This is a genomic window from Sphingobacterium sp. UBA7038 (genome assembly GCF_002494055.1).
Classification (GTDB): Bacteria; Bacteroidota; Bacteroidia; order Sphingobacteriales; family Sphingobacteriaceae; genus Sphingobacterium; species Sphingobacterium multivorum.
In genome coordinates this window covers 115,343-173,013 of record NZ_DLAV01000024.1, presented here as the reverse complement: position 1 = coordinate 173,013, position 57,671 = coordinate 115,343, and the positions used below count along the sequence as shown (strand labels likewise).

Genomic DNA, 57,671 nt, shown 5'->3' with positions numbered 1-57,671 from the left:
AAGTACGGAGAATTCATCGCCGAAAACTCGTTTTCCAAGTGTTCGGAATTCCAATTCTGCAAATAGTGGTTCAAGGATTTCTTTGTTTGGATCTTCCAGTTCTAGCGATTTTTCATCAAGTTCAATGGGTACATCCAATAAAATAGTGGCTAATTTTTTGGAGATAAGCCCTTGTTCTGCAAAATTCTCCACATTCTCGCGCATTTTTCCTTTAAGCTGATCCGCGTTAGCGATAATGCCTTCGACAGATCCGTATTCCTGAACAAGTTTTTTCGCTGTTTTTTCTCCAATTCCAGGTATACCAGGGATATTGTCCACGGCATCGCCCCAAAGACCAAGGATATCGATGACCTGGCAAACGTCAGAAATTTCCCATTTTTCAAGAATCTCTTTGACACCTTGTACTTCTGCTCCATTACCCATGCGTGCAGGTTTATAGATAAAGATATTTTCAGACACGAGTTGCCCGAAATCTTTATCCGGTGTCATGCAATAGACCTGAAAATCTTGCTTTTCAGCCTTTTTTGCCAGCGTACCGATAATATCGTCGGCCTCGTATCCATCCATGGTGATGATCGGAATATTGAAGCCCTCAATTAAGCGATTGATATAGGGGATAGAGGCCGCAAGGTCCTCTGGCATAGATTCGCGATGTGCTTTATAAGCTTCAAATTCAATATGTCGTGCGGTAGGTGCCGCCGTGTCGAACACTACTGCTATGTGGGAAGGTTGCTGATTTTTCAATACATCCAATAGGGTATTGGTAAATCCCATGATTGCTCCCGTATTTAACCCTATTGAGGTAATTCGGGGAGTTTTGCTCAATGCAAAATAAGCTCTATATATAAGAGCCATTCCATCTAGAAGAAATAGTTTTTTCACAAAATTGAATTTTAGTCTCCTTACAAAGGTAAGAAATTCATCAAAGGGTAAGTTTAATAAATTTTTCCGATTTTTGTACTATGACACATTTAATGCAACAGGATTTATGAGAGGACTGGTAACTAAATCGACAGGGAGTTGGTATCAAGTTTTGGGCGAAGATGATAAAAGATACGATTGTCGTATTAAAGGAAAGTTTCGTACTAAAGGAATAAAAACGACTAATCCTGTTGCTGTGGGGGATTGGGTACATTTTGATGTGGAACCTGATCAGGAAAGTGCGGTCATTCACGAACTGGAACCTCGTCGAAATTATATCATTCGAAAATCCGTCAATTTGTCTAAGCAAACTCAAATTATCGGAGCAAACCTGGATCAAGCTTTTTTAGTGGTGACACTTGCCTCGCCGCCAACATCTTTAGGTTTTATCGATCGCTTTCTAGTAACAACGGAGGCTTACGGAATTCCTGCCGTAATTATTTTCAATAAATTGGATCTTTTTAGTGATGAGGGGTTGGAGATATTGGCAGACTATAAAGCTATTTATGAACATATTGGCTACCCCTGTTTCGAGGTTTCTGCGTTAACCGGTACCAATATCGACGTTGTCAAGCAACTGCTTAAAGATAAAATAACCTTGGTATCAGGTCATTCTGGGGTTGGCAAATCAACGTTGATCAATGCAATCGTTCCTGAATACGGGTTGAAAACTGGTGAAATCTCCGATTGGTCTGACAAAGGAAAGCATACAACTACTTTTGCTGAAATGTTTGATCTTCCTTTTGGAGGGAAGTTAATTGATACGCCTGGTATTCGTGAGTTGGGAATTGTCGATATAGAAAAACAGGAGCTATCCCATTTTTTTCCAGAGATGCGCGCGTTGATGAATCAATGTCGATTTCATAATTGCAGGCATATCAATGAACCCGGTTGTGTCATTATGGAAGCTGTGGAAGAAGGCGATATTGAGAGTTCCCGCTATGATAGCTACCTCAGTATATATCATAATGAAGATAGTAGATCTTAATCTTTATAAAAATATAGCGCCTNNAGGCGCTATATTTTTATAAAGCAAGGTAGGCGGCAGCCCTTATTGTATCGCTTGTGTCAAGTTTAAAAAGTCGCGAAGATAGGTACACTCTTTTGACGCGATGGTAAAGAATGGGGTATCTTTATATTGTGTGCTCAATTCTTTGAAGTACCTATTTTGCATTGAAAAGCGATAAAAAGGATTTTTCAAAGGTGAATCATAATACTGCCAACGCGATTCATTGGTATAAACAAAATCCTTTTGTTCGCTTTTGGCCAGCATAAAAGTGCATTTAGCCTTGAATTCTTTATTGGAACTGAGCGCGCGCGCTTTGCTATACCATTCCTTTGCCGATTTAGTCTGTAGGTAGTTTCGTTGCCAATGGAGTGTTGAGGGAGCATGGTTATCTGTCGATGACCAATCGTAGGATACGATGGACCATGCATTGCCGTAGGTACTTGTCTGATAGATACCTGTAGCCATTTGAAAGTAATATTCCGCTTTTTTCTGATTGTCTTTTTCCGTTTTTATCGCATTTTCCAACCGCGCCATCCGTTCAGCATATTTTAGTTTGGTTGTATTTTCCTTTCCGTATTTTTTTGGATAGTCATTTATCGTCACAATAAAGGGGTTGGGTTTGATGTCATCTTCATCCGTGCTATACCAGTTTTTAATTTCCTTTATTTTATGGTCTTTAGGAAGTGCTGCTAATGTTTTTGCTGCTTTTTGGAAATCCAGTTCGCGCAAATAAGTTGTACCCAGTAATTCGGTGAGATAATCCCTATTAAAATGTTTGATATCTTTCAATAAGAATTTAGACAGGGTGTTCTGTTGGGAATTGTCCGACAATAAATTCCTTATTTTTAACAGCGTTTTAGGTGTAAGGCTATTTTCCCAAAAGTGCATTGTTGTCCACTGCATATTATCTTCCAATGAGTCTTTCACAAAGCCATAGTTGTAAAAAGCATCTGCCTTTACAGCAGCTAAACTAGCCATAGCGGTGTCTTGTGTGTTCAAATAGTGTTTTACAACAAGATTTTGTAAAATGTTCCGGCAGATTAAACTATAGTTGCTGTATTCAAAAGCACTATAACCCCAGTTTTGTTTGCGGATATCTTCTTTACCATCTAGTTTTGCTTTTTCTTCTAACCACGATAAGGTTTTGGTCAATTGAACTTCATCCAGCTGCTTACTGCTTTGCCAGTCCGTCAATTGTGTGAGCAATCGGGTAATTTGAAGCTGATCAATCAATTTTGGACTGAGGTCAGTCTCTTTTATTCCAGCAAGGTATTCTTTTGCTAAAGCATTTTCCTTATTCATCCAACTTAGGTAGGCAGCAGTAATAAGGCCCAATTGGGGTTGAACATATTTTTTGTCGCGATAAAGTTTTAGCGCAAAATTGCGGAGCGAATCCAGATGTAGTTTAACCTTTCCTTTATCGTCATTTTTACTGTAGTAATTATAATTATCGCTACTGAGGTAAAAAGACTCGTTCATTTCTGTTTCTATCTTATTGACTTCGCGTCCTAATAGTACCGCATTGACGGTGTTAGCAGGATCGAGCTGATAGCAGTCGCTCAGATATTTCAGGGCATAGTCACTTGTTCCAAAGCCAATGATCGCATTGATGTTGAATTTATCGGCATCATTTTTTGCATATTGAAATATCTCGGCATCGCTGGCTGTAATATAATGGAAATTAGCATATGCGAGGATACGCCTTTCCGGACTGGCGGTGAATAATTTGGAAAAGAGATAAGCTGCCCTTGCAGGATCACCATTTTTGCGGACAGCCCCCGCATAGTTGGACAGTGCCCAATTGAGGATAGCTTCGTCTCCCTTAGCAGATTGCAGGTACTTTTCATAAATCGTCATGCTCTTGGCGTATTCCTGCCCAAATAGATATAAACGGGCAGCTTGATAAGCATAGCGGATATAGAGAAAGCTATTTTTGGGGTACTTGGGGATCTGCTGTTCGGCGAGTTCAGCTAATTGTGTGATTTCTTTGAAATTTCGGGTATCCGGATCCCAATAGTTATGTTGAATATTCGTGATGGGTTCCTGCTTTTTGGTGAACATAAAATAAGCGCGTTCAGCTTCATGTTTTCCGTCAATCAATGTGCTTAAGAACGTATTTCCTTTAATGGAATCTGGCAGGTTGATCCAAGTCGACTTTTGTTGATTGCTCGCTAAATTAGCGGTTGCAGCGTTGCTGTTGTACATCAATTGCTCGACATCCTTAACCTTGACCTGGGAACCGAGGTGCTTCACCCAAGTTTCGGAATTGATTAAACTTTCTTTGACTGGTGCTTCCTCCGTATAAAGAAATTGGTAGGGGATGAATTGAAAGGCAGAAAATCCATTGTCCTCCAGATTGGGGAGATAATATGTCGTTTGATTGTCATAAGGATCCACTTCAGGACCACAGGCGATATTGGTTGCAATCTCTCCAAAGAAGAAAGCTAATGTAGTGCTAGAAAGCAGCAATAATTTTTTGTAATTCGGCATTGCCATGGTTTGCTAGTGTAGCTTGATCTAAATGATAAAAAATAATCCGGTGTTCTTTTCCTTTCAGCTCTCCCTTCAAAAATTTTGCCGTTTGTAGGAGTTCATCCTGATTGATGGATTCAAAACGTATAACATCTCCCTTTTTAAGGTTTGCTTTTGGGAGATCCTTTGTTAAAATATAGAGGTTCGTATTGGGGTTATGGGTAAATAACGCCGAGTCTTTAATATCCTCTTCGTTGATATGTTTTGAAATACCGATGTAATTATTATTTCTGAAAACGACAAACCACTGAAATAGCGGTAATGCAATATCCATTTCCATGGGATAGTTGCGTAATGTTCCGCTTAGATAGGTCTTGAGGTCCTGTTGATTTAAAATGGAGTTCTGATTGCCAAATTGTCTGAGATTTCCCATGTTGTAACACATCAACATCGCTTTTTTCACAGGCGGAATTCCGCTGGTGACCGTATTTTTGACTTGGTGGAGCCGCAGCGTAGAGCTCACGATAACATCTTTTAATGCCGGTAATTGCTGCAAATAGCTGAGCAGATAGAAAAATTTATCACGGGATGTCTTTGTCCAATCGCAGTCCAGTTGGAGTTCGGTAAATTTTTCTTTCCCAGCTTGTTGTATTTTAGCCGTCACAAACGGAACAATCTTATTTGCCACTCCCCTGATCTGCAGGCTATCCATCTCTGCAAAAACACGTTGGTTGACGAATACTACAGGAATCAATTGCTGTTCTTTGGGGACAGGTTGCGTAAACGTAATGGGGCTAATAGGGACGGCTTGTACACCGGATGGATCGAGATCAATATCCATGATGCGGACATAGATAGATTTCGCGTCAATTTCTTTTAAGGAGCGGCTTTCTGCGGTATCTAACTGAAATACGGTCTTCCAAAAATAGAAGCCCGTTTCATGCTTTGTTTTGGTGCAGGAACCTAAAAAAAGTAGAGATAGTGGTACAAGAAATAAAAATAGTTGTGTTTTACGCAGCATATTCACTTTATTTAGTCGTAATTCAAACAAAATGGGCTTAATTTTGTTTGTTATTCAATAAAATAAAGACGAAATTACAAAGAGATTGTGACTTTATGAAGCCTATTTTCAAATGGATTCTTGGTATTGTAGCGTTTATCCTACTGGCGTTGGCTGGTGGTATTTGGTATTTTAGCAGTAAGTGGAAGCCCCTTTTAGATACTAAAATCAAGCAGCTGGTGTTTCAAGCAACGGACAATTTGTATACTATTACATACGACGATATCCACGTCAATCTATTATTAGGCAATATAACAATAGACAATCTGCAGCTCGTCTCAGACAGTTCCGTATATAAAAAGTTGGAGTTGGTCAAAAAAGCGCCAGATAACCGCTTTGAAATTTCCATCAATAGGCTGAAAATAAAAAGCTTTGGTATCCGAAGGGTATTAATGGATAAGGAACTTTTTTTGAATGATATCACCGTCGAAACACCAACGATTCATGTCATCAATGAGGTACACCGTTATAACGATACGGTGAGTAGGGGGCCTAAAAAACCATTGTATGAGAAGATAAAGGATAATCTGAAAAAAATTCAGGTTCGGGCTGTCAATTTGAATGATATCGATTTTAAATATACGCAGGTCCAAAAAGGGGTGTATCAAGATTTCGAAGTCAAGAAGGTCAAGGTTCGTATAGATGACGTTTTAATCGATTCGACTTCTGAGCGAGACAAGCAGCGCTTTTATCATACGAAAATGATTGATATTGAGGTTCCTGGTTTTACCTATAAAACTCCGGACGGGTTTTATAAAGTAAACTTTGATCAGTTGAAAATCAATAGTAAAAATCGCAATGTCCTCTTGACTAAAGTTGCTTATCAGCCGACGCTGAATAAGGCTGCTTATTACCGGAAGAAAGGTGAAGGTGGAAGCTATATGGTGCTGAAAATGGATACCCTGCTTTTGACGGGATTCAATTTTGCCGAGCTTTCTCGTGATAAGAAAATATATGCACAAAATGCACGCTTAAAAAATGGTTCTCTTTCGATTTATAGTGATAAACATTATAAAAGCCCACCAACCAGTCAGATTGGAAATGCTCCGCACATGAAATTAATGCAGATGTCGACACGCTTGGGAATTGATTCATTAATTTTAGATAATATAGGAATTACGTATGCTGAAATGAGTGATGAGTATAGTCAAATCGGTACCATTACTTTTGATCACACGTATGGTACGATATTGAATGTGACAAATGATTCGACAAAATTGCTTAAGCAGAAGCTCATGCGTGCAAATTTGAGCAGCAATTTTATGAATGCGGGCAAGCTTTCTACCAATTTTGTTTTTGATATGACCTCTAAAGTTGGGGCCTATACCTACAAGGGCACACTTGGGAAAATGGATCTAACTGTCGTTAATAAGATGATCCGGCCATTGTTAAATGTTGAGGTTAAATCGGGCAATCTCAGTCAGATTACATTTGACATATGGGCCAACGATTACCGTAGTAAAGGAACCTTTAAAATGGATTATGATGATCTCAAAGTTAATATCCTGTCGGAGCCAGGTGATGATGGTCGTCGAGAAAAAAAGGGGCTGCTGTCTTTTATGATTAATCAGGTGTTGTTTAATCCGAGCAATCCGGATTTATACGGGAAATATACGGTAGGGCATATCAATAAGCGCAGGGACCCCAATCATCCATTTTTTAAAGCGATGTGGCAGACTTTGTTGGTTGGAATTAAGCAATGTGTCGGCCTTGGTCCAGAACGGGAAGCTAAATTAATGAACACAGCTGGAAAAGTTGAAAAAGTCGTTGGGGGAATCAGCAAGGCCAAGAAAATGATTTCAAGTATATTTAAGAAGCACAAAACGCCTGAGGAGTTGCTGAAGGAAGAAAAAGAAGATGAGGCCAAAGAGGCGGCAAAGATTGAAGAGAAAAGGAAGCGTGACCGTGAAAAGGCTGAAAAGGAACTCGAGAAAGAAGGGGCGGGAAATTAAAGATCCGTTTCACGTGAAAAGGTTGCCTTGGTTAAGTCGGCGCGCCAAAAAACACAACGGAGATAGATTTGCATTTATTGACAGATTTATCTTAGTTTGAGACATTATGATAGATTCGATTTTAAGTTTTATCCGATTTGTTTTCAAATATAAAAATGGGCTTGTAGACAAAATCATGTTCTATGTGAGCATGATTTGCGCTGCAATCGTTATATTTAATGTAGGCTATGTTACTGATCCTGCACTAGGGAAATTGCTGGGTAAAACAATTCATTATCTATTCTTTGTGCTCTTTTTCATGATTGCTCTCCGCGAGTCATCCTCCATTTACGCACTCAAAAAAATTGCTGTGGAGCATTACTCGGGCTTGGTTATTCTCATTTACTTTGTATTTATTCTTATTGCCCGTTTTGCAGGGTTTGGAGCACTCGCTGTTTTTTCAAGAGAACAGTGGGTTTATCTCGGAATCTATCTAATTTTTATCGCGGAGCTGTCGAAGAGCACACTTTTCTTTGATAATTTTTATTTTAATCCGACCATATTATTTGTCATCAGTTTCCTCGCTCTTATCCTGCTTGGCACGGTACTCTTGATGTTGCCACGGACCACGGTAGAAGCTCCATTAAGTTTTGTGGACGCCTTATTTATGGCAACAAGCGCTGTTTGTATCACTGGCTTGTCGGTTGCCGATATTTCAACCAATTTTAGCATGTTTGGACAAACTGTGGTCATCGTCTTGATACAGGTTGGAGGATTAGGTATTATGACATTTACAGGTTTTTTTGGTTATTTTTTTTCGGGCGGATTTTCATTTAAGAATCAATTGATGTTTGGTGAAATTTTAGGTGAAAATAAAGTAGCCTCCGTCATTAAAACCCTATTGACCATGATCTTTATTACGCTGCTGTTTGAATTTCTTGGAGCGATACTGATCTTTAGTACCTTGGAAAGTGCTAATTTCCCAAATTTGGGGAGCATGGTTTTCTTTTCGATCTTTCATTCCATTTCGTCATTCTGTAATGCTGGATTTTCGATCTTATCTGGAGGAATTACCCATGAAGCCTATAAATTCAATTATCCGTTCCAATTGGCATTGTCCTCGCTTTTCATTCTGGGCGGTCTGGGGTTTGGAATAGTATTGAATTTCTACACCTATATGAAAGAATCCATATTGCTTTATTATCACCGATGGATCACAAAGAAAAACTATAAGCATAAAGCATGGAGCTTTAGCTTTAATTCTAAATTGGTGCTGGTCTGTAATGCGATTATTATTGTAGGTGCCACTTTGTTTTTCTATTTCTTGGAGCGAGGGAATACACTTTCTCTTGAAAAGGGAATCGATGGGGAATGGGCGACTTCCTTCTTTATGGCCAATGCCGCACGTTCGGCAGGTTACAATAGTGTTGATTTGAGTTTTGTTGGGCCACCAACTGTTTTTTTGATCATGCTGCTGATGTGGGTCGGGGCCTCTCCCGGATCTACTGGTGGGGGAGTAAAGGTAACTACCGTTGCTGTTTCACTGTTGAATATTGTTTCGCTGGCTAAAGGAAAAGAATATATAGAGATTTTTAAAAGGCGAATAGCCGGCGAATCTGTTAACAAGGCTTTTGCGATTATTTTATTGTCGTTTTTTGTGGTTGGATTCAGTTTTTTTGTGCTCATTTTTACTGATCCCGATAAGAGTATGAAAGCACTCCTCTTTGAAGCACTATCAGCCTATACAACATGTGGATTAAGTTTGGGGATTACACCCTCGCTCAGTATGGGGGGAAAATTAATTATTGCGTTGACAATGCTTGTTGGACGTGTTGGGATGTTGACGCTATTGGTAGCTTTTATTAAAAATACAACCCGGAGAAATATTGTATTTCCGGAAGAAAAGATCTTGTTTTAAGCAGACAAGTGACCGTTTTGGCTAAATTTGATGGCTTTATCAGCGGAATATGAGCATATAAATTGAAAGATAGCTTGGAAATAAAGGTAAATTTATTTTAGTTTGAGATATGAAGTATATTGTTTTAGGATTGGGGCATTTTGGACGTTCTTTAGGGGTACATCTTACTGAACTCGGGCATGAGGTGATTGGTGCCGACCGAAATCTCAGTATCGTTGAACAATTAAAGGACAAGATAACGCACACGGTATGCCTAGACACCACCGACCGAGAAGCGGTATCGTCATTACCGCTTAAAGATGCTCATGCTGTCATTGTTGCAATTGGAGAGGATGAGGGAGCTTCGCTCATGACTGTAGCGCTCTTAAAACAGTTGAAAGTTAAACGCATCATTGGTCGTATTGTTTCAGATTTACAAAAAACTGTGTTGGAGGCCATGGAAATCAATGAATATATCATGCCGGAAGAAGAGGCTGCTGAGCGTTTGGCAATGCGTTTAGACAATATTGATATCGTCGATTCGTTTAAAGTCTCGGATAAATACTCTATTGTGGAGACTAAAGTTCCGGCGCGTTACGTGGGGATGACCTTGCGTGAAGCGAACCTGACGAATTTATACAAGGTGATCGTCTTAACCACCGTGAAAATTACAGAAATGAAAAAGGATGGTGTGACTAAAGAACAAAAAGAAGCTTCAGGAATTGCCGCATCGGAAACGATCATGGAAGAGGGTGATATTTTGGTTGTTTTTGGTGAGCTATCCAATATTAATAAGTTAATTCAAAAAGGAGAATAAAATATGTTATTGACAACAACAGGTACTATTGAGGGGCACCAAATTGAACGCTATTTGGGAATAGTCTCTTCCGAAGTGGTTCTGGGGGCAAATGCAATCAAGGATATGATGGCGGGCTTTCGCGATTTTTTTGGCGGAAGATCCAACTCTTATGAACGCGCATTCCAGGAAACCCGTGAAGCAGCGCTGCGTGAACTTGAAGACCGTGCACGCGCCTTGGGCGCTGATGCGGTCGTTGGGGTTCGACTGGACTTCCAGACGGTAGGAACAGGAGGAATGATGATGGTGGGCGCAACGGGAACGGCGGTAAAAATGAGATCTTAATTACAAGGGGGCAAAAAATTTTGCTCCCTTTTTTATGTGTCCCTCGCTAAGGCAACATTTCAGCTATTGAGTACCCAAAGGCTTGCCCCGATTTTTCTAGACACCTTCTATTTATGTATTTAAAAGGAAGAGCGATCGATTGCCGAGTCAATACAGTTAATACCCTGCTGTTAACAGGACACTGAGCGATAATTATAATTGTATATAAAAACAAATTTATCTAAGTTTGGCTTTTAAGACTTTTAAACAACCTAAGAAGGTAAATGAAATCATCGAGATTTATCAAACCGCGAATAATGTGTTCATAGATACAACGAAAAGCAAGTTATGAATGAACGATTATTTGGTAAGTTGAATAAATTAGATATATTCATCACCTTAAAATGACAAATTTATACGGATGAAAAATTGGTTTAAGGCGAATTCAGCACATTTGATCGTTATTGCGATATTTATTGCGCTCGTATTTTTTTATTTTACCCCTGTTTGGCAAGGAAAAACACTGGCGCAGTCGGATGTGGTACAGGCGCAGGCGGCGCAGAAGGAATTATTTGATTTTAAGGCAAAGGATGGTAAAGCGCCTTTATGGACTAATTCTATGTTTGGCGGAATGCCGACTTATCAAATTTGGCAAGAAAATGAGAATAACATTGGTACCTATTTCTTAAAAGCGGTTAAGTTCGCCTTTCCGAGCCCAATGGATACGGTGCTATTTTATTTGTTGGGGGCTTATTTCCTTTTTAGTGTCTTACGGATCAAACCCTGGCTTGCCGCAGTCGGCGCAATAGCCATTGCATTTACATCCTATAATTTTATTTATATTGAAGCTGGGCATATAACAAGGGCCAATGCAATCGCATTTATTCCGCCTGTTATTGCTGCGGTTATTATGTGTTATCGGGGAAGTAAATTGTGGGGGCCTGTATTATTGGCGTTGTTCCTTTCGCTGGAAATTCGCGTCAATCACTTACAGACAACCTATTATCTGTTAATAGTCCTCATGGTATACGTGATTTTCACGTTCATCGATGCGCTTAAACAAAAGCAATTAAAAGGTTTTTTTATCGCTTCAGGAAGGCAGATTGTCGCAGTGGTCATCGCTTTGATGGTAAATGCATCTATTTTATTGCCGACTTGGGAATATAGTAAATTAAGCACGCGTGGACATGCCAATATCACGAAGGTTGATAACAACAATGCTAAAGAGAAAGGGCTTGATAAAGAATATGCCTATGAGTGGAGCCAAGGGATTGGTGAGACCATAACCTTTTTAATTCCGAATGCCTATGGTGGTTCAACTGGAGGACAATTGGACGAGAAATCACATGTCGCTAAGTTCCTAATGGAACGAGGAGGGGCGTCGGAGATTCAAGCTGGCCAGATGGCGCAAGGCATGCCAACCTATTGGGGCGACAAACGTTTTACTTCGGGGCCATGGTATTTTGGGGCAGGAGTTTTCTTCCTATTTGTGTTGGGGCTTGTTATTGTCAAGGATCGCTTCAAGTGGTGGATTTTGGCAACAACCATTTTAGCGTTGCTTTTGTCATTCGGAAAAAACTTTACTCTTGTATCGGATCTGTTCTTTGACTATTTCCCCATGTACAATAAGTTTAGGGCTGTTGAATCTATTCTTGTTGTGGTTTCCATTACCGTGCCAATGATGGCGATTATGGCAGTAAACGAACTGTTAACACGTGCTAAGGAGATACCAAACTTAGATAAAAAAATCTTGTATACCTTTATTGGTGTCGGTGGAGTCTGTCTGTTGATTGCCGTAACGCCGGATCTCTTTTTGAATTTTGGAAATGCGGGGCATAGCAATTTGGTAGAAATGTTAGAGCATCAGATCGGAGATAAGGCCTTTGCGACAGAGTTGGCAAACCAGTTGGTTCTGGATCGCAAAGATATCGCGAGTAAAGATGCCTACCGTTCCTTTTTCATTGTTCTGCTGACCTCTGGATTTGTTTGGGTCTTTTTAAAGAAAAAACTGAGCGAGGGTGTATTATTAGGGGCTTTGCTCGTCTTATTCTTGTTTGATTTATGGAGTGTAGATAAGCGCTTCTTGAATGACAAATCTTTTATGGAGAAGGGTGCTACAGCACAGCAAGTATTCCAACAACGTGAAGTGGATCAATTGATCTTAATGGATAAAGATCCAAGCTACCGCGTACTTGACTTGACTTCAGATCCGTTTTCGGATGCCCGTCCGTCCTACTTCCATAAATCCTTAGGCGGATACCATGCAGCAAAATTAATGCGTTTCCAGGAAATTTTGGAAAATCAATTTAATGGCGCCCTGAACGAAGATGTATTGGATATGTTCAACGTACGTTATTTGATTACGACAGATCCTCAGAATCAGTCACAACGTATTGTAAGAAGAAGTACAGCTGCAGGAAATGCTTGGTTTGTAGATCGGGTAAGTTTTGTAAAAGGAAATGCCGAAGAAATGCAGGCAATCAGTTCGTTTGACCCACATAAGGAGGCCTTTGTGAATCAACAATATCAAAATGAGATTAAGGCTAAAACTTCGAATGCTTCAACGACAGGAGAGATTAAGTTGACCTCCTACCATCCCGATAAAATGCAATATGAATATACATCTGCCAATGATGCCTTTGCGGTATTTTCTGAAGTATTTTACGATAAAGGGTGGAAAGCTTATGTGGATGGAAAGGAAACGCCTATTATTCGTGCGGATTATATCTTAAGAGCACTGCAGTTACCTGCGGGAACGCATAAGGTAGAATTTGTTTTTGATCCAGAGTCGCACAAATTGGGTAATGTATTGACTTTAATCTCGTCTATTGTTCTTGTATTGGGAATAGGCGCGGCGATATATTTCTCCTTTAAAGGGAATAAAAAAGAAACAGCGGCTTAGCTGCTGTTTCTTTTTATTGTGTGAGCTTTAGAATAATTTGAGTTGTGGATCAGTTATTCTAAAGCTTTTTCTATGATGTGGCGTAGACCCATGCGCCAATACAGCTGTTCTGTGTTTAACTGTTGGGTACCCTTTGTTGTTGAGCCAGTCGTAGTGGGGATAATCCACAGCAATGTTGTCCATATATTCATCCCGATAAGTTTTGGCCAGAATTGAAGCAGCTGCGATCGACAGATACTTGCCATCCCCCTTGACGATACATGTATGCGGAATTTGTTGATAGGGAATAAACTTATTTCCGTCAACGATGATATACTCCGCTTTGGTTTTTAAGAGATCAAGCGCCTTGTGCATGGCTAAGTAGCTTGCATTATGGATGTTTATGCGATCTATTTCTTCGGCTGAAACACTGGCAACTGCAAATGCGAGAGCTTCGCGTTCGATAATTGGCCGCAACATCATCCTTTTTTTCTCACTAAGTTGTTTGGAGTCGTTAAGGAGATCGTGGTAATAGTCTGTTGGGAAAATCACTGCTGCAGCGAAAACGGGCCCTGCCAGACAGCCCCTTCCAGCTTCGTCACAACCGGCTTCAATCCACTGCTCCTGATAATATGATAATAGCATATGCGATTCTTAAAATAGCCGAAATTACAAATAAATTTGGAGTTATTTATTGTAACTTCTGTGTGAATATTGGCCATTTACATTAATTAACACTACTAATGTCTTCTTTTGTAAAGATTTAGAGCACTAGACTATTAATATGATGGAATAATTTTCATTAGCAAAATAAGAAGTTGTTCCGGTCTGGGCCATATTGTTTCAATATTAAACTTGGGCAATAGTTTTGGTGTCAAAGATTTAACAATTATAGAAATATAAAAATACATATTATGAGAGGCTTTATGCTTTTGTTGTTTAGTATGCTGATGGGATGGACTGTTTATGGCCAGACGAATAGCGTACAGGGAATCTTGAAAGATGACAAGAATCGAATTGTTGCCGGGGCGACGGTTAAGCTGACGTCAAAGTTGGATTCTATGACTACAGGATCCAATATGGCGGGGATTTTTATCTTTGATAAGATCAAATCCGATACCTTTAAAATTACCGTTTCAAACTTAGGCTTCGAGCGCTTTGAAAAGGAATTTAGTATTCCTAAAGGCGAGTCAAAATATATAATTCCAAGTTTAACTTTACAACAGAATTCACAGATGCTGCAGGAAGTTGTGGTTGATGGTGTCCCTACTGTCGTTGTTAAAAGTGATACCCTGGAATACACCATGAAAAATCTAAAGCTCCGCGATGGCGCCGTTGCGGAAGACGCGTTGAAAAAGTTACAGGGAGTCGAAGTGGATAAAGATGGTAACGTTACAGCACAAGGTGAATCCGTAAAGCGGGTTCGTATTAATGGTAAGGACTTTTTTGGTGGAGATGTAAAGACAGCTACCCAAAATTTACCTGCAAATATTATCCAAAAGATGCAGGTCATCGATGATTATGGTGATATGGCCAATGTCACTGGCAATAAAAACGGTGATTCGGAAAAGGTGTTGAATATTCAGATAGATCCCAAATACAATACTGGGCATATGACTACCCTACGGGCTGGCGTGGGAACAGAAGATCGCTATCAGGCTACCGGTATGTGGATGGGGATGCGTGAAGGTGAACAAATTTCGGTGCTGGGGAATTTGAACAATACCAATGCCCCCTTATTCGATTTTAGTACTGTAGGTGGTGGCGCCCGCCGTGGCCAGGGTGGTGGCGGCCGCCGAGGTGGTGGTATGTTTGGTGGCTCGGACGGTTTGACAAAAATTGGTTCCATAGGACTGAATTACCGCAAAGACTTTAATGATAAACTGACTGTTTACGGTAGCTATAGTTTTAGCCATAGCAACAATACAACACTATCCCAACGTTTTCAGGAAAATACACTGCCTAATATCATGCAGACGGACAGTGTGACATCCAATTCGAACACGGTTGGTGATAGCCATCGTTTCGAAGCAAATGTCGAATGGAAGCCTACAACGAAAGATTATATCAAAATATCGCCTCAGTTTGGCTACGACAAGAGCGATGCAACGACAGGTACGAATTCGCTCACGTATCGTAGTAGTGTATTTAATAATTCTCAGGCGCAAGATATTGTTGCCAATTCCACTGCACCGAGATTTGGGATTAGCGGTTTATACAATCATAAATTTAATGATAAAGGAAGGAATGTTTTTGTAAACATGAACTTCAATAATGCAAAAACAACGAAAGATCAGAATGCCATTCTGGATAGGTTGTTGGCCGATCCCAACAATGCAAATGCTCCCTTAGATTCGATCTATGAGAAGACGATTCTGGAAGCTAATAATAAAAGTTGGAATGGAGGAGCCTCGGTGAATTATACTGAACCTGTTTCCGAGAAAGGAAAAGTAGAGTTTACCTATGATTTCAACAAAAATAAGTATGATAATTCGAACAAACAGCAAGGATTTGACCGCGATGGAAACCTTATAGCAGAAGACCCGAAGTTGAATTTTGATTATAATTACGATTATTCCTTCACAACACATAAAATAGGGGCAAACTATTTGTATAGTGGCGATAAAATAACCTATTCCATTGGAGCAGCAGCTCAACCTTCCCAATTAAGAGGAGATGCGATCAGTTCAGGCTTAGTCGTTCCAATTCATCGCAACAATATGAACTGGATGCCTATTGCACGTTTTGAGTATAAATTTTCGAGACAGTCCAATATCTCTGTCAATTATTCGGGAACACCGAATGAGCCTTCAGTAACGCAGATCTTGCCCTTTGATATGAGTACAAATCGGACCAGTATCGTAATCGGTAACGCCAATCTGAATCCGGAATTTAGCCATCAATTGAATGTACGGTTCCGTAAAAATGATTTTCAAAAAGGAAATAACTTCTTTGCGTTCGTTAATGCCGGTTTGACTAACAACAAGATTGTGAGCTTGAGCAAAAGCTATTTTGATGATTTAATGGACTATCAAACTGGACAAACAAATTCTACGTTAGTATCCGAAACTGGCTACTTGAATGAAACAAGCGATAAACCATTTAATGTGAGTTCTTTTTATCATTACGGAAAGTCATTGAAAGAAAAAACATATAATATTATGTTAATGGGCGGGGTGTCCTACAACAAAAATATTGGATATGTTTCTACGGAGAAAGATGATAACATCGGTCAAAAGAACGTTGCCCGGAATATTGTATTAAATCAAGGTTTGATGTTTAGATACAATCCTTCGGAGAATTTGGAAATCAATCCGGGAGTACGCTACCAATTTAATCATACGGAGAATTCATTGACAAATCGTACGACGAATGTTTCTTCTTGGACACCCACATTGATTGGCTCTGTTAACATCACAAAAACTACAATTTTCGGAGCGGATCTATCGAAGCAATTCAATAGTGGTTATGGAGCCGGTATCAATGCAAACCCGTTTGTCATCAATACGTACCTTGAGCAGAAGTTCTTGAGTCAACAACGTGGTACAGTACGTTTACAAGCATTTGACTTATTGAATCAGCAAACGAATGTTTCCCGGACAGTGAGCGAATCTATGATTACAGATAGCCGTACCAACCGTTTGGGACGATATTTTATGATTTTGTTTACCTACAAGTTCCAAAAATTCGCTATGGGGAACCCTGAAGGCGAGAACAGATTCCCAGGCGGAATGAGACCACCGCGTATGTAATTTGAATAATCTTATTGCTATAGGATATAAAAACGGTCATAGTGATTTCGCTATGACCGTTTTGCGTTTAAAAATGCCTAGTTTTGTGATCACTTCATGTGCCCTATGATTTGAAGATTGAGCAAAGTGGCGAAAGAATGTACGATTGTATATTTTTTTGGAGGAGATAGTCAAGGCTAACGGGCACACAAAATAGATAGACTAAAGAAGTTACAGCAAGTTTATACTGCATGGAATACGAAATTATTAGACTTTCAAACGGAATACGCGTAGTATTTCAATATCAGAATTTACCGGTTACACATGTCTGCATGGTCATCAATGCGGGGTCTCGGGATGAGTCTGCTGGAAAATATGGTGTAGCCCATTTTATTGAGCATCTTTTATTCAAACGAACAGAAAGACGCTCTACACAACAGATTATAAATCATTTGGAATCCGTTGGCGGAGATTTGAATGCTTATACAACGAAGGAATATACCTGTGTACATGCCTCTATTCTTCAGCCTTATTTAAGTCGTGCCTTAGATCTTTTTGAAGATATCTTTTTTCATTCCACTTTTCCCGATATAGAATTGGATAAAGAAAAATCTGTCATTGTAGATGAAATGGCGTCTTACCTGGATAGCCCAGAAGAGTCTATTGTAGACGATTTTGAGGATCTGGTTTTTCAGGGGTCGGGTTTAGGACACAATATTTTGGGACTGGAAGATCAGCTTCTCGCACTACAAAAGGGCGATATCGTAGACTTTATGCAGGCAAACTATGATACAAATGAAATGGTTATTGGTATCACAGGTAATTATACGCTAAAAGAAGTTGAGCGATTGTTGCACAAGATCTTTGGTGGTGTTCCAGCAAATACAATTATGCGGATGAGAAACGATGTCAATCCAATTATTGAACAGCATCTTGCAGTTGCAAAACCAATTAATCAGGTTCATTACATGCTTGGATCTTTGGCTTACGGTTATCGTGATGAGCGTAAGACAGGGCTGTTGCTTTTGAACAATATGCTTGGCGGCATGGGAATGGGTTCTATTCTGAATCTTTCTATTCGGGAGAAATATGGAATAGCCTATACCATTGAATCTAATTATACTATTTTTTCGGATACAGGGTTATTTAGTATTTACCTCGGTACCGATGAAGAAAAAGTTGAAAAAGCTAAAAAACTCGTCTTTAAAGAACTAGCGAAGCTAACCGAGCAACCGCTATCCGAAACTGCAGTAAAAAAGGCGAAGCAGAAATTTATTGGTCAGATTGCTTTGACCGAAGAGAACCGTATGAGTATGATTATCTCTGCCGCGAAAAACGTGATGGACTATGATCGTGTCATCTTATTGGACGAAGTAATTGAAAAAATTCAGGACTTGACTAATACAGGGCTGCTGGAAATAGCGCAAGATGTATTTGACCCGAAGAAGATGTTGTCGCTAAGTTTTGTTCCCGAAGACTGAATTTAAGGATCGATAGATCCTTCTGAGGAAATGAACAATATGAGTTCGAACGGCCGAAGATGGGAATATAGCTGGCTGAAATGAATTTATATTGCATATAAAAAGCAATTTATCTAAGTTTGCGCTTACGGGAATTCGTTCTCATCAACCATTGACTGCAAAAGGCAGATTCAATACCTATGGTAGCAGACAAATAAACGAATAAAAAATATAAGGGATGAAAACAGCATATGTATTTCCTGGTCAAGGAGCCCAATTTGTTGGAATGGGGCAGGACCTGTATAACTTAAATGATGAAACGAAAGCTTTGTTCGAACAGGCTAACGATATTTTAGGATTCCGTATTACGGATATTATGTTTTCCGGTACAGACGAGGAGTTGAAACAGACCAAAGTAACCCAACCGGCTATTTTCTTGCATTCGGTCATTTTGGCAAAAGCATTGGGAGAGTCTTTTCAACCGGATATGGTTGCAGGCCACTCATTGGGTGAGTTCTCAGCCTTGGTAGCAGCAGGAGCATTGAGCTTTGGAGATGGCTTGAAATTGGTTGCACAACGCGCCAATGCGATGCAAAAAGCATGTGAGCTTCAGCCTTCAACGATGGCTGCGATATTAGGTCTGGAAGATGCTATAGTGGAAGATATCTGTGCTAAAGTTGATGACGTTGTTGTGGCAGCGAATTATAACTGTCCCGGACAATTGGTGATTTCGGGATCTATTGAAGGGGTGGATAAAGCTTGTGCTTTATTGACCGAGGCTGGTGCTAAGCGCGCATTAAAGCTAAATGTGGGTGGAGCATTTCACTCACCATTGATGGAATCTGCCAAAGTGGAATTGCAAGCGGCTATAGAAGCTGTAGATATTTTGTCGCCTAGCTGTCCGATTTATCAAAATATCGATGCCAAACCACAGACAGATCCAGCGGTTATAAAACAAAATCTGATTGCCCAATTGACTGGCGCTGTACGATGGACGCAGACGGTACAAAATATGTTGGCCGATGGTGCAACAGCTTTTGTAGAAGTTGGCCCAGGCAATGTATTGCAAGGCTTAGTAAAGAAAGTCGACCGTCAGGTGCAGACTTCTGCGGCTTCAGTGACCGCGTAACAAAATACTCAGTATAAAAAAGGAATTATTTTGCTGTGCCCTCAAAAAGTGTCCAACTTTTTGAGGGCATTTTTTATGAACGAAAAATCGGAATCACATCAAGAATTACCTGTCCATCCCTGAAAAATGTTTACAAAAGGTCTAATACGGTTCTTACTTTACCTCAAGAATTAACCTGTAAAAATGGATAAGACATAGCGATCAGTTTCGGAGATTACTCGGTGCTTATTCGGTACTTGTTCGGAGCTCGTTCGGTGTTTCTTCGGTTGCAACCGAAGAAACACCGAACGAGCTCCGATCGATATCCGTTTTTTAACCGAGAGAATGCAGAATCAACTATGAGCGTAAAAACTATTTATCCTTAAACATGCTGTAATGATCTTTCATGACCTGCAGCACGAAGTCGTTGGGAGTCATTTTTTCAGGATGTTTGACTTCCATAACCGCCTCAAGACGCTGGACCAAAGCTGTTAAAATGCCCACATCTCTTCTGTCAAAAGCTGTTTGGTAGATCTCTTTGACCGAATTAGCATCCTTGTCGCTCAATTTGATAACCTGTGGAAATAGAATTGGATGATTGTCGAAAGTCTCTTCGTAAATTGTGTCGCTCAATTTTAATGTAGGTTTGAGGCTGATAACGGAAGTTTCTGCGGCGATATCTCCAATGCGTTGCCCATTTTTGGATAAAACGATCGAGGTAATGGCGACACCACCCATCGTCATCCAAATATCTACAATAGATAGACTCCATCTGGACAAGTATTGATAAAAGTTGGCTCGCGAACCGTCAAGTTTAACAACCTTTATTTTCATGATTTTCTTACCTACTGTCTGACCACCAAAGGCGGTTTCGGTAATCAATGTGTAAAAAAACGCGGGTAGGGTCAATGCCATCATAACGCCATAAAAAAGATAGGGATCTCCTGCGTTCATGTTTATGCTGTCCAAGAGAAAGAAGCAAAAGAAATAATAACAGACTATAATAAAATAATCTATTGCAAAAGCGATCATTCTTGAACCAAGACTGGCAAGATTATATTCGATTTTTACATTTTGTGCTGTATTTATCTCAAGCTTATTCATATGTAAATTATTTGAGTTTAATAGCAATATAGAATTTCTAGGTCATTTTAGCTCCAATTTGTGCTTTTCAATCATGGATATTTCCTATATTTGGTTCAGCCAGTTAAAAAAATTAATGAGAGAAGCATCCTTTGTAGAACGAAATAAAGAAAAATGGACGTTAATTGAAAATAATTTATCAATTAATATGCAGGTTGATCCAGATGAACTGGCCTCAAATTACATTGAGCTCACTAATGATCTGGCTTATGCACAAACTTTTTATCCTGAAAGTAAGGTAAAGGCTTACCTGAATGAACTGGTCGTGACCGTGCATCAGAAAATCTATAAAGATCAGAAAGCTTCCAATAATAAGTTTAAATCTTTTATCAATGAAGAGATACCGCAGGCGATCTGGTCAATCCGTAGACCTTTGTTGTACTCCTTCTTAATTTTTGTTTTGGCTTCAGTCATTGGTTTTGTATCGTCTGTATACGATATGGATTTTATTCGGCTTATTTTAGGTGACTACTATGTCGATTCGACGATAGAAAGCATAAAAGCAGGAGATCCTGCTGCAGTATATGGGAAGGGGAGCAACTTTGGATCAGCGATTTGGATTACGATTAATAATGTGCGGGTTGCTTTTATGGCCTTTGCTGCCGGACTATTTTTCAGTGTAGGGACAGGTTATGTGCTGTTTAGCAATGGTATTATGCTTGGTGCATTTCACCATATGTTTTTCCAGTATGGCGTTATGGGGAAAGCCATGTCGGCGATTTGGATTCATGGCACTATTGAGATTTCGGTAATTATTGTGGCAGGAGGATGCGGATTGGCCATCGGTAATAGCATTCTATTTCCCAAATCGTTTACACGTTTGACATCGTTTGTCCGTACAGCAAAGATTGCAATGAAAGTTCTCGTCAGCACGATTCCTTTTTTTATTATAGCCGGAACATTGGAAGGTTTTGTAACACGGTATTATAATATGTCAATTTGGTTATGTTTAATAATTATCGTTTTATCCGTACTGGCTATCCTTTATTTTTATGTTATTAATCCTTATCGACTAGCAAAACGATTTCAATGGAAATAGATTTTGAGTTTCAAAAAGAACGGAAGGTGGGGGACTTTATCCAAAGTTTCATAGATCTTTTTAAATTGATCTATAAGCACTTTGTTTCTACTATTTTTGGTTTATCTGCTCTGCCACTGGCGGGGATTGCCTTGGTTTATTATTTTCTGTCTACAAAAATCACATTCTCTGCCAACAGTGATTCTTTTGAGGATATCGATGCTTTTACGTGGGCTGGATTACTCATTCTGGCGCTGATAGCTTTGGGGCTGTACGTTTATGGTATTTCTATCGAATATTTTGTACTGCTCAAAGAACGCAAAAGTACGGCATTTTCGGGAGCGGAGGTGCTGAAGAATTTCAGATCAAACCTCGGGAAATACTTTATGTTTTTGATTGCCATGATATTGGCGTTAATTGTTGTCTTTATTCCCCTGGCCATCGTCGCTGCAATTTGTGCTTTTATCCCTTTCGTCGGAAGTTTTGCGATCGGTATTTTGGGGTCTATGGTTGGCATTTGGTTATTTTGCTCATTTTTATTTTATCGGGAAGGTTATTCGGATTTAGGGAGCTGTTTTACAGATGCCTATGTCATGCTGAGCAAAAAATTGATTCAATATGGTATTGCCACCTATATCGTGAATTTTATTTTTCAAATGGCGGTCATGATGATTTCCATTGTGCCATTGATTATCATGGGGCTTTTATCATTCAACTTCTTAGGTATAGATACCGCCTTTTTTGATTCATCCTGGGGAAAACTGTTGATGACATTGGGAGGCTTATTTATCACGTTATTCACCCTCTTTCTGTATATGTCTGGAGTTTTGGCCAATGGTATTATTTATGAAACGGCCAAGGACCTCAAATTTGGGGAACGTATTTATGGCATGATCGAAAAGATAGGAGGAAAAGATGAATAAACTCTTGTCTTTTTTCTGCATTGCCTGTTTGTCGATTATGTATGCCTGTGATCCCAAACCAAGAAATACAGAATCCAACAGCGATAGGATTGATTCACTTCATGTGCAAATAGATTCGACCTTAGTGGTAGCCGATTCTGTCGCTATTGACTCAATAGCCGTAAAGGCTCCTAATGGCCAGCAGGAAAAAGATGAAATTGACCTGTGGGATCCAACATTATTTGATTCAATCCCAAAATATACCGAAGAACGTTCGTTTAAAATGGATCCTTATCAGGATATCATCAAAAGATACGAGACGGACGATTTTGTTTATTCAGAAAATATTAAAGATCGCGTAGGCGTATTACAGCGCATCCTTGCGCGGCTCGCGGAGTGGATTGGAAGTATCATGCCAGATAATCCCTATAAATTTCGGGAAGAGTTTGGTTATGTATTTGCCTTTTTAGCTGTTATTGCATTAGCGTTTATCCTTTATAAAGTGCTCTACAACAGAAAACAATATTTTATTAAACATAGTGAAGAGGAGAGTGAACTGGACGTTTTAGCGTATGTAGAGCGAAATCTGATGAATAGCAACCTAGAACCTTATATTCAGGAGGCTATTGCCCAAAGGAATTATGCGTTGGGAATCCGATACTTACAGCTATTGAATATTCAGAAACTAGCGCAATCAGATCATATAAAATGGAAGCTGAGCAAAACAAATGCTGAATTTGCAGAAGAGATTCAAAACGAGGAGCTCCGTCGTGGATTTGCTGAATGTACAAGAATATTTGATTATGTCTGGTTCGGTCAATTTGAATTAACAGAAGACAATTTTAGTCAATATCAGCAATTGTTTCACCAATATCAAAAACAGATTAAATGAAGGGATCGGTAAAATTTGGATTGATATTATTGACTGTTGTGTTAGTGCTAATAGCTCTTATCGATGCAACAAGTAAGAAACCTATTATCTGGGATCGGACTTTTGATGCAAAGGATAAAAATCCCTTTGGAGCTTATGTATTGCGTCAAGAACTGAAGCATATCATTGATCAAAAGAATACAACGATTGAGCGACCATTGTATGAGTATCTGGATAGCACAAAGAAAACAGACGCTAACTTATTTTTTTATACGTCCTATTTTTCGTTGGGTGAAGCAGCGGAAGATAAGTTACTGGATTATGTAAACCGAGGTGGGAAAGCAATGATTGTAGCCGAGGATATTGATAATTACCTATTGGATTCCCTGGGTTTGGAAGCAGATAATTTCTATGGTTTTAAAAAAGGTGTAAATATAAAAAGTCAGTTGCGCGTGCGGTTGATGAACGATAACAATAAAATTCATTACAGTAAATCAGATCTTGGCGAAGTATTTAAAAAACTTCCTAAAAATGCGACTATTTTGGGCTCGATCACCTATAAGGAATTTGGGCTACCGAACTTCATCGCGGTTCAATTTGGTAAAGGAACGTTCTATCTTCACCTGACCCCTGATTTATTTGGGAACTATTACTTGCTGAATTCCGCCTCGCAATATGCCTATGTTGCTAAGTCGTTATCTTATCTAAATGATAAGCCGATCGCTTGGTATGATTTTAAAGCGAATATGGAGCAATATCGGACACCTTTGCGTGTATTACTTATGAATGATGGTCTTCGGCAAGCCTGGTATGTTTTGTTAGCGGGGCTAGTCCTTTTGCTTGTGTTTAGAAGTAGACGTGAGCAGCGGGCTGTGGCGGTAGTGAGTCCGGAACCAAATCTCTCGAAGGAGTTCTGTGGAACCATCGCTACTTTATATTATGAAAATGGTGCACCAGGTAATATGGTCGCAAAAAAAATAGATTACTTCCTGCACGATCTTCGGATGCGCTTTCATTTGGACACGCTGATGTTGCGGGAAGAAGAGTTCATTGAGGAACTGGCAGAGCGGTCTGGGGTTTCGCTCGCAGAGACACAGTCTTTAATCAGGCTGATTGTTCGTATGCAAGATGCTAAACAACATGATGTGGCTGATCTCAAATTGATTAATGATACAATAGAAGAATTTAAACATAAAGCAAAAATGATATGAGTGACTTCGATAAATATATATCTTTTGAAAATCGAATAGATGTGTCCGTTTTATTCGATAAAATGGCGCAGGTAAAGTCGGAGGTGAAAAAAGTAATCGTTGGGCAAGATCAATTGATTGACATGCTCTTAATCTCAATTTTGGCTTCGGGGCATTCTTTGATCGAGGGCTTGCCGGGGGTGGCAAAAACATTATCCGCAAAATTGATTGCCAAAACTATTCACAGTGAATTCAAGCGGATTCAATTTACACCGGATTTAATGCCTTCGGATGTAACGGGATCGTCGATACTCGATTTGAAAAGTAATGAATTTGAATTTCGTCGGGGACCTATTTTTGCAAATATTGTTTTAATCGATGAAATCAATCGTGCTCCGGCAAAGACACAAGCCGCACTTTTTGAAAGTATGGCGGAGCAACAAGTGTCGGTCGATGGAACGACCTATCGATTGCCAGGACCGTTTATTGTTTTTGCGACACAAAACCCCATCGAACACGAAGGTACTTATCGATTGCCGGAAGCTCAGCTCGATCGTTTCTTGTTTAAGATCAATGTGAATTATCCTGAACTTGAACAGGAACTGGAAATATTAAAGGAGCACCATGCCCAAAAAGCAGAGAATAAAGAGGATCAGGTTCAGGCTGTCGTTTCGGCCGCAGAAATTTTAGAATTCCAGAAATTGATCAAATCTATCTTTGTTCACGAAGAGTTGTTAACTTACATTGCTCAAGTTATTATAAAGACACGAACGAATCCAAGTTTGACCCTTGGGGCATCACCGCGGGCTTCTATTGCTTTGTTGGAATCAGCAAAGGCTTCAGCTGCCTTGACAGGCCGAGACTTTGTTACTCCTGAGGATATTCGGAGGGTGGCATCTGTCGTACTGGGCCACCGTGTTATGTTGACTCCAGAAAGGGAAATGGAAGGATTTACCACCGCTTATGTCATCGACCAAATCATTAATTCTGTAGAAATTCCAAGATAATGAAGAAATTAAGGCAGCTTTTTCTAACAAATCAATTCTTCTACACCCTATTAGGTGTAGCAACACTCTTTACATTTTCTTTTTTCGTTAAAGGATTGTTGATTGTGGCTTGGATTGTTTTTTGGATCTGGTTGGCTGTTTTGGCTTTTGATTTTATTGTCTTATTTTCAGGAAAGGGGCGAATTGAGGTCACAAGGGTATATCCTGAAAAATTATCCAATGGCGATGAAAACCCGATGCGTCTGATTGTGAATTCTTTTTACCCGTTTGGGACAAAAGTTGATATTTTGGAGGAGTTTCCGGTACAGCTTCAAATTCGGGATAAAGATTTTGCGACAAGTTTGCTGGCCTTTCAGCGCTCGGAAATTTCGTTTTCCCTGCGACCCACACAAAGGGGTGTTTATCAGTTTGGTCGTTGTATGGCTTTGGTTCAGCGTTTTGGATTTTTCAAAAGAAGGTTTGTTACCAATCAAGAACAGGAAATACCCTGTTATCCGTCCTATATTCAACTCCGAAAATACCAGCTTTTGGCAACAAGTAATCGGTTGAATGAACTGGGGATCAAGCGTATTCGACGGATTGGTTCGGCTATGGAATTTGACCATGTTAGAGAATATGTGCAGGGGGATGACTATAGACACATGAACTGGAAGGCATCTGCAAAAGTAAAGAAGCTGATGGTCAACCAGTACGAAGAGGAGAAGTCTCAACCAATTTATTCTTTTATTGATCTAGGTCGGGCAATGCGTATGCCATTCAACGGTCTTACCTTATTGGACTACTCGATCAATGCTGCGCTGGTCCTTTCCAATGCGACCATCTTAAAGCAGGACCGAGCCGGATTATTAACCTTTTCAAAGGATATCAATGCATTTATAGCCGCTGAGAAGAGGAATAATCAAATGCACAAGATTTCGGAGGCACTATACCAGGTGTCGACCAAATTTGAGGAGTCGGAATTTGGAAGATTATATAGTTATGCCAATGCACATATTAATAAACGTTCGCTGATTTTTGTCTATACAAATTTTGAGACCTTAGATTCCTTAAGACGTCAGCTAAATTACCTGTCGATGTTAAATAGAAGCCACATTATAGTCGTTGTTGTTTTTAAAAACGTAGAAATAGAGGATTTAGCGAAGAGTACGCCGAAAAAGACAATCGACATTTACAACCAGGTCATTGCTGAAAAGTTTATCTATGAGAAACAACTTATCGTACAGGAACTGATTCGCAATGGGTTTCAGACAATCTATACAGCACCGGAAAACCTGACCATTAACTCCATCAACAAATATTTGGAAATTAAGGCACGTGGCCTTATTTAATGATGGAGGTATCTTTGACCATTACTTTTGTCCACAAATGCTGATATTTTTCGATCGCTTTTAAATGAATCGGATGTGTCTCGTACGTTGTAATATCTTTAAGGTTTTTGAAAGTGACAATCAATGTATAGTCAAAGCTGTTGTCTACGACAGGTCTCGGGTTTGTCTGCGCCGGAACTCCATAATTGAGCGTTTTGATGATGTCGATTTTTCGAAGGTCCTCAAAAAATCCAACAAAATTCTTTTTTTCTTTTTCACTGAGATCTTTTTTTAGCCAAAAATTGACAACGTGTACAATGGTGCTGGACTCGATAGCCTCATCCGATTGAACTGTATTTGCCCATGTGGGAGCAGTTACGAGCACCATGGGTGCTAGAAGAAAGTTGCGTCTTTTCATGATTGAAACGGTTTAGAAGCTTTAAGATACAAAACCTTCGTGAATTCACCATTACCAATGACGCTCATCGTGAGAAAAGGTTTTTTGTGTTTAATGAAAAATAGGCGTTTTTAACAAACAAAAAAAGGAAGACATCATGTCTTCCTTTTATCTTTTTATGGAGGGTAGGTTCTTACAAACCAAACTCTTCTTTCACTTTATCGATATAATCCAGTTTTTCCCAAGTAAAAAGTTCAACCTCAATTTGCTTTTTCTCGCCAGTTGAGCTCTCGAATTCCTTGGTTACTTTTTTTGGTGTTCTTCCCATGTGTCCATAGGCAGCCGTTTCTGAATAAATTGGATTTCTCAGACCCAAACGCGTTTCAATTCCGTAGGGAGTCATATCAAACAAATGAGCAATTTTTTCAGCAATCTGACCATCGGTCAAATTTACTTTGCTCGTTCCATAGGTATTTACATAGATTCCCATCGGATCTTTTACACCAATTGCATAGGAAATCTGTACGAGAATTTCATCTGCAACACCTGCTGCCACTAAGTTTTTGGCAATATGGCGCGTTGCGTATGCAGCAGAACGGTCTACCTTAGATGGATCTTTTCCTGAGAAAGCCCCTCCACCATGTGCACCTCGGCCGCCGTAGGTATCGACAATGATCTTGCGACCGGTAAGTCCTGTATCTCCGTGAGGTCCACCGATAACAAATTTTCCAGTTGGATTGATATGAAACTTAATTTCATCGTTAAATAACAACTGAAGTTCTGGTTTCAATTGTGCTTTAACACGAGGAATCAAGATCGTTTTGATGTCATGTGTAATTTTATCCAACATAACTTGTTCCGTATCGAAGTCGTCATGTTGTGTGGAGATTACGATTGCTTCGATTCTTTTTGGTTTGTGATCGTCACTATACTCAAGGGTAACCTGAGATTTTGCGTCCGGGCGCAAATACTTGATTTCGTTATTTTCGCGACGTAGCTCGGCCAATTCATAAAGTAAGCGATGCGATAGGTCCAATGCCAGAGGCATAAAATTCTCAGTTTCGTTGTTTGCATAACCGAACATGATACCTTGGTCGCCCGCACCTTGTTCTTGCCTTGTCTTGCGGTCTACGCCCTGGTTGATATCAGCAGACTGCTCGTGAATCGCCGAAAGAACGCCACAGGAATTTGCCTCGAACATGTATTCAGACTTGGTGTAGCCAATCTTTTGGATCACCGAACGGGCTATTTTCTGAACATCGAGGTATATGTTTGATTTAACTTCCCCGGCAAGGACAACCTGTCCTGTGGTTACTAGTGTTTCAATAGCGACGCGAGAATCCTCGTCCCATGCTAAAAAATTGTCTATTAATGCATCTGAAATTTGATCCGCAATTTTGTCTGGATGCCCTTCAGAAACAGATTCTGACGTAAATAAATAAGCCATGCTTTACGTAATTTTTAATATTGGATTTGCGCTAGAATGAAATAACAGCAAAGTGATAAGAGCCGTGATAGCGAAGGGTTTTTAGCACTTTTTTACTGTGGTTGCAATCTCCTTGTCGTTGCCTTGTAACGCAACAGCACGCAAATCAGTCCACATTCTATTTTTTGTGCGACAAAGCTACAATACTTTGAGGATTATTTAAAATCAAATTTATATTTTAACTTTTAAAAGCATAGGGAAGTGCGTTAATTAGTATAAAGATTACATTATTTTAAGAAATTGGTAATTTCCGCTATCTTTGGATATGTCAGAACGTAAACAAATACTGTTTGTTATCAATCCTATTTCAGGGGGGAAAAATAAAACTTCTTTTAAAAAACAAGTGCTGGATGTGCTTGATCTGCAGAAGTTTGATCCTACTTTTCAGCAGACCGCGAGACCGAACCATGCTTACGAAATTGGGCTGAAAGCGGTCAAAGAAGGCTATGATGCAGTTATCGCGGTCGGTGGTGATGGGACGATCAATGAACTGGGCTCCGCTTTGGTAGGATCTGGAATTCCATTGGGGATTATTCCTGAAGGTTCTGGTAACGGCCTGGCGCTTTACTTGGGGGTTCCAATGAATGAAGCTGCTGCTATCCGTCGGATTAATCGTTTTGAATCGATAGAGGTGGATTGTGGTGTAATTAATGATAGACGATTTTTTAATATCGCGGGTTTAGGTTTTGATGCCTCTGTAAGTGAAAATTTTGCGAATGAAAATATTCGCGGACCTTTGGGCTATATGAAGTCCGTTTTTAATGTGCTCAGCAAGTATCAGCCGGCACATTACAAATTGACGATTGATGGAAAGGTATACGAAAGGCAAGCGTTTATGATCAGCGTAGCGAACTCTCCCCAATATGGAAATAATGCCTATATCGCACCACAGGCTTCGGTTAACGATGGCATTTTAGATGTCTGTATCGTGCACAAATTTCCGCTTTACATTTTGCCAAAGATGATTTTCCATCTTTTTAATAAATCGGCAGATCAATCCAGTTATGTCGAGATCATTCCTGGAAAGAACATACAGATCGAGATTGATAAGGTGTCACCGGTTCATGTGGATGGGGAGCCGATCGAACTTGGCGATAAATTGGATATTTCCATTATGCCAAAAGCGTTAAAGATAATTTGTTAAGATCATGAGTAAAAATAAGAAACAGTCCTATGAGGGCGTTGTATATTCAACAGACGACAGCTTCAGCTATCAGCTGGCTGATTTTTTTCAGGAAGCAGATACGTTACCTGTAAATCAGCAAAACTTAAAAGTGCAGCTTGACCGGAAAATGCGGAAGGGGAAAGTTGTTACGTTGGTTACGGGGTTTGTTGGAAAAGCGGAAGACTTGGAGAATTTAGGTAAATTGTTGAAAACGAAGTGCGGAGTGGGTGGAACAGTGAAGGATGGGGAGGTCATCATTCAGGGAGAGTTTAAACAAAAGATCTATGATTTGTTACTTAAAGAGGGGTATCGCGTAAAATTAGTTGGTGGTTAAACAAGTATATCAGGGATAATAGTGGTAAATCTAATGAATTGTCTATTAGGCAAGTATGCTTTGAGTGTAGGATGCCTAGTTGTTCAGAAACATGAGTAATCACTTACTTTTTGTCGTTTAAAATCCTTGATTTTTTTGCATATCAAAAAAAAAATGGCTTTCATTGTAAAATAATTATTGCGAATAAGCGATTTAGCATAGAGTAATAATGATTATATAACGGGAACTGCTGAGAAAAATAACACTGATTAATGGTGTGTTCAGTTTGAAAAAACAAATTTGATTTTTTTTATATATTTGAGATGAATATTTTAAATTTGACATTAAATATTAAATTTGCTTTGCAAAATTGGTTTCAAAAGCGAATAAGAGTGCATATAATTTAAACAACATTATATATTTAAACAACAGTAAAAAACTAAAAATTAGAAAAATGGCAAACGCACCTAAAACTGCTGCAAAACAAGAGAGCAACAACGGAGGATCTTTCTTTGCTCAAGCTGCAATCATCATCTGTTTCATCGTGGGTTTCTGTGTATGGAAATTTGTGATGGGCAATCCAACTAACTTCGTTGACAACAATCCTGAAAATGCTCCAAATCCAGGTAACTACTTAGGAATGGTTTACCATGCTGGGGCTATCGTACCTGTTTTGCTTGGTTTATTCTTGATGGTATGGGTTTTCTCAGTAGAACGTTTTATCGTTATTAACAAAGCTTCTGGTAATGGTAACGTAGGAAACTTCGTTCGTAAAATTCAAACGTTGATTAATGGTGGAAACATCGATTCAGCTATCGCTGAGTGTGACAAACAAAAAGGTTCAGTAGCAAATGTTGTAAAAGCTGGTTTATTGAAATACAAATCAGTATCTGCAGATCCTGAAGTAAACACCGAAAAAGCTGCTATTGCAATTCAAAAAGAAATCGAAGAAACTACAGCATTAGAAATGCCAATGTTAGAGAAAAACTTAAACGTTATCGCTACATTAGTTTCTATCGGTACATTATGTGGTCTATTGGGTACGGTAACAGGTATGATCAAAGCCTTCTCGGCATTGGCAACAGGTGGTGCTCCAGATTCAGCTAAATTGGCAAACGGTATCTCTGAGGCCTTGATCAATACAGCAACTGGTATCGCGACTTCAACATTCGCTATCGTATTGTATAACATCTTTACTGCAAAAATCGATAAATTAACTTACTCTATCGACGAAGCTGGTTTCTCAATCGTACAAACATACGCCGCAAACCACAAATAAGAACTATGATGAAAGTTTTTGATTTTATTTTATGGAAATCAAAAATCAAAAGCATCATAGGATAGAAGATTGAGTTTTTAATTTAAAAAGAAGAATTTAAAATGGGTAAAGCAAAAGTAAAAAGAGCCAGTACGTCGATCGACATGACAGCGATGTGTGACGTATCGTTCTTACTGCTTACGTTCTTCGTCTTAACGGCGACTGCGCGCCAACCGGAAGCATTGACGGTGGATACCCCAGCATCGACTACAAAAGATAAGTTACCTGATTCAAATGTAGGTATGATCACAATAGGCGATCAAGGTAAAGTTTTCTTCGGTACGACTGATCAGCAGGTTCGCGTAAAAGCACTAGAAAGAATGTCAGCAAAATATGGCGTTGGCTTTTCACAAGAAGATTATGATCGTTTCAAATTGATGGAAAACTTTGGTGTACCAATGTCTAAATTGAAAGGATTATTGGCTCTGGATGGAAGTAAGCGTACAGAGAAAGGTCTGCAAACTGGTATCCCGGTTGATAGTACAGAGAATACTTCAAATGAGTTGTATTACTGGGTTCAAAATGCCCGTCTTGCAGCTGAGGAGGTAAATAAGGAAAAAGAAGCATCTGATAAAAATTTCGTGCATCCAGGACCTTTAAAGATGGCTATCAAAGCAGATGCGAATGAAAAATATCCTTCGGTTAATTTAGTTATTGAAACGTTGCGCAATCAAAAGCAAAACAAATTTAGTTTCATAACAGGCATGCGTGCTGAGGAGAAATAATTGACGATTTAATAAGAACAAACAATGGCAGAATTAAATCAGGATAGTGGTAAAAAAGGCAAAGGCGGGAAAGTAAGATCCAAGAAGAATGGCGGTAAGGTCGACCTTACAGCGATGGTGGATTTGGCGTTCTTGTTGATTACCTTCTTCATGTTGACCACATCCTTAAATAAACCGCAAGCGATGGATGTGGCTATGCCAGACAAAAATAAAATTAAGGAGCAACAAAGCGATGAATTGCTTACAGCAGATAATCGTTCACTTACAATTTTATTGGGTTCTGACAATAAAGTCTCTTGGGTATATGGTCAAGTTGCTCGTCCGATCGAAGGTCCTACTGTTGCTGGTTACGGTGCAGATGGGATTCGTAAGGTTTTGATGGAGAAAAAGGCATATGTACCTCGCGTTTCAGGCGGTAAAGACATGATCGTAATCATAAGACCGAGTGATAAATGTACACAACGTAATCTTGTTGACATTCTTGACGAGATGAAAATTGTAGACGTAAAACGCTATATGATCGGAAAGATTACTCCAGAGGAAGTGGACGTGTTAAAACGTGACAATATCTATAATGATTAGTTATTAGATTGACACAAAAAACTAAAATAATATGATAGGGTCAAAATTAGATATTTTTAAGAAAGAATGGCTTGACGTCGTTTTTCAAGGCCGCAATAAGGAGTACGGAGCTTATGAGCTTCGTAAGCTAGCGCCTAAAGCGACTAACAGGGGACTTCTTGTCGTTATCGGCATTGTAGTCATAGCCAGTTTCCTTAGTGTTTATGGAAGTAAGCTGTTCCCGAAGAAAGCCGTTGAGGCTCCTCCTGCTGTAACTGAAGTTACTTTGGAAGACCTTGAAGAAATTAAACCACCAGAGCCTGAAGAAGAGGAGCCGCTTCCGCAAGAACCGGAAGAAAAACCTCAACAAGTGGCTATGGATGTACCGAAAGAAGATTTGGTTCGTTTCCCTGAACCTAAAGTAGCTCCTGCAAACAAAGTTGTGGAAGAAGTTGCTTCTCAGGAAGAGTTGAAAGACCCAAATAAAACTCCAGCGCGTATTACTTTGAAAGGTAGCCCGACTGGTACTTCTGTTGCACGTGGTGAATTTGGTTCGAAGAAACAAGATGGCGCAATCACTGGTGCTGCAAAAGGCGATCCAAATGGTAATGGAGATGAAATTCTTCCATTTAATGCCATCGAGGTTCAGCCAATGCCTGTAGGCGGTATGCAAGCATTTATGTCTTGGGTAGGTTCAAACTACGAGTATCCAGCTGCGGCAACTGAAAATGGTGTAAATGGTGTCGTTGAGGTATCTTTCGTTGTAGAAAAAGATGGTAGCTTAACAGATATCAATATCAAACGCGATTTGAAATATGGTACTGGTGATGCAGCCGTAAGGTTGCTTAAGAAAGCGAAGAAATGGAAACCTGGTATTCAAAATGGTCGTCCAGTTCGTGTAGCGTACACTTTACCAATTCGATTGAACCTTCAAAATTAGAATGACAAATTTTAATTCGAATAATAGTTCAAATTATAGACAGAAATCGCCTCTGAAGCGGTTTCTGTCTATTTTGGGACTATTTATGTTTGGCTTTTATTTTGTTTTGGGCCTTTTGATTATATTCTGGGACAATTTTCCCATTGAGATTAATCCAACCTACAAAACAATCTTTGGTGTCGTATTGATCCTGTATTCTTTTATGCGGTTTGTACGGCTTTGGCAAAATAATTTTTAATTAACTGCCCTCTTCTTTTTGGCTACAACCAATTCTCTCTTCAAAAATTAAACTATTTTTTAATTAAACTGTCTTATTTTATGATGTATCATATGAGAAAATATAAAATGGTTCTTGTGATGCTTGGCATCTGTATGGGCATTTTTGTTTCCTGCGAAAATAAAACAAAGCAAACGAAAGAGAGCGATGATATTCTAACGGGTAAGCTACCCGTTATTGTGGATCAAACTTTGTTGCCTATTATCCAAGAATCTGCGGATGTGTTTGAGAGTTCTTATCCAAATTCGAGTTTGGAGCTTATTGCTCGTCCCGAAATTAAAGCGGTGAATGCATTGCTTGGCGATTCGGCCTATGTGGTTGTGTTGACGCGCAAGCTGACAAATGAGGAAGATAGCTACTTTAAAAAGCGAGGGATTCAACCTAAAATATTCCAAATGGCGTCGGATGCCGTGGTATTGATCAATAATCGTAACAGTGCTGATACTATAATGCCTCAAAAAGACGTTAAGTCTTTGTTGGAAGGTAACTTAGCAGGACAACGACTGATCTTTGACAATGCTAATTCAAGCACACTGCGCTATTTGAAAGATTATTTCAAATTGAACAAAATCGATCCGAAAGCTGTTTCTGCTTTGAAAGATAGTGAAGATGTGATGAAATATGTGAGCGAGAATGCAAATACAGTGGGCGTTATTGGTTATAATTGGTATTTAAAAGCTGTAGAAAAAAATTCGAATTTATTGGATAAAATTCGTACATTGAGCATCGAAAGTGTTGGTAAGGAGGGCGAAAAGGTCAGTTTTTATAGACCATCCCAATCGACTATCGCCGACGGCTTATATCCTTTTATAAGACCTGTCTACATTATGAACTATCAGCCGAATATGGGCTTAGGTTTAGGCTTCAGTGCCTTTTTGACAGGAGATCGTGGACAACGTATTGTATTGAAAGCTGGATTGGTTCCTGCTACAATGCCTGGACGAGAGATCATTATTAGAGATGAAAGTTATATTAAATAGATAATAAATAGTACAAAAATAGATTATGACAAACAGTAAATTATTATTTAGTCTTTTATTGGCGGGATCTGTGGGCACAGTAAGTGCACAAAGTTTGAAAGATGCTAGAGCAGCCATCGAGGCTGAAAATTATGGTAAAGCGAAAACTATCCTTCAACAGTTAGTGACTAAGCAACCTAAGAATGGAGATAATTATTTCTATTTGGGTCAAATTTATTTGGTAAACGACAGAGCGGATTCTGCCGCTGCGATTTTCAACCAAGGTTTGGCTGCTGATCCAAAGGCTACAATCAACAATGTAGGTTTGGGCTATGTTGACTTAATGAAAAAGGATAAAGCGAGCGCTGAATCTAAATTCGCTTTGGCAACCGCAAAATTAGGTAAAAAAGATTATGAACCATTATTGGAAATTGGACGTGCATATATAAAAACGCCTGAGCCTGATTATGCGAAAGCTTTGGAATACCTAACGCAAGCGAAAGAGAAAAACAAAAAAGATGTTGCAATTCCTATCGCATTAGGTGATGCATACCGTGGTTTAAAAGAAGGTTCATTAGCTTATACAAGCTATGGTGAAGCGACTGATATCGATCCAAATTCAGTACAAGCGAAAGTTGGACAGGCTGTGATCGTACGTGGTGCGCAGGCTTTTGATGAGGCTATCACACAATTGGAAGCTATTGCGGCGGAAACTCCGGCATATGCACCTACTTACCGTGAGTTGGCTGAAACATATAACCAATGGTCTAGATTGCCGGGTACTTCTGACGAGAAATATGTCGAGTTAAATAAAAAAGGTGTTGAGCAATACAAAAAATACCTGGAAGTTGCGGGTGATAATTCATTGGAAGCTAAAATCCGTTATGCCGATTTCTTGGTTTACGCGCGTCAATACGACAATTTGAAGGTAGTTTCTGAGGAATTAGCTCAAAACCCTTCTGTAGATCCAAAAATTTATCGTTATTTGGGGTATATCGCCTTCCAAAAAGCTAAAGATTATCCGAAAGCATTGGAGTACTTAAACCAGATGTTTAGCAAAATGGAAAAAGATCGTGTAATTCCATTGGATTATATGTATCTAGGTATGTCTGAGATTGCAGCAAATAGCCCTAAGCCAGCGGCTGCTGGTGCAGATAGCACGGCTACTGCGGCTCCGGTATTGACAGCAGAGAATACGGCGAATATTCAAAAGGGTATTGCCGATATTAAGAAAGCAATTGATTTAGACAAAGAATTGTTGGGCGAAACAGCTGAGTTGGCATTTGCTAAATACCAAGAGCAAGAATTGCAGACAGCAGCCTCTTTATTTGAATTGGTGGCGTCTTACAAAGATAATAAAACGTATTTATACGATGCAAACTACTATGCAGGTGAAGCTTACTATCAAATCGGTGCAAAGGAAGATGCTGCTAGTAAGAATGAAGAACAAGTAGTCGTTAATCAAGAATTGAGAGATAAAGCAATTGCTGATTTGCAAAAAGCACAGACTTTCTTATCTGTTATTGAAACGACAGACAATAAAGAAGCACAAGATAAATATTTGATCAATGCGCTTTATTATAAAGCTTTTGCTGCCTTAACCGCGGACAACTTGGAGCAACCTAAAGGTGATTTCGTTGCACCATTCCAAAAATTGATCGAAACCATCAATCAACGTGGCGCACAAGAGAAGAATAAAAATTATTTGATCGATGCAAATACATATATCGGACTTTACTATTACGTGAAGCAAGATCTTCCTAAAGCGAAGGAGAGCTTCCAAAAAGTATTGGCTATAGATCCGGCAAATGAAGCTGTTAAAGGTTACTTAGAGGGCCTGAAATAAGCTTAAATAAAATCATTCTAAATTAGGCGTAGATAGTAATATCTACGCCTTTTTTGTTTTGATTTTTACCTTGAAATCTCTATATTTAGAGATAGTTACCAATATAAATTTTAATTGAGATGGAGCAAGCCAATAGTATGCCGATAGACTACTTGCCTATATTTATACAGCTTCTTGTTGCTGTTGGATTTGGAGTAGGTACCATAATTATTACACATCTTATCGGACCGAAAGTCCGCACGGAAAACAAGCTTGGAGCTTTTGAGTCGGGAATTGAAGTTGTCGGAAATGCCAGGCAGCCTTTCTCCATAAAATATTTTTTGGTCGCTATCCTGTTTGTCATATTTGATGTTGAAGTTATTTTCATGTATCCATGGGCAGTCAACTTCCGGGAAATGGGACTACAAGGCTTGATCGAGATGTTTATTTTCATGGGACTGCTCTTGTTGGGCTTTATCTATGTGATCAAGAAAAAAGCATTGAGTTGGGATTAGATATTCCCGTGATGGTTGGCTCTTTGGGCCAGCAATACTTAAACCTATAAATCGACTTTTCATGAGTGATATAAAATTGGCAGAAGCTCCTCCGGGAGTAGAAGGCGCAGGTTTTTTTGCGACAAGTTTGGACAAAGCCATTGGCTTGGCCCGAGCCAACTCGTTATGGCCTTTGCCCTTCGCCACATCCTGCTGTGGTATCGAGTTTATGGCAACGATGGGCTCTACTTACGATTTGGCTAGATTCGGTGCCGAGCGCCCGAGCTTTTCACCGCGTCAGGCAGATATGCTATTGGTAATGGGTACCATTGCTAAGAAAATGGCTCCGGTGTTAAAGCAGGTGTATGTGCAAATGGCCGAGCCGCGCTGGGTAATTGCTGTAGGGGCCTGTGCATCTAGTGGTGGTATTTTCGATACGTATTCTGTCTTACAAGGAATAGATGAAATTATACCGGTTGATGTGTACGTGCCTGGCTGTCCTCCCCGTCCAGAAGCAATTTTGGATGGCGTGTTGCGTCTACAGGATATTGTAAAGAATGAATCATTGAACCGGAGAAATACACCCGAATACAAAGCGCTGCTTGAGAAGTACGGAATACATACAAATAAATAGATGATGGAAAACAGTTTTTTATTGGATAAGCTCCAAGGAAATTTTCCGGCAAAGATTAACGAAATTCAAGATGCACACAATTTATTGACGATTGTCGTGGATACGGAAGATGTGATTGATGTACTTCGTTTCTTGAAATCGAATAAGGAGTTGCAGTTTATTCATCTCACGGATATTACGGCAGTGCATTATCCGCATTTAGAAAAGGAGTTTGCTGTGGTTTATCATATTCATAGTCTCGTTCATAATATCCGAATCCGAGTGAAGGTCTTTTTGTATGGGCCGAATCCTGAGATTCCAACAGCAACCGTCGTTTGGAAAGGCGCGAACTGGATGGAGCGTGAGACTTTTGATTTTTTTGGTGTCAATTTTATAGGGCATCCCGATTTGAGAAGGATTTTGAATGTAGATGATATGGAGGTGTTTCCAATGCGTAAGGAATATCCTTTGGAAGATCCAAATCGCGTAGATAAGAAAGATTTGTATTTCGGCCGTTAATTTATACGATATGAGCGAATTTATAAGCAAGATAACATCTAATCAGCCTGTCTTCGAAGACAACGATCCGCAAGACGAGTTGATTACCCTAAATATTGGTCCCACGCATCCCGCTACGCATGGTGTATTTCAGAACGTGGTACAAATCGATGGCGAGCGTATTGTGAGTGGTGTGTCCACGATCGGTTATATTCACCGCGCATTTGAAAAAATTGCTGAACATCGACCTTTTTATCAAATAACGCCTTTGACTGATCGTCTAAATTATTGCTCGTCTCCAATCAATAATATGGGCTGGCATATGACCGTTGAAAAGTTGCTCAAGATCGAGATTCCTAAGCGGGTGCAGTATATGCGTGTTATCGTCATGGAGCTTGCCCGTATTGCAGATCATATTATTTGTAATGGTATTTTGGGGGTAGATACGGGGGCTTTTTCGGGCTTTTTGTATGTGATGCAGGAGCGTGAATTTATCTACGAAATCTTTGAAGAAATCTGTGGCGCTCGCCTGACAACTAACATTGGTCGTATTGGAGGCTTCGAACGTGATTTCAATGCTATAGCCTTTGAGAAAATACGTGAATTTCTAAAACGCTATCCGCCGGTATTGCAAGAGTTTGAAGAGTTGTTTGTTCGTAACCGTATTTTTATTGAGCGGACTTCAGGCGTTGCTGCTGTAACAGCAGAAGATGCACTGGATTATAGCTGGTCTGGCCCTATTTTACGGGCGACAGGTGTAGATTACGATGTGCGTGTACAGAATCCTTATTGCTCATATGAAGAATTTGATTTCGACGTACCTGTTGGCACGACAGGCGATGTATATGACCGTTTCATGGTTCGAAATGCCGAAATGTGGCAATCACTTCGCATTATAGAGCAGGCATTAGCGAAAATTGAGAAAGAGCCTAAAGGTGTCTTCCATGCAGAGGTGCCTGATTTCTATTTACCACCGAAAGAGCAGGTGTATACCAATATGGAAGCTTTAATCTACCATTTTAAAATCGTCATGGGTGAGGTGGACACACCGAAAGCCGAAGTCTATCATGCGGTCGAAGGGGCAAATGGTGAACTCGGTTTTTATTTGATTCATGATGGTGGACGGTCACCTTATCGTCTGCATTTCAGGAGACCTTCTTTTGTCAATTATCAGATGTTTGCACCAATGAGTGCAGGAATGCTGATTTCAGATGCTATTATAAATATGAGTAGTCTTAACGTTATAGCTGGAGAATTAGATGCTTAGTGTAAAACAACATAATGAAAATGTAATGTTTTCTCCAGAATTGTTAGCCAAGTTTGGAGAAGTGGTAAGCCGTTACCCTGAAGGAAAGCAGAAATCGGGCTTATTGCCCATTTTACATTTGGTTCAGGCGGAATACGGCTGGGTTAGCTCAGATGCGATGGATAAGGTTGCTGTTTACCTGAATATATTACCGATTGAGGTATATGAGGTGGCAACCTTCTATACCATGTTCCTGTTGCAACCCAAAGGAAAATACGTACTGGAGATTTGCCGTACCGGGCCTTGTTGTTTGGTCGGTGCAGAGCGTATTATGGGGCATTTAGAGCAAAAGCTCGGTGTAAAGGAGGGACAGGTCACAAGTGATGGGCTTTTCTCTTGGCGTGGTGTAGAATGTTTGGCTGCCTGTGGTTTTGGACCAGTCTTACAGATTGGCCCTGAATATACATTCTATGAGAATCTGACAGAAGATAAAGTCGACGAATTGATTGATAATTTAAAAGCTAAAACAGAATAATATGGCACGTAAACTTTTGTTGACTCATATCGATGTTCCGGGCATCAATACCTTTGAGGTCTATCGACAAAAAGGTGGTTATGTTGCTATTGAAAAAGTATTAAAGACAATGTCTCCTGAGGATGTTGTTGAAGAGGTTAAGAAGTCTGGATTACGTGGACGTGGGGGAGCTGGTTTTCCTACGGGCATGAAATGGTCCTTTTTGGCTAAACCTGAAGGGGTGCCACGCTATTTGGTCTGTAATGCCGACGAGTCTGAACCAGGAACATTCAAAGACCGTTATTTGATGACGCACATCCCACATGCGCTCATTGAGGGAATGATTGTATCCAGCTTCGCCTTAGGAGCTCATACATCGTATATCTATGTGCGTGGAGAGATGATGCCGCAAATCAGAATTCTGGAGCGGGCCATTGCTGAAGCCAAGGAAAAAGGTTTTTTGGGTAAAAATATTTTAGGCTCGGGCTATGATCTGGAGATTTATGTTCAGCCGGGAGGTGGAGCGTATATCTGTGGTGAGGAAACAGCTTTATTAGAATCTTTAGAAGGTAAACGGGGTAATCCGCGTATTAAACCGCCTTTTCCAGCGATAGCAGGTTTATATAACTGCCCGACAGTGGTGAATAATGTGGAGTCTATTGCGACCACAGTGCCCATTATCAATTTGGGCGGTGAAGAATATGCTAAAATCGGCGTGGAGCGTAGTACCGGGACAAAATTAATTTCCGCTAGCGGAAATATTGTAAAACCAGGGGTCTATGAGATCGAACTCGGTCTGCCTGTGGAAGAGTTTATTTACTCGGATGAATATTGTGGTGGTATTGCCAATGGGAAACGAATGAAAGCTGTCGTAGCTGGAGGCTCTTCGGTTCCAATCCTACCCGCTAACTTGATCTTGAAAACTGCGGCAGGAAATAGCCGGTTGATGACTTATGAGTCATTGGCGGATGGTGGTTTCCAAACAGGGACAATGCTCGGGTCGGGTGGTTTCATCGTATTTGATGAGGATCAGTGCGTGGTGCGTAATACCTGGAATTTTGCACGTTTTTATCATCATGAAAGCTGTGGGCAGTGTTCGCCTTGTCGTGAAGGAACAGGTTGGATGGAGAAGGTGCTGCATAAGATCGAGAGCGGTCACGGCTCGATGTCAGACATTGATTTGCTGTGGGATGTGCAGCGAAAAATTGAAGGGAATACAATCTGTCCATTGGGGGATGCTGCGGCATGGCCTGTGGCAGCAGCAATAAGACATTTTAGGGATGAATTTGAATGGCATATCCTTCATCCGGAAGAGTCACAAACACGGAATTATGGACTGGCACATTATGCTGATCCTTTACAACCAATAGTATCATAATAGAAGCTGTAACGATAAATTAATTATATCATGGCAGAAGCGGAAGATGTAAAGTTTAAGGTCACCATCGATGGTATACCGGTAGAGGTTGCTCCTGGGACAAGCATATTAAATGCAGCGAGACAGATCGGTGGAGATATAGTCCCTCCGGCAATGTGTTACTACTCCAAACTGGAGGGAAGTGGCGGTAAATGCCGTACCTGTTTGGTCAAAGTCTCCAAGGGATCTGAAAAAGATCCGAGGCCGATGCCAAAATTGGTGGCTTCTTGTCGTACAACGGTGATGGACGGTATGGAAGTACAAAATATTACTTCGCCAGAGGTGGTGGAAGCAAGAAAAGGTGTTGTTGAAATCTTATTGATTAACCATCCCTTAGATTGTCCAATCTGCGATCAGGCTGGTGAATGTAAATTGCAGGATCTTGGATATGAACACGGTAGTGCTCATACACGCTACGAATTCGATCGACGTACCTTCGAACGCATTGATCTGGGCGATAAGATCCAATTGCATATGAACCGTTGTATCTTATGTTACCGTTGTGTTTATGTCGCCAATCAGTTGACCGACCAGCGTGTACACGGTATCCTAGGAAGAGGAGATCACGCCGAAATATCGACTTATATTGAAAATGTCATCGACAATGATTTCTCCGGAAATGTTATTGATGTTTGTCCTGTGGGAGCTTTGACGGATAAAACCTTCCGTTTCAAGAACAGGGTATGGTTTACAAAGCCTGTCGATGCACATCGAGATTGTCCGACATGTTCAGGTAAAGTAACCTTATGGTATAAGGGAGAAGAAGTCATTCGGGTAACTGCTCGAAAGGATGAGTTTGGTGAAGTGGAAGAATTTATCTGTAATACCTGCCGCTTTGATCAGAAAAAAACAAGCGATTGGATTTTGGAGGAACCAACAGAAATAGATCCACATTCTGTTATTTCTGCCAATCACTACGAGTTATTTAATCCGCCAAAAGTCATTAAAGAAAATCCAATATTGCAGGAACAAAATCGGGAACAGTTGGCTAGAACGGAAAAATTGAAATAATCACAAACATGGAGTGGTCTTTTGTCATAGAAAAATTAATACTGGTGTCTGTTATTTTTGTTGTCACCCTGGTGATTGCGATGTATTCGACACTTGCTGAGCGTAAAATTGCAGGTTTTATGCAGGATCGATATGGTCCTGACCGGGCTGGTCTCTTTGGTATCTTGCAACCGCTTTGTGACGGTGGTAAATTCTTCTTTAAGGAGGAAATTATCCCTGCAGGGGCACACAAGGTACTTTTTATCTTAGGGCCTACTATTGCCATTATTACGGCCTGTATTAGCTCGGCGGTTATCCCTTGGGGACAGGAATTGCAAATTGGGGGACGGGTCGTTTCCTTGCAGGTGGCCGATGTTAATGTTGGGATATTGTATATGTTTGGTGTGATCGCATTAGGTGTATATGGTATTATGTTGGGCGGCTGGGCTTCCAATAATAAATTCTCACTTATGGGTGCTATTCGCGCTGCGTCGCAGAGCATCAGTTATGAGATCGCCATGGGACTTTCAATTATCGCTTTATTGATGGTGACACAAAGTCTCTCCTTAAAGGAAATCGTTGCGCAGCAGTCGGGTTTTGTCAATTGGAATATCTGGGCGCAGCCGCTAGGGTTTATCATTTTTATGGTCTGTGCTTTTGCCGAATGTAATCGGGTTCCTTTCGATTTACCGGAATGTGAGACAGAGCTTGTCGGTGGTTACCATACGGAGTACTCCTCCATGAAATTGGGACTCTATATGTTTTCCGAATATATTAACATGTTCGTTTCCTCTGCATTGATGGCATCACTTTATTTTGGCGGTTATAATTTCCCCTTTATGAATGATCTGGGATGGTCGGCCAATATGATCACGATCATCGGGGTAGTGGTATTCTTCATTAAAATATTGCTGTTTATCTTTTTCTTTATGTGGGTGCGTTGGACTTTACCACGTTTCCGCTACGATCAATTGATGAATCTGGGCTGGAAGATGCTGATTCCATTGGCAATTGCCAATATTGTACTCACAGGTGTATTTACATTGATTAAAGATACTTATTTCTCATAAGAAAGGACTTTTTATGCAACTAACCAATCGTAAAAAAGTAATTGAACAAAAACCGATGACATTTTCGGAAAGAATATACTTTCCGGCTATTATCAAAGGTTTGCGCATTACATTAAGGCATTTTTTTAAGAAAATTCCAACCATTAAATATCCGGAGGAAATAAGACCTTATTCGAAAAACTTCAGGGGGCAGCACTCGCTCAAACGTGATGAGGAAGGGCGTGAGCGCTGTACAGCCTGTGGATTATGTGCTTTGTCCTGCCCGGCAGAGGCGATTACAATGACTGCCGCCGAGCGGAAAAAAGGTGAAGAGAATCTTTATCGCGAGGAAAAGTATGCGTCGGTATATGAAATCAATATGTTGCGTTGTATTTTCTGTGGTCTATGTGAAGAGGCCTGTCCTAAAGAAGCGATTTATCTGGATGGACCGCATGTGACAGCAGATTATCTCCGTAAGGATTTTATCTATGGAAAAGATAAATTGGTAGAACCAACTTTTGATATTACCAAATTAAAGAGCTAAACCAGGAAATTATGACAGTATTTTATTTTGTAGCCTTCTTGTCTATTTTCTTTGCGCTGCTGACCATTTTTACAAAAAATCCTGTACACAGTGTACTGTATCTGGTCATTACGTTTTTTACGTTTACAATACATTATATTCTTTTGAATGCACAGTTTTTGGCTGTGGTGAATTTCATCGTATATATGGGAGCCATCATGGTGTTGTTTTTATTTGTACTGATGCTGCTCAACCTGAACAAGGATACCGAACCCATGAAATCCAATCTGGTTAAGTTTATGGGTGCTATCGCCGGTTGTTGCCTATTGGTGACTTTCTTCGGTGTATACCGCGTATTTGACATTTCTAATCCCTTAACTGTTGTTAATCCGGAAATAGGGTTGGTTAAGAATCTGGGTAAGGTGTTGTTTAACGAATTTTTGCTTCCTTTTGAGTTATCATCATTATTGTTATTGACAGCAATGATTGGAGCAATATTATTAGCTAAGAAAGAACCTAAACAAATCTAATGGAAACATTTGTTCAACAGTTGCAGGGGGTGCCAATAAATCATTATCTGATTTTTTGTGCGATTATTTTCGTTATTGGTGTTATCGGTGTTCTTATTCGCCGTAACGTCATTATTATTATGATGTCTATTGAATTGATGCTGAATGCGGTGAATCTTCTTTTAGCTGCTTTTTCAGTGCAGCATGGCGATTCGTCAGGACAGGTCTTCGTCTTCTTTATCATGGCATTGGCAGCGGCAGAAGTTGCCGTAGGCCTAGCGATTATTATTATGGTATATCGGAATACGAAGTCTGTGGATATCGATTCCTTAAATAAACTTCGTTGGTAGAACTTAGAAATAAATACGATGAGTGAATTAGTTTGGTTGATTCCCCTTTTGCCCTTAATCGGGTTTATTGTGAACGGATTGGGTAGGAATGCCTTCTCCAAAGGTATGATAGGTGCTGTTGGCAGCGCTGTAGTGCTTATTTCTTTTGTATGCAGCTGTATTCTTTTCTCCGAAGTCTACCAAGCGAGGCAAGCTGGACAAGCAGGTATTATAGAACAACATGTATTTGACTGGATTGCGGTGGGCAATCTCAAGATCGGTCTGTCCTTTTTGGTAGACCCACTAAGTGCCATCATGCTCCTGATCGTTACAGGGATTGGTTTCCTTATCCATGTCTATTCGATTGGTTATATGCATCATGATCATGGATTTGGTAAGTTCTTCGCCTATTTGAATCTCTTTATCTTTTTTATGTTGCTATTGGTATTGGGATCCAATTACCTGGTCATGTTCATCGGCTGGGAAGGTGTAGGGCTATGTTCTTATTTATTGATCGGCTTTTGGTATAAGAATAGTTCGTATGCGAATGCGGCAAAAAAAGCATTTGTGATGAATAGAATAGGTGATTTAGGTTTTCTACTTGCGGTATTTTTAATCCTTGGAACTTTTGGATCCTTAGAATTTTCAACTGTATTTCCTGCGGCCAAGAATTTTGCTGTTGGTGATATCACAGTCGTTAGCATTACCATTTTGTTGTTTATTGCTGCAACAGGTAAATCGGCGCAGATACCTTTGTTTACTTGGTTGCCAGATGCCATGGCTGGCCCAACCCCCGTCTCGGCCCTGATTCATGCGGCAACGATGGTTACGGCCGGTATCTATATGATTGCACGTTCCAATGTACTGTTTATCCTTTCACCGTTTACCTTGCAGCTCATTTCTGTGATCGCTATTTGTACAGCCCTATTGGCTGCTGCAATAGCATTGACACAAAATGATATTAAGAAAGTATTGGCTTATTCCACCGTTTCACAATTGGGCTATATGTTTCTTGGCCTTGGTGTCGGAGCATTTACGGGAGCGTTTTTCCATGTATTGACGCATGCCTTTTTCAAAGCCTTACTATTCCTGGGGGCGGGATCTGTTATACACGGTATGAGTGAAGAACAGGATATGCGAAAAATGGGAGGTTTGAAGAAAGCAATGCCTATTACTTATCTGACGATGTTGATGGGGACAATCGCGATTGCAGGAATTCCACCCTTCTCCGGCTTCTTTTCCAAAGACGAAATATTGGCAGGGGCATTTGCTGCGAGTCCAGTTTTATGGGGTTTAGGTTTTATTGGTGCATTAATGACGGCTTTCTATATGTTCAGGATGTTGTTTATGACCTTTTCTGGAACATTCCGTGGTACGGAAGAGCAAAAGCATCATTTGCATGAATCTCCAAAGAGTATGACAGTGCCACTCATTGTATTGGCTATACTTTCTGTGATCGGAGGAGTGATCAATTTACCAGCTGTTTTGGGTGGTAACCATTGGCTTGAGGATTTCCTGACGCCAGTGTTTTCAGAGGGAAAAGCGATAATGCCTGCAACTCATCATTTGGAACATAGTACGGAATATTTACTCATGGGCATTTCTGTTGTTGGAGTATTGATTATGGTTGCTTTGGCTTTTCATAAATACGTTAAACGACAACAGCTACAGGAAGAGGGCGAAGGTACGCGTGGTTTCTTGGGCAATCTTTCTTACCATAAGTTTTACGTGGATGAGCTCTATGATAGCATCATTGTACGTCCCATCAATTGGCTCTCGGCTTTCTTCGGAAATGTCGTGGATCAACGTGGTATTGACGGTGTTGTTAATGGGGCCGGTAAGGCAACATTTGATACGGGAAAGGTATTGCGTTTGCTCCAGAATGGTAATGTTGGTTTTTATTTATTGATGATGGTAATTGGGGTGATTGCCATTTTCATCTATGGATTGTTGAGTCTTTAATTTTGGTGTAATCGATGGATAACTTGTTTTTACTTATTTTATTGCCGTTAATAAGCGCATTGATTCTAACGTTCTTAAAGACCAATGCTGCAAAGTCTATTGCCTTGATTTTATCATTACTGTCTTTGGCTTTGACTATTCCGTTCCTCTGTACTTTCGACGCAAATGGCGGAATGCAATTTGAACAAAATTGGCTATGGATTTCTTCGTTGCATATTCATTTTCATATCGGCGTTGATGGAATTAGCTTGCCGTTGATCTTATTGACAAATGGATTGATGCCTTTAATCATTGCTACAACCTTTAAGAAGGAGTATAAAGGAAACTTTTATGCATTAATGGCTTTTATGCAAGCGGGCTTATTGCTCGTATTTATGGCCCTGGATGCTTTTACTTTTTATGTGGGTTGGGAGATTGCCTTGATACCGATTTATTTTATTTGCGCGCTTTGGGGTGAAGGAGATCGTATTCGCGTAAATTTGAAATTTTTTATTTATACTTTTTTGGGTAGCCTTTTGATGTTGATCGGTATTCTTTATCTCTATCAACAAGTGCCCAACCGTGATTTTGAATGGACCTCATTTATTGCCTTAGATTTGGGAGAAAATACGCAGCGGTGGTTATTTTGGGCATTTTTTGTCGCTTTCGCCATCAAAATACCAATTTTTCCTTTTCATACTTGGCAACCCAATACGTATACAAATGCGCCAGCGGCAGGCACGATGTTGTTGGCAGGTATCATGCTCAAAATGGGGGTTTACGGTTTAATGCGTTGGCTATTGCCTATCGCACCAACTGGTGTTGCGCTGTATGGGCATTTTGCAATGATCTTATGCGTTATTGGGATCGTTTATGCTTCCATTATCGCAATTAAACAGGACGATGTGAAGCGATTGATCGCGTATTCGTCAATAGCCCACGTTGGCTTAATTAGTGCCGGTGTCTTCACATGGAATACGAATGGCCTGAGTGGAGCAACTATTCAAATGTTAAATCACGGTATTTCTGTGATCGGGCTTTTTTATGTGTTGGATATTATACAGCAGCGCACACAGACACGTAGTCTCACAGCGCTTGGCGGAATAGCAAGCAAGGCGCCTCGTTTGGCCATCTTCTTTATGATTATTTGTATGGGGGCAGTGGGTTTACCATTAACGAATGGATTCATTGGTGAGTTTTTATTATTGAAAGGCGTTTTTCAGTATGGATTTTGGTTTGCTGTTTTCGCGGGTCTAACCTTAATTCTGGGCGCAGTTTATATCCTTAGGCTTTACCAAGGAACGATGTTGGGGGAAACGACCGAAAAAACTGTACAATTTGAAGATGTAAAAGGAACGGAACTTATTGTATTGACAGTCGTCTCCGTCTTGATCCTTTATATTGGTATATTTCCTAATTTCCTATTGAACCTTTCTGCAGGTTCCGTGGAAGTTTTAAGTACATTTTTAGGCAGATAATAGATATATTTAATTGTATGGGTGCAATAATTACACTTTCGATATTAGCATTAGTCGTCCTTTATCTTGGTTTATTCAAGATGAAATCTATGCTACTGCCTGTTTCTATTCTTGGCTTCTTGGTCGCTATTGGTTTTTTATGGAATGATTGGACTTCGACCAGAGGACCGCTCTATAGTGGGATGGTTCATTTTGATCATTTTGCTATTGCCTTCTCAATCTTATGTATCGCAGTTACCTTGTGCATTTTTGTTATCTCAAAGGGATATTTTGATGAGGAGGGACAAATTGCGGAATATTATTCCTTATTAATTTTCTCCCTCACAGGTGCTGTTCTTGTGAATAGTTATCATAATTTTTCAATGCTTTTTTTAGGTATTGAAATTATGTCTGTAGCGCTTTACATTTTGGTCGGTATACGTAAAAGAGACAAAGCATCAAATGAAGCTGCATTGAAGTACTTTTTGATGGGGGCTTTCTCTACGGGCTTTCTATTGTTTGGTATTGCCCTTTTGTACGGTGCCACAGGATCATTTGATTTAAGTGAAATCAAAGACTATGTTGTCAATAACCCGCAGGCAATTTCACCGTTGTTTTATGGGGGTATATTGCTTCTCATTGTAGGACTGACGTTCAAAGTGGGCGCTGTTCCATTTCATTTTTGGACACCAGATGTTTATGATGGGGCTCCGATATTGATTACGAGTTATATGAGCACCGTGGTTAAAGTTGCTTCTTTTGCTGGATTGTTACGTTTATTCAGTTATAGTCTATTGCCTTTACAAGATTTTTGGACGCCGGTTTTCTTAGTGATCGCCATTCTCACCTTATTTGTTGGAAATATTTCTGCATTAATGCAGTCTTCCTTCAAACGTATGCTTGCTTATTCGAGCGTTTCGCATGCCGGGTATATGTTATTTGCGATTGTAGCAGTTGGGGCTACCTCGGCTAATAGTATCTTTGCTTATGGCCTTGCCTACTCTCTAGCCACCATTGTTGCTTTTACAGGATTGATCCTAGTCAAGAAAACGACCGGTTCTGAACATTTTGAAGCTTTCAATGGCCTGGGCAAACGAAATCCTTTGCTCGCATTTGCCATCACGATAGCAATGCTTTCTCTTGCGGGTATACCACTGACAGCTGGATTTATCGGTAAGTTTATGATGTTTTCTTCTGTTATGGAAAATTATCATATTGTTTTGCTTGTATTGGCTGTAATCAATGCAGGAATTGCAGTGTATTACTACTTGAAGGTTGTTGTTGCGATGTACTTTAGAGACAGTGACGAATCCTGTGTCAATGTACAGTGGAATTATTCATTTGTGTTATTCCTTGCCGTAGCGCTTACAATCTTAATTGGGGTATATCCAGACTGCCTTTTAAAATTAATATAAAGTTTCTGTTAAAATACTTGTTGTTTATTAGAGCATGGCGATTTCGCTGTGCTTTTTTTATTTTTATTGGTATAACTCTTGCATACAAATTGTATATTGTAAAAAAGAAATCCTATCAAATTGCAGATGGCGTTTAAAGTGTGTGTTAAATCTTTTTCGATTCGTGTTTTAAGTGTGTTACTATTCTTCTATATGGGTGGAAAAGTAATTGCACAGGACTTTATTCGTGGAAAGGTCATTGATGCACAAACAGGCAAGGGTATTTCAAGGGTTTCAATTAACTGGCTTGATGGAGATAGCGGTGGTAGCAGCGATACCCTTGGGTTTTTTAAGATTCTGGATATCAAGAAATACAGACAGCTTGTCTTTGGAGCGGTGGGGTATGAGCGGCGTACGGTGGATGTTCGTCGTTTACAGGATTCAATGCTGACCGTGCACTTAATTGCCTCAAATAACACATTAGAGGAGGTCGTGGTCAATCGAAAAAACAAAAAAACCAAAGATCCTGCTATAGCACTGATTGAACAGGTTATTGCACATCGACCACAAAATCATTACACCCGCATACCTGAAATTCGTTTTGATGAGTATGAAAAGACGCAGTTTGGTTTTGTCAATCCTGAAGATAAAGCGAAGAAATTTCCGAAACCATTCCGATTCCTCTTTGAAAATATAGATTCTACCGCTTTTCGGGGGCAAACCATTGCACCCTTTTATTTGGAAGAAAACTATGCAAATGTCTATTCATCCCATAATCCAGATCGTAGTAAGAAGATTGTCATCAGCCACAACCAGACCGAATTAAATCCACGCTTTTTTAACAATGACAATTGGCAGACGCGGTTTCAAACGATACTCCGTGATGTTGATCTTTATGATAATACAATTCAGATCACAAACAAAGGAGTCTTGAGCCCAATTGCTGCAGGTGCTACAGCGTTTTATAGGTACAAAATTCAAGATACGGTCAAGATTGAAGGCAAGGATTATATTGAGCTCCATTTTGAAGGTAAATCGGCTATTGATCTGCTCTTCTACGGTGATCTTCTGATCTCAGATGATACAAGGTATGCTGTTCATCGCGCGACTTTGAATATCGGACGTTCTGCAAATATCAATTGGATTAATGACGTGCAAATAGATCTTAGCTATAGTGAATTTAAAAATGGTAGCATGCTCCCTGTTCGTGCAGATCTAAAAATGTTATTTGGTGGGAGCAAGTCAGATGTATTGTATGGACGCAGGGAAACCCAATACTTGGGACATCGCACAGATTCTATTTCGAATGAGAATTTTGCTGGTGTACCAGTTGAAAAGAGGTATCTCCTCCAGTCCGCACCGAAGGTACCCATTGTAGGGGTTAGACCAACTCCGTTAAGCCATGCTGAATTAGGAGCCTATCAAAAGGTTGATTCGGTACAGAATATGCGTTCTTTTAATCAGTTGGTCGCATTGGGTTATTTGTTAGCAAAGGGATATTATAATGCCGGGAAAGTTGAATTTGGTCCACTGGAATATCTTTATAGCCGCAATAATTACGAGGGGAATCGTGTGCGCCTGAGTGGTCGGACGACGCGTTTATTTTCGGAAAAAGCCTACATTGAAGGATACACAGCCTATGGCGATAAGGACAAAGAGCTAAAGTACTACCTGAGTACGGCATTTACTTTAAATGGAGAACGTATTGTTCAGTTTCCGGCAAATTATTTACGCTTTACAGTACAGCATGACGTCATGGAACCGGGGCGAGGTTTGGGTTTTTTAAAAGGGGATGGTTTCTTCCGTTCTTTTGGGAAAAACAGGCCTAATAAATGGCAATTTAATGATATCTATCGTATCGATCATCTGATCGAATTTGGGAACCATGTTAGCGTAGGAACGGCGTTTACGCATACTCGCAGACAACCGCGCGCTGACTTGTTTTATATTAATAGCCTACCTTTACCTGATACTGTCCGACAAGTCAATACAAATGACCTACAGCTGATTTTACGTTGGGCTCCGAATGAAGAATTTACTTATCATAATCTCGACAGAGGAACCGTAGAAAACAAATATCCCATTTTTACCCTGCAATATAATAAAGGACTGAAAGGATTTTGGGGCGCAGACTATAGTTATGATGCATTACGCTTTAGCATTTTCAAACGACTATTTTTATCCCCAGCGGGGCAGGCGGATTTTGAATTTTCAGGAGGAAGAATTTGGGGGAAACATCTGCCTTATACCTTACTGGAACTCCCTGACGTCAATAGAGATAAGCAGGGACCGTTGGTGAATTTTGACTTGATGGCTACCTCGGAATTTGTTTCAGACCAGTTTTTGAAACTGACCTATTACCACAACTGGAATGGTTTCTTTTTCAATAGAATTCCGTTGTTCAGGCGGTTAAAATGGCGTGAAGTGACGGGATTTAAGGCTTTTTATGGAAAGTTAAGCGATGCCAACAACCCCTTTGTAACGCCCGAAAATATTCAGTTTGAAGCGGACAAAAATGGTATTATCCAAACAAAAGCAGTGCGTAACAAACCGTATGTAGAAGGGCTAGTGGGGGTGGATAATATCTTTAAATTGATTAGATTAGAGTATAAAAAGAGATTAAGCTATAGTGGTGGTGAAGGCATACCTTCTGATACCTTTACAGCATCCTTACATTTTAATTTTTAGCAATTATGGTCCAATATTCAAATTTAAATTATGTGATTAAAGATAGCATCGGCTATGTTATCATTAATCGCGAACCCCAGCTGAATGCGTTGAATCAGGAAACCCTTGACGAATTGCAAGATATCTTCATGCATTTCAATGCCGATGACCACGTAAGAGGTATTATCCTGACAGGCGCTGGGCTTAAAGCATTCGCTGCAGGGGCAGACATTAAGGAATTTATGGATTTATCTGTAATTCAAGCACGGTGGCTCAGTGAACGAGGACATATTATTTTTTCGGACCTTATTGAAGGTTCTCCGAAGCCAGTTATTGCTGCAATAAATGGGTATGCTTTAGGCGGAGGGCTGGAGATGGCTTTAGCCTGCCATATTCGTATAGCGTCTGACAATGCAAAAATGGGACTACCGGAGGTTTCTTTGGGACTGATTCCGGGTTATGGTGGTACGCAGCGTTTACCCAAGTTGATCGGAAAAGGACAGGCTATGCAAATGATTTTAACGGGTGATATGATTGACGCGCAGCGAGCCTATGAACTAGGATTGGTCAATGAGGTGATCGCACAGGATAAACTAATTGCCCGTGCGGAGGAAATACTCCATAAGATATTTACGCGCTCTCGCGTTGCAGTGGCAAATGCTATTACTGCTATTAACGCTGCTGAAGATAAACAACAAAACGGGAGTAAGGTGGAAATGGATGCTTTCGGACATCTGTTCGGAACAGAAGATTTCAAAGAAGGTGTTTCCGCATTTTTAGCGAAAAGGACACCCAATTTTGAATAATACCGCAGCACTTCGCTAAATGCTATATTGCCGTGTATTGTCAGGTTTGAGTATCGATGAAGAGGTAAAATAAGACCAAGAAAGGAGGTTCGGATTGAGCGCCAATCGTTTTGCGGCATTGGTTAAGATGGCTCATGAATCTGAATCAGAAAGCTTTAACCGACATTATTTTTGATATTTTTTGCGATATTCCTGTGGCGACATTTTCATTTCCCGTGTAAACGCTTTTGAAAAATGAAAGGGGTCATAAAAATGGAGTTTGAATGCGATTTCTTTAATCTTAAGTAGGGTAAATTGCAGATAGGAGCAAGCCCTTTGCATACGGAGTTGATTGTAATACACCATGGGTGGGTAAGATGTTTTCTGCTTGAACAAGTTAATAAGATGTGACTTGGAATAGTTGAAATGTGCTGAAATATCATCCAAGTTGATATTGTTTTCCAGATTGTCTTTCATAAATATAATGATGTCCTGTATGATATTATCTACTTGAATTCGGTTACCTTCTCTAAACTGAGCCTGATATTGAATGGACGCTAAAAAATATTGAAAGCAAAAACTCGTATACTCCAAATTTTCTGGACTATACCCCATTTCCAGGTTTTTGTAGATGCTCTCGAAGAGCTGGATGCGGTTGGCATGTTTGTTTGAATCCGCGTCATCTATATGAATCACTTCGCCCATGATATGTTGAAAAAGAACTGCATCTGTGCCGTCGAAATGAATCCAATAGATGCTCCAGGGATCATTTGATTTTGCTCCATAGCAATGAGCGCTATCTCTCGGGATAATGTATATATCGTTTCTTTTAAGGTTGTGCGTTGTTTCATCCTGTTTTATCCAACCGCTTCCATCTTCGCAATAAATCAGAATATATTCCTTACATCCTTCTTGACGATCACGGTAGTGTTTTTTAGCATTGGGATAATAGCCGATATGTGTGATGTGTAATTTTGATGTGATGTTGTTGCCTGTCAGGTAATTGCATACGGCATAGGGAAGGACAATCGCCTTTTCTCCTTTGAATCCTTCAGCGATGACATCTTGGTTTTGTTTCATAGATCGAGCTTATTTTTGGTTATTCGTATAAAAATAGTAATATTTTACATGTTTATCGTGTTCACTTACATGATTCTCCCCAAGTATTCCATTAATTTTACCTAAGTAAATCTAAATATGTAAACTCTTATGCAAAAGACTGCGACGACCTATCTGCTATTGATCACTTTTGTGGCTGCTATCGGTGGATTTCTATTTGGGTATGATTGGGTAGTTATTGGTGGTGCAAAGCCATTTTACGAGGCTTATTTTCATTTGGAGTCCGATCCTGCCTTGCAGGGGTGGGCCATGTCTTCGGCGATTGTGGGAAGCTTCGTTGGTGTACTACTCTCGGGGGGATTGGCCGATCGCTATGGCAGAAAACCGCTGATTTATACTGCTGCAATTTTATTTATAATGTCTGCAGTGGGAACCGGTATGGCGTCCGAACTGGACACTTTTATTATCTATCGGATTTTGGGCGGGATAGGTATTGGTGTAGCCTCCAATTTGGCACCGATGTATATTGCTGAGATCGCCCCTGCAGAAAGTCGAGGGAAATTTGTATCGATCAATCAGTTGACCATTGTACTGGGCATCCTTGCAGCACAAGTGGTCAATTGGCTCATTGCAAAGCCGGTTTTAGCCGGAGAATCTATGCTAGAAACCTGGAATGCGCAAGAGGGGTGGAGATGGATGTTTTGGGCAGGAGCGATCCCGGCAGTCATTTTTTTATTGCTACTTTTCCTGATTCCTGAAAGTCCGCGCTGGTTATATACAAAAGGGAAGCACGAACAGGCAAAACGTGTGTTTTTACGCATGGGTGGAGAGGAGTATGCAGCAGAAAATATACGTTCTATTGCCGAGGCGGCTGAACTAAGTCAGGCTAAATCCCGAAAGAGAAATTTATTTCAGGGGAAACTGCTGCGGTTGCTACTGCTAGGGAGTTTTATTGCGGTTTTTCAGCAGTGGTGTGGGATTAATGTTATTTTTAATTATGCCCAGGAAATCTTTACAGCTGCTGGATATACGGTTTCGGGGATGCTTTTCAATATTATTATCACTGGCGTGATCAATGTCATTTTTACATTCATTGGCATGTATCTGGTTGATCGAATTGGTCGTCGCGCATTGATGCTTTTCGGATCAGCAGGCCTTTTTGTGATTTATATTGCCTTAGGAGCATGTTATTATTTCAATTGCAGCGGCATTTTTGTGCTTCTCCTTGTACTGGCCGGAATTGCGGTGTATGCGATGACCTTGGCTCCTGTAACTTGGGTAATTATCGCCGAAATATTCCCTACCGCTGTAAGGGCGCAGGCCATGGCGATTGCAACATCGTTATTATGGATTGCATGTTTTGTGCTCACCTATACGTTTCCTTTACTGAATCAAAACCTGGGAGCAGCTGGTACATTCTGGCTGTATGGTGGAGTCTGTTTTATCGGTTGTCTGTTTCTATGGAGCCGATTGAAAGAGACCAAAGGAAAAAGCTTAGAAGAAATTGAACAAGAACTGGAAGGATAATTGGCACCCGGATAATCAACTGAATCAACTCGACCTATATAAACCTATTAGCGTATTAAGAAAATGACAGAATTGACTCGTTACCTCATAAAATCAACAGTGGATCAAAAAGGGATCGTAAAAGCATGGGAGGAGCAAGTTGCTATTCCAACATACGAGATTGGAACGATGGAGAAGAATCCCATATTTGCAGAAAAACGCGTATATCAAGGTAGCTCAGGGGTAGTATATCCCTATCCAATCATAGAGAAAATTAGCGATCAGAAGCGAAACAAGATCTATCAGGCGCTATTTCTTGAAAATGAATATATTAAGGTAATGATTCTTCCAGCCTTAGGTGGGCGGGTTCATATGGCTTATGATAAAGTCAGAGAACGGCATTTTGTTTATTATAATGAAGTGATCAAGCCGGCTTTGGTAGGGCTTACTGGCCCTTGGATTTCGGGGGGGATTGAATTCAATTGGCCACAGCATCATCGACCGACTACTTTCATGCCAACAGAGCATTTAATCGAACACAATAGCGATGGAAGCATTACGGTTTGGTGCAACGAAATCGAACGTATGTTTCGGATGAAGGCCATGCAGGGATTTACTTTGCATCCCGATAAAGCATATCTAGAGATTAAGGTTCAGGTATATAATCGGACAGCATTGCCACAAACCTTTCTGTGGTGGGCCAATCCGGCTGTTGTTGTGAATGATGACTATTTTTCCGTCTTCCCTCCCGATGTCAATGCCGTTTTTGATCATGGAAAGCGAGAGGTTTCCTCTTTTCCGATTGCTACGGGGACCTACTACAAGTACGATTACTCAGCTGGTGTTGATATAGCACAATACAAGAATATTCCTGTTCCGACATCCTATATGGCCATTCAATCGAAATACAATTTCGTTGGCGGCTATGAGGCCGGTGAGACCAATGCGGGGATGTTGCATGTGGCCGATCATCACATTTCACCCGGGAAAAAACAGTGGACCTGGGGAAATGGTGATTTTGGTGTCGCCTGGGATAGAAATTTGACCGATGAAAATGGACCGTACATAGAATTGATGGCCGGTGTATATACCGATAATCAGCCTGATTTTGCTTGGTTACAACCCTATGAAGTGAAATCCTGGTCTCAGTATTTTATGCCTTACGCAGAAGTCGGACAGGTGAAAAATGCAACAAAAGATGTGGTGCTCAATATGGAGGTTAGGGAGCAGACCGCTCACATTGTCTTATATACAACGGGGACGTATGAAGGTATACGTATTTTGTTACGCAATATGGCAGGTAAAATCTATTTGGACGAACAAACGGACTGTGCTCCTCGGAATATTTATACCCAAAGTGTTGCTGGATTGGACAGTGATCCAACCGAACTCCTATTGACTGTGTACGATAAAAATAACCATGAAATATTGGTCTACCAGCAAGAGGAGGCAAAGGATGCTAAAGACATACCCAAACCAGCACAGGCAGCATTGCTACCCGAAGATATTCGTTCTATCGAAGAATTGTTTTTGACGGGACAGCATTTGGAACAGTACCGACATGCAACTTATAATCCATTGGATTATTATAAGGAAGCGCTGCGACGTGAACCGAACGATATCCGATGTAATAATGCAATGGGTGTTTTCTTGTTGCGAAGCGGTAAGATAAAGGAGTCTATTCCT

49 protein-coding genes (2 of these 49 running past the window's edge) are annotated in these 57,671 nt (G+C 40.1%); 41 read left to right on the top strand and 8 right to left on the bottom strand.

The features are described from left to right. Nucleotides 1–882, bottom strand: the start of a protein-coding gene (polA, locus tag B3H30_RS16665) for a DNA polymerase I (RefSeq protein WP_286777228.1). The gene continues 1,920 nt to the left of window position 1, outside the view; 882 of the gene's 2,802 nt are visible here — the first part of the coding sequence; it begins with the start codon at nt 880–882; its stop codon lies beyond the left edge, outside the window. A 106-nt stretch (nt 883–988) separates the two neighbouring features. Here polA and rsgA point away from each other — a divergent pair, with 106 nt between their 5' ends. Continuing rightward, a complete protein-coding gene (gene rsgA, locus B3H30_RS16660; RefSeq protein WP_070560929.1) occupies nt 989–1,909 on the top strand; it encodes a ribosome small subunit-dependent GTPase A in 921 nt (306 codons plus the stop codon). A 63-nt stretch (nt 1,910–1,972) separates the two neighbouring features. Here rsgA and B3H30_RS16655 read toward each other — a convergent pair whose 3' ends face one another. Continuing rightward, a complete protein-coding gene (locus tag B3H30_RS16655; protein ID WP_286709824.1) occupies nt 1,973–4,426 on the bottom strand; it encodes a hypothetical protein in 2,454 nt (817 codons plus the stop codon). Next, on the bottom strand, nt 4,386–5,423 hold the full coding sequence (locus tag B3H30_RS16650) for a hypothetical protein (RefSeq protein ID WP_286709825.1): 1,038 nt from the start codon (nt 5,421–5,423) through the stop codon (nt 4,386–4,388). The genes B3H30_RS16655 and B3H30_RS16650 overlap by 41 nt, the downstream gene beginning before the upstream one ends. A 95-nt stretch (nt 5,424–5,518) precedes the next feature. On the opposite strand from B3H30_RS16650, the gene B3H30_RS16645 reads away from it, so the two are divergent. The 5 genes from B3H30_RS16645 to B3H30_RS16625 all read left to right on the top strand — a co-directional run bounded on the left by B3H30_RS16645 (nt 5,519) and on the right by B3H30_RS16625 (nt 13,312). Next, nucleotides 5,519–7,414, top strand: coding sequence for a hypothetical protein (locus B3H30_RS16645; RefSeq protein ID WP_286777226.1), 1,896 nt, complete (start codon nt 5,519–5,521; stop codon nt 7,412–7,414). Nucleotides 7,415–7,520: 106 nt separating this feature from the next. Then, nucleotides 7,521–9,311, top strand: a complete 1,791-nt coding sequence (locus B3H30_RS16640) for a TrkH family potassium uptake protein (protein WP_236560322.1) — start codon at nt 7,521–7,523, stop codon at nt 9,309–9,311. Between the two features lie 109 nt (nt 9,312–9,420). After that, entirely contained in the window at nt 9,421–10,107 is a 687-nt protein-coding gene (locus B3H30_RS16635) for a potassium channel family protein (protein ID WP_046673051.1), read from the top strand. Between the two features lie 3 nt (nt 10,108–10,110). Continuing rightward, the gene (locus B3H30_RS16630) at nt 10,111–10,431 is read left to right on the top strand and encodes a YbjQ family protein (protein WP_046673052.1); all 321 of its coding nucleotides are present in this window, start codon (nt 10,111–10,113) and stop codon (nt 10,429–10,431) included. 400 nt (nt 10,432–10,831) lie between these two features. After that, nucleotides 10,832–13,312, top strand: a complete 2,481-nt coding sequence (locus B3H30_RS16625; protein ID WP_286709828.1) for a YfhO family protein — start codon at nt 10,832–10,834, stop codon at nt 13,310–13,312. Nucleotides 13,313–13,339: 27 nt separating this feature from the next. On the opposite strand, the gene B3H30_RS16620 is transcribed toward B3H30_RS16625, so the two are convergent. Next, a complete protein-coding gene (locus tag B3H30_RS16620; protein ID WP_070560938.1) occupies nt 13,340–13,936 on the bottom strand; it encodes a ribonuclease HII in 597 nt (198 codons plus the stop codon). A 269-nt stretch (nt 13,937–14,205) separates the two neighbouring features. On the opposite strand from B3H30_RS16620, the gene B3H30_RS16615 reads away from it, so the two are divergent. From B3H30_RS16615 to fabD, 3 genes are all read left to right on the top strand, one after another. Beyond that, nucleotides 14,206–17,043, top strand: coding sequence for an outer membrane beta-barrel protein (locus B3H30_RS16615; protein WP_286777225.1), 2,838 nt, complete (start codon nt 14,206–14,208; stop codon nt 17,041–17,043). Between the two features lie 230 nt (nt 17,044–17,273). Continuing rightward, nucleotides 17,274–18,503, top strand: coding sequence for a M16 family metallopeptidase (locus tag B3H30_RS16610; RefSeq protein ID WP_070560942.1), 1,230 nt, complete (start codon nt 17,274–17,276; stop codon nt 18,501–18,503). A gap of 217 nt (nt 18,504–18,720) precedes the next feature. After that, on the top strand, nt 18,721–19,611 hold the full coding sequence (gene fabD / locus B3H30_RS16605; protein WP_046673056.1) for an ACP S-malonyltransferase: 891 nt from the start codon (nt 18,721–18,723) through the stop codon (nt 19,609–19,611). Nucleotides 19,612–19,962: 351 nt separating this feature from the next. Here the strand turns inward: fabD and B3H30_RS16600 are convergent, their stop codons facing one another. Further along, nucleotides 19,963–20,694, bottom strand: coding sequence for an RDD family protein (locus B3H30_RS16600; protein WP_115046318.1), 732 nt, complete (start codon nt 20,692–20,694; stop codon nt 19,963–19,965). Nucleotides 20,695–20,809: 115 nt separating this feature from the next. Here B3H30_RS16600 and B3H30_RS16595 point away from each other — a divergent pair, with 115 nt between their 5' ends. The 6 genes from B3H30_RS16595 to B3H30_RS16570 are packed head-to-tail and all read left to right on the top strand — an operon-like array spanning nt 20,810 to nt 27,049. Continuing rightward, entirely contained in the window at nt 20,810–21,772 is a 963-nt protein-coding gene (locus B3H30_RS16595) for a stage II sporulation protein M (RefSeq protein WP_201639971.1), read from the top strand. Continuing rightward, nucleotides 21,763–22,674, top strand: coding sequence for an ABC transporter permease (locus B3H30_RS16590; RefSeq protein WP_112375114.1), 912 nt, complete (start codon nt 21,763–21,765; stop codon nt 22,672–22,674). Before B3H30_RS16595 ends, B3H30_RS16590 begins: the two co-directional genes overlap by 10 nt. After that, the gene (locus B3H30_RS16585) at nt 22,667–23,545 is read left to right on the top strand and encodes a DUF4129 domain-containing protein (protein ID WP_112375113.1); all 879 of its coding nucleotides are present in this window, start codon (nt 22,667–22,669) and stop codon (nt 23,543–23,545) included. Before B3H30_RS16590 ends, B3H30_RS16585 begins: the two co-directional genes overlap by 8 nt. Beyond that, a complete protein-coding gene (locus B3H30_RS16580; protein ID WP_112375112.1) occupies nt 23,542–24,735 on the top strand; it encodes a DUF4350 domain-containing protein in 1,194 nt (397 codons plus the stop codon). The genes B3H30_RS16585 and B3H30_RS16580 overlap by 4 nt, the downstream gene beginning before the upstream one ends. Continuing rightward, the gene (locus B3H30_RS16575; protein ID WP_088163324.1) at nt 24,732–25,721 is read left to right on the top strand and encodes an AAA family ATPase; all 990 of its coding nucleotides are present in this window, start codon (nt 24,732–24,734) and stop codon (nt 25,719–25,721) included. The genes B3H30_RS16580 and B3H30_RS16575 overlap by 4 nt, the downstream gene beginning before the upstream one ends. Next, the gene (locus B3H30_RS16570) at nt 25,721–27,049 is read left to right on the top strand and encodes a DUF58 domain-containing protein (RefSeq protein ID WP_112375111.1); all 1,329 of its coding nucleotides are present in this window, start codon (nt 25,721–25,723) and stop codon (nt 27,047–27,049) included. The genes B3H30_RS16575 and B3H30_RS16570 overlap by 1 nt, the downstream gene beginning before the upstream one ends. On the opposite strand, the gene B3H30_RS16565 is transcribed toward B3H30_RS16570, so the two are convergent. Continuing rightward, nucleotides 27,042–27,446: a Dabb family protein gene (locus B3H30_RS16565; protein WP_201639976.1), complete on the bottom strand. Its 405-nt coding sequence runs from the start codon at nt 27,444–27,446 to the stop codon at nt 27,042–27,044. The genes B3H30_RS16570 and B3H30_RS16565 overlap by 8 nt on opposite strands. A gap of 172 nt (nt 27,447–27,618) precedes the next feature. Continuing rightward, nucleotides 27,619–28,872 carry a methionine adenosyltransferase gene (metK, locus tag B3H30_RS16560; protein WP_088163322.1) on the bottom strand — a complete coding sequence of 418 codons (1,254 nt, stop codon included), beginning with the start codon at nt 28,870–28,872 and terminating at the stop codon, nt 27,619–27,621. A 304-nt stretch (nt 28,873–29,176) separates the two neighbouring features. Here metK and B3H30_RS16555 point away from each other — a divergent pair, with 304 nt between their 5' ends. The 24 genes from B3H30_RS16555 (at nt 29,177) to B3H30_RS16440 (ending at nt 53,441) form a co-directional block, all read left to right on the top strand. Continuing rightward, entirely contained in the window at nt 29,177–30,055 is an 879-nt protein-coding gene (locus B3H30_RS16555; protein ID WP_075990318.1) for a diacylglycerol/lipid kinase family protein, read from the top strand. A gap of 4 nt (nt 30,056–30,059) precedes the next feature. Beyond that, nucleotides 30,060–30,410 (top strand): translation initiation factor, encoded by a 351-nt coding sequence (locus B3H30_RS16550; protein WP_075990317.1) that lies wholly within the window; start codon nt 30,060–30,062, stop codon nt 30,408–30,410. 433 nt (nt 30,411–30,843) lie between these two features. Further along, nucleotides 30,844–31,668, top strand: coding sequence for a MotA/TolQ/ExbB proton channel family protein (locus B3H30_RS16545; protein WP_075990316.1), 825 nt, complete (start codon nt 30,844–30,846; stop codon nt 31,666–31,668). Nucleotides 31,669–31,769: 101 nt separating this feature from the next. Beyond that, nucleotides 31,770–32,432, top strand: a complete 663-nt coding sequence (locus B3H30_RS16540; protein ID WP_075990315.1) for an ExbD/TolR family protein — start codon at nt 31,770–31,772, stop codon at nt 32,430–32,432. Nucleotides 32,433–32,456: 24 nt separating this feature from the next. Beyond that, on the top strand, nt 32,457–33,014 hold the full coding sequence (locus B3H30_RS16535) for an ExbD/TolR family protein (RefSeq protein WP_075990314.1): 558 nt from the start codon (nt 32,457–32,459) through the stop codon (nt 33,012–33,014). A 31-nt stretch (nt 33,015–33,045) separates the two neighbouring features. Next, the gene (locus B3H30_RS16530; protein WP_088163319.1) at nt 33,046–33,933 is read left to right on the top strand and encodes an energy transducer TonB; all 888 of its coding nucleotides are present in this window, start codon (nt 33,046–33,048) and stop codon (nt 33,931–33,933) included. 330 nt (nt 33,934–34,263) lie between these two features. After that, complete coding sequence (locus B3H30_RS16525) at nt 34,264–35,190, top strand: PstS family phosphate ABC transporter substrate-binding protein (protein ID WP_158638900.1); 927 nt, start codon at nt 34,264–34,266, stop codon at nt 35,188–35,190. Between the two features lie 25 nt (nt 35,191–35,215). Then, nucleotides 35,216–37,015, top strand: coding sequence for a tetratricopeptide repeat protein (locus B3H30_RS16520; RefSeq protein ID WP_286834691.1), 1,800 nt, complete (start codon nt 35,216–35,218; stop codon nt 37,013–37,015). Nucleotides 37,016–37,134: 119 nt separating this feature from the next. Beyond that, nucleotides 37,135–37,509, top strand: coding sequence for an NADH-quinone oxidoreductase subunit A (locus B3H30_RS16515; RefSeq protein WP_088163316.1), 375 nt, complete (start codon nt 37,135–37,137; stop codon nt 37,507–37,509). 61 nt (nt 37,510–37,570) lie between these two features. Further along, nucleotides 37,571–38,122 (top strand): NADH-quinone oxidoreductase subunit B, encoded by a 552-nt coding sequence (locus B3H30_RS16510; RefSeq protein ID WP_075990308.1) that lies wholly within the window; start codon nt 37,571–37,573, stop codon nt 38,120–38,122. After that, nucleotides 38,123–38,620 (top strand): NADH-quinone oxidoreductase subunit C, encoded by a 498-nt coding sequence (locus B3H30_RS16505; RefSeq protein WP_075990307.1) that lies wholly within the window; start codon nt 38,123–38,125, stop codon nt 38,618–38,620. Nucleotides 38,621–38,630: 10 nt separating this feature from the next. Then, entirely contained in the window at nt 38,631–39,866 is a 1,236-nt protein-coding gene (locus tag B3H30_RS16500; protein ID WP_286777151.1) for an NADH-quinone oxidoreductase subunit D, read from the top strand. Continuing rightward, the gene (nuoE, locus tag B3H30_RS16495) at nt 39,859–40,380 is read left to right on the top strand and encodes a complex I 24 kDa subunit family protein (protein ID WP_286834690.1); all 522 of its coding nucleotides are present in this window, start codon (nt 39,859–39,861) and stop codon (nt 40,378–40,380) included. The genes B3H30_RS16500 and nuoE overlap by 8 nt, the downstream gene beginning before the upstream one ends. A gap of 1 nt (nt 40,381) precedes the next feature. Continuing rightward, on the top strand, nt 40,382–41,737 hold the full coding sequence (gene nuoF, locus B3H30_RS16490) for an NADH-quinone oxidoreductase subunit NuoF (RefSeq protein WP_286834689.1): 1,356 nt from the start codon (nt 40,382–40,384) through the stop codon (nt 41,735–41,737). A 30-nt stretch (nt 41,738–41,767) separates the two neighbouring features. Beyond that, complete coding sequence (locus tag B3H30_RS16485) at nt 41,768–42,787, top strand: 2Fe-2S iron-sulfur cluster-binding protein (protein ID WP_286779090.1); 1,020 nt, start codon at nt 41,768–41,770, stop codon at nt 42,785–42,787. A gap of 8 nt (nt 42,788–42,795) precedes the next feature. Then, complete coding sequence (gene nuoH / locus B3H30_RS16480) at nt 42,796–43,836, top strand: NADH-quinone oxidoreductase subunit NuoH (RefSeq protein WP_286779089.1); 1,041 nt, start codon at nt 42,796–42,798, stop codon at nt 43,834–43,836. A 13-nt stretch (nt 43,837–43,849) separates the two neighbouring features. Beyond that, on the top strand, nt 43,850–44,359 hold the full coding sequence (locus tag B3H30_RS16475) for a NuoI/complex I 23 kDa subunit family protein (protein ID WP_070560982.1): 510 nt from the start codon (nt 43,850–43,852) through the stop codon (nt 44,357–44,359). Nucleotides 44,360–44,370: 11 nt separating this feature from the next. Further along, nucleotides 44,371–44,868: an NADH-quinone oxidoreductase subunit J gene (locus tag B3H30_RS16470; protein ID WP_070560985.1), complete on the top strand. Its 498-nt coding sequence runs from the start codon at nt 44,371–44,373 to the stop codon at nt 44,866–44,868. Further along, nucleotides 44,868–45,197 (top strand): NADH-quinone oxidoreductase subunit NuoK, encoded by a 330-nt coding sequence (nuoK, locus tag B3H30_RS16465; RefSeq protein ID WP_286802490.1) that lies wholly within the window; start codon nt 44,868–44,870, stop codon nt 45,195–45,197. Before B3H30_RS16470 ends, nuoK begins: the two co-directional genes overlap by 1 nt. Nucleotides 45,198–45,215: 18 nt before the next feature. After that, nucleotides 45,216–47,138 (top strand): NADH-quinone oxidoreductase subunit L, encoded by a 1,923-nt coding sequence (nuoL, locus tag B3H30_RS16460; protein WP_070560989.1) that lies wholly within the window; start codon nt 45,216–45,218, stop codon nt 47,136–47,138. 14 nt (nt 47,139–47,152) lie between these two features. Further along, nucleotides 47,153–48,595, top strand: coding sequence for a complex I subunit 4 family protein (locus tag B3H30_RS16455; RefSeq protein WP_286767462.1), 1,443 nt, complete (start codon nt 47,153–47,155; stop codon nt 48,593–48,595). A 17-nt stretch (nt 48,596–48,612) separates the two neighbouring features. Next, the gene (locus tag B3H30_RS16450) at nt 48,613–49,989 is read left to right on the top strand and encodes an NADH-quinone oxidoreductase subunit N (protein WP_070560993.1); all 1,377 of its coding nucleotides are present in this window, start codon (nt 48,613–48,615) and stop codon (nt 49,987–49,989) included. Nucleotides 49,990–50,181: 192 nt separating this feature from the next. Beyond that, complete coding sequence (locus B3H30_RS16445) at nt 50,182–52,656, top strand: DUF5686 family protein (protein ID WP_286834688.1); 2,475 nt, start codon at nt 50,182–50,184, stop codon at nt 52,654–52,656. Between the two features lie 32 nt (nt 52,657–52,688). Further along, on the top strand, nt 52,689–53,441 hold the full coding sequence (locus B3H30_RS16440; protein ID WP_312129259.1) for an enoyl-CoA hydratase/isomerase family protein: 753 nt from the start codon (nt 52,689–52,691) through the stop codon (nt 53,439–53,441). A gap of 165 nt (nt 53,442–53,606) precedes the next feature. Here B3H30_RS16440 and B3H30_RS16435 read toward each other — a convergent pair whose 3' ends face one another. Then, nucleotides 53,607–54,500 carry an AraC family transcriptional regulator gene (locus B3H30_RS16435; protein WP_070560999.1) on the bottom strand — a complete coding sequence of 298 codons (894 nt, stop codon included), beginning with the start codon at nt 54,498–54,500 and terminating at the stop codon, nt 53,607–53,609. A gap of 129 nt (nt 54,501–54,629) precedes the next feature. Here B3H30_RS16435 and B3H30_RS16430 point away from each other — a divergent pair, with 129 nt between their 5' ends. Both B3H30_RS16430 and B3H30_RS16425 read left to right on the top strand, forming a co-directional pair. Continuing rightward, nucleotides 54,630–56,006 (top strand): sugar porter family MFS transporter, encoded by a 1,377-nt coding sequence (locus B3H30_RS16430; RefSeq protein WP_070561001.1) that lies wholly within the window; start codon nt 54,630–54,632, stop codon nt 56,004–56,006. A gap of 63 nt (nt 56,007–56,069) precedes the next feature. Continuing rightward, nucleotides 56,070–57,671 carry the 5' portion of a tetratricopeptide repeat protein gene (locus B3H30_RS16425; protein ID WP_286834687.1) on the top strand. Its footprint extends 1,767 nt past the window's final position, so the window shows 1,602 of its 3,369 coding nt (coding positions 1–1,602); its start codon is at nt 56,070–56,072; its stop codon lies off the right edge, out of view.

Coding starts and splice junctions, on each gene's coding strand:
- rsgA (WP_070560929.1), top strand. CDS start 989: ATGAGAGGACTGGTAACTAAATCGACAGGGAGTTGGTATCAAGTTTTG.
- B3H30_RS16655 (WP_286709824.1), bottom strand. CDS start 4,426: ATGGCAATGCCGAATTACAAAAAATTATTGCTGCTTTCTAGCACTACA.
- B3H30_RS16650 (WP_286709825.1), bottom strand. CDS start 5,423: ATGCTGCGTAAAACACAACTATTTTTATTTCTTGTACCACTATCTCTA.
- B3H30_RS16645 (WP_286777226.1), top strand. CDS start 5,519: ATGAAGCCTATTTTCAAATGGATTCTTGGTATTGTAGCGTTTATCCTA.
- B3H30_RS16640 (WP_236560322.1), top strand. CDS start 7,521: ATGATAGATTCGATTTTAAGTTTTATCCGATTTGTTTTCAAATATAAA.
- B3H30_RS16635 (WP_046673051.1), top strand. CDS start 9,421: ATGAAGTATATTGTTTTAGGATTGGGGCATTTTGGACGTTCTTTAGGG.
- B3H30_RS16630 (WP_046673052.1), top strand. CDS start 10,111: ATGTTATTGACAACAACAGGTACTATTGAGGGGCACCAAATTGAACGC.
- B3H30_RS16625 (WP_286709828.1), top strand. CDS start 10,832: ATGAAAAATTGGTTTAAGGCGAATTCAGCACATTTGATCGTTATTGCG.
- B3H30_RS16620 (WP_070560938.1), bottom strand. CDS start 13,936: ATGCTATTATCATATTATCAGGAGCAGTGGATTGAAGCCGGTTGTGAC.
- B3H30_RS16615 (WP_286777225.1), top strand. CDS start 14,206: ATGAGAGGCTTTATGCTTTTGTTGTTTAGTATGCTGATGGGATGGACT.
- B3H30_RS16610 (WP_070560942.1), top strand. CDS start 17,274: ATGGAATACGAAATTATTAGACTTTCAAACGGAATACGCGTAGTATTT.
- fabD (WP_046673056.1), top strand. CDS start 18,721: ATGAAAACAGCATATGTATTTCCTGGTCAAGGAGCCCAATTTGTTGGA.
- B3H30_RS16600 (WP_115046318.1), bottom strand. CDS start 20,694: ATGAATAAGCTTGAGATAAATACAGCACAAAATGTAAAAATCGAATAT.
- B3H30_RS16595 (WP_201639971.1), top strand. CDS start 20,810: ATGAGAGAAGCATCCTTTGTAGAACGAAATAAAGAAAAATGGACGTTA.
- B3H30_RS16590 (WP_112375114.1), top strand. CDS start 21,763: ATGGAAATAGATTTTGAGTTTCAAAAAGAACGGAAGGTGGGGGACTTT.
- B3H30_RS16585 (WP_112375113.1), top strand. CDS start 22,667: ATGAATAAACTCTTGTCTTTTTTCTGCATTGCCTGTTTGTCGATTATG.
- B3H30_RS16580 (WP_112375112.1), top strand. CDS start 23,542: ATGAAGGGATCGGTAAAATTTGGATTGATATTATTGACTGTTGTGTTA.
- B3H30_RS16575 (WP_088163324.1), top strand. CDS start 24,732: ATGAGTGACTTCGATAAATATATATCTTTTGAAAATCGAATAGATGTG.
- B3H30_RS16570 (WP_112375111.1), top strand. CDS start 25,721: ATGAAGAAATTAAGGCAGCTTTTTCTAACAAATCAATTCTTCTACACC.
- B3H30_RS16565 (WP_201639976.1), bottom strand. CDS start 27,446: ATGAAAAGACGCAACTTTCTTCTAGCACCCATGGTGCTCGTAACTGCT.
- metK (WP_088163322.1), bottom strand. CDS start 28,872: ATGGCTTATTTATTTACGTCAGAATCTGTTTCTGAAGGGCATCCAGAC.
- B3H30_RS16555 (WP_075990318.1), top strand. CDS start 29,177: ATGTCAGAACGTAAACAAATACTGTTTGTTATCAATCCTATTTCAGGG.
- B3H30_RS16550 (WP_075990317.1), top strand. CDS start 30,060: ATGAGTAAAAATAAGAAACAGTCCTATGAGGGCGTTGTATATTCAACA.
- B3H30_RS16545 (WP_075990316.1), top strand. CDS start 30,844: ATGGCAAACGCACCTAAAACTGCTGCAAAACAAGAGAGCAACAACGGA.
- B3H30_RS16540 (WP_075990315.1), top strand. CDS start 31,770: ATGGGTAAAGCAAAAGTAAAAAGAGCCAGTACGTCGATCGACATGACA.
- B3H30_RS16535 (WP_075990314.1), top strand. CDS start 32,457: ATGGCAGAATTAAATCAGGATAGTGGTAAAAAAGGCAAAGGCGGGAAA.
- B3H30_RS16530 (WP_088163319.1), top strand. CDS start 33,046: ATGATAGGGTCAAAATTAGATATTTTTAAGAAAGAATGGCTTGACGTC.
- B3H30_RS16525 (WP_158638900.1), top strand. CDS start 34,264: ATGAGAAAATATAAAATGGTTCTTGTGATGCTTGGCATCTGTATGGGC.
- B3H30_RS16520 (WP_286834691.1), top strand. CDS start 35,216: ATGACAAACAGTAAATTATTATTTAGTCTTTTATTGGCGGGATCTGTG.
- B3H30_RS16515 (WP_088163316.1), top strand. CDS start 37,135: ATGGAGCAAGCCAATAGTATGCCGATAGACTACTTGCCTATATTTATA.
- B3H30_RS16510 (WP_075990308.1), top strand. CDS start 37,571: ATGAGTGATATAAAATTGGCAGAAGCTCCTCCGGGAGTAGAAGGCGCA.
- B3H30_RS16505 (WP_075990307.1), top strand. CDS start 38,123: ATGATGGAAAACAGTTTTTTATTGGATAAGCTCCAAGGAAATTTTCCG.
- B3H30_RS16500 (WP_286777151.1), top strand. CDS start 38,631: ATGAGCGAATTTATAAGCAAGATAACATCTAATCAGCCTGTCTTCGAA.
- nuoE (WP_286834690.1), top strand. CDS start 39,859: ATGCTTAGTGTAAAACAACATAATGAAAATGTAATGTTTTCTCCAGAA.
- nuoF (WP_286834689.1), top strand. CDS start 40,382: ATGGCACGTAAACTTTTGTTGACTCATATCGATGTTCCGGGCATCAAT.
- B3H30_RS16485 (WP_286779090.1), top strand. CDS start 41,768: ATGGCAGAAGCGGAAGATGTAAAGTTTAAGGTCACCATCGATGGTATA.
- nuoH (WP_286779089.1), top strand. CDS start 42,796: ATGGAGTGGTCTTTTGTCATAGAAAAATTAATACTGGTGTCTGTTATT.
- B3H30_RS16475 (WP_070560982.1), top strand. CDS start 43,850: ATGCAACTAACCAATCGTAAAAAAGTAATTGAACAAAAACCGATGACA.
- B3H30_RS16470 (WP_070560985.1), top strand. CDS start 44,371: ATGACAGTATTTTATTTTGTAGCCTTCTTGTCTATTTTCTTTGCGCTG.
- nuoK (WP_286802490.1), top strand. CDS start 44,868: ATGGAAACATTTGTTCAACAGTTGCAGGGGGTGCCAATAAATCATTAT.
- nuoL (WP_070560989.1), top strand. CDS start 45,216: ATGAGTGAATTAGTTTGGTTGATTCCCCTTTTGCCCTTAATCGGGTTT.
- B3H30_RS16455 (WP_286767462.1), top strand. CDS start 47,153: ATGGATAACTTGTTTTTACTTATTTTATTGCCGTTAATAAGCGCATTG.
- B3H30_RS16450 (WP_070560993.1), top strand. CDS start 48,613: ATGGGTGCAATAATTACACTTTCGATATTAGCATTAGTCGTCCTTTAT.
- B3H30_RS16445 (WP_286834688.1), top strand. CDS start 50,182: ATGGGTGGAAAAGTAATTGCACAGGACTTTATTCGTGGAAAGGTCATT.
- B3H30_RS16435 (WP_070560999.1), bottom strand. CDS start 54,500: ATGAAACAAAACCAAGATGTCATCGCTGAAGGATTCAAAGGAGAAAAG.
- B3H30_RS16430 (WP_070561001.1), top strand. CDS start 54,630: ATGCAAAAGACTGCGACGACCTATCTGCTATTGATCACTTTTGTGGCT.